This window comes from Vibrio sp. Vb1018 (assembly GCF_033338775.1).
Lineage (GTDB): Bacteria > Pseudomonadota > Gammaproteobacteria > Enterobacterales > Vibrionaceae > Vibrio > Vibrio alginolyticus.
In genome coordinates this window covers 1-57,671 of record NZ_JAWOTI010000016.1, presented here as the reverse complement: position 1 = coordinate 57,671, position 57,671 = coordinate 1, and the positions used below count along the sequence as shown (strand labels likewise).

Annotated in this window: 48 protein-coding genes and 5 tRNA genes (1 of these 53 running past the window's edge); 22 read left to right on the top strand and 31 right to left on the bottom strand. The window is 46.1% G+C overall.

Going from position 1 to position 57,671, the window contains the following annotated elements:
• From R7Z10_RS16560 to R7Z10_RS16540, 5 genes are all read right to left on the bottom strand, one after another.
• Positions 1–578 carry the 5' end (the start) of a diacylglycerol kinase family protein gene (locus R7Z10_RS16560; RefSeq protein ID WP_047103710.1) on the bottom strand. It extends 1,087 nt beyond the left edge of the window, so the window shows 578 of its 1,665 coding nt (coding positions 1–578); it begins with the start codon at positions 576–578; its stop codon lies beyond the left edge, outside the window.
• Positions 579–722: 144 nt separating this feature from the next.
• Entirely contained in the window at positions 723–1,154 is a 432-nt protein-coding gene (locus R7Z10_RS16555) for a hemerythrin domain-containing protein (RefSeq protein ID WP_005379185.1), read from the bottom strand.
• 104 nt (positions 1,155–1,258) lie between these two features.
• Positions 1,259–1,456 carry a hypothetical protein gene (locus tag R7Z10_RS16550; protein ID WP_005394413.1) on the bottom strand — a complete coding sequence of 66 codons (198 nt, stop codon included), beginning with the start codon at positions 1,454–1,456 and terminating at the stop codon, positions 1,259–1,261.
• An 8-nt stretch (positions 1,457–1,464) separates the two neighbouring features.
• The gene (locus R7Z10_RS16545; RefSeq protein WP_005379177.1) at positions 1,465–1,641 is read right to left on the bottom strand and encodes a DUF1328 family protein; all 177 of its coding nucleotides are present in this window, start codon (positions 1,639–1,641) and stop codon (positions 1,465–1,467) included.
• 45 nt (positions 1,642–1,686) lie between these two features.
• Positions 1,687–2,238, bottom strand: a complete 552-nt coding sequence (locus tag R7Z10_RS16540) for a BON domain-containing protein (RefSeq protein ID WP_005379174.1) — start codon at positions 2,236–2,238, stop codon at positions 1,687–1,689.
• A 436-nt stretch (positions 2,239–2,674) separates the two neighbouring features.
• On the opposite strand from R7Z10_RS16540, the gene R7Z10_RS16535 reads away from it, so the two are divergent.
• Entirely contained in the window at positions 2,675–4,018 is a 1,344-nt protein-coding gene (locus R7Z10_RS16535) for a sigma-54-dependent Fis family transcriptional regulator (protein ID WP_005382945.1), read from the top strand.
• A 93-nt stretch (positions 4,019–4,111) separates the two neighbouring features.
• Here R7Z10_RS16535 and R7Z10_RS16530 read toward each other — a convergent pair whose 3' ends face one another.
• From R7Z10_RS16530 to ftnA, 3 genes are all read right to left on the bottom strand, one after another.
• Complete coding sequence (locus tag R7Z10_RS16530) at positions 4,112–5,305, bottom strand: NAD(P)/FAD-dependent oxidoreductase (protein ID WP_005382944.1); 1,194 nt, start codon at positions 5,303–5,305, stop codon at positions 4,112–4,114.
• 180 nt (positions 5,306–5,485) lie between these two features.
• Positions 5,486–5,809 (bottom strand): universal stress protein UspB, encoded by a 324-nt coding sequence (uspB, locus tag R7Z10_RS16525; RefSeq protein WP_005379169.1) that lies wholly within the window; start codon positions 5,807–5,809, stop codon positions 5,486–5,488.
• Between the two features lie 91 nt (positions 5,810–5,900).
• A complete protein-coding gene (gene ftnA / locus R7Z10_RS16520; RefSeq protein WP_005379167.1) occupies positions 5,901–6,428 on the bottom strand; it encodes a non-heme ferritin in 528 nt (175 codons plus the stop codon).
• Between the two features lie 282 nt (positions 6,429–6,710).
• Between ftnA and uspA the strand changes: the two genes are divergently transcribed.
• Positions 6,711–7,136: a universal stress protein UspA gene (gene uspA, locus R7Z10_RS16515; protein WP_005379165.1), complete on the top strand. Its 426-nt coding sequence runs from the start codon at positions 6,711–6,713 to the stop codon at positions 7,134–7,136.
• Between the two features lie 64 nt (positions 7,137–7,200).
• Positions 7,201–8,079 carry a carboxylate/amino acid/amine transporter gene (locus R7Z10_RS16510; RefSeq protein ID WP_017635030.1) on the top strand — a complete coding sequence of 293 codons (879 nt, stop codon included), beginning with the start codon at positions 7,201–7,203 and terminating at the stop codon, positions 8,077–8,079.
• 69 nt (positions 8,080–8,148) lie between these two features.
• Here the strand turns inward: R7Z10_RS16510 and R7Z10_RS16505 are convergent, their stop codons facing one another.
• From R7Z10_RS16505 to R7Z10_RS16495, 3 genes are all read right to left on the bottom strand, one after another.
• Entirely contained in the window at positions 8,149–8,721 is a 573-nt protein-coding gene (locus R7Z10_RS16505) for a hypothetical protein (protein WP_017821113.1), read from the bottom strand.
• Between the two features lie 186 nt (positions 8,722–8,907).
• Entirely contained in the window at positions 8,908–9,687 is a 780-nt protein-coding gene (locus R7Z10_RS16500) for a class I SAM-dependent methyltransferase (RefSeq protein WP_005379162.1), read from the bottom strand.
• Positions 9,688–9,776: 89 nt separating this feature from the next.
• Complete coding sequence (locus R7Z10_RS16495) at positions 9,777–12,902, bottom strand: EAL domain-containing protein (protein ID WP_318105337.1); 3,126 nt, start codon at positions 12,900–12,902, stop codon at positions 9,777–9,779.
• Positions 12,903–13,015: 113 nt separating this feature from the next.
• On the opposite strand from R7Z10_RS16495, the gene asnC reads away from it, so the two are divergent.
• A complete protein-coding gene (gene asnC / locus R7Z10_RS16490) occupies positions 13,016–13,480 on the top strand; it encodes a transcriptional regulator AsnC (protein WP_005389595.1) in 465 nt (154 codons plus the stop codon).
• A 66-nt stretch (positions 13,481–13,546) separates the two neighbouring features.
• On the opposite strand, the gene prlC is transcribed toward asnC, so the two are convergent.
• Complete coding sequence (prlC, locus tag R7Z10_RS16485) at positions 13,547–15,589, bottom strand: oligopeptidase A (RefSeq protein ID WP_318105336.1); 2,043 nt, start codon at positions 15,587–15,589, stop codon at positions 13,547–13,549.
• A 399-nt stretch (positions 15,590–15,988) separates the two neighbouring features.
• Here prlC and R7Z10_RS16480 point away from each other — a divergent pair, with 399 nt between their 5' ends.
• Complete coding sequence (locus tag R7Z10_RS16480) at positions 15,989–16,828, top strand: 23S rRNA (adenine(2030)-N(6))-methyltransferase RlmJ (protein WP_005379158.1); 840 nt, start codon at positions 15,989–15,991, stop codon at positions 16,826–16,828.
• Between the two features lie 259 nt (positions 16,829–17,087).
• Positions 17,088–18,443: a glutathione-disulfide reductase gene (gene gorA / locus R7Z10_RS16475; RefSeq protein ID WP_005379157.1), complete on the top strand. Its 1,356-nt coding sequence runs from the start codon at positions 17,088–17,090 to the stop codon at positions 18,441–18,443.
• Positions 18,444–18,524: 81 nt separating this feature from the next.
• On the opposite strand, the gene R7Z10_RS16470 is transcribed toward gorA, so the two are convergent.
• Entirely contained in the window at positions 18,525–19,430 is a 906-nt protein-coding gene (locus R7Z10_RS16470; RefSeq protein ID WP_017635035.1) for a LysR family transcriptional regulator, read from the bottom strand.
• A gap of 121 nt (positions 19,431–19,551) precedes the next feature.
• On the opposite strand from R7Z10_RS16470, the gene xapA reads away from it, so the two are divergent.
• On the top strand, positions 19,552–20,376 hold the full coding sequence (gene xapA, locus R7Z10_RS16465) for a xanthosine phosphorylase (RefSeq protein WP_017635036.1): 825 nt from the start codon (positions 19,552–19,554) through the stop codon (positions 20,374–20,376).
• Between the two features lie 104 nt (positions 20,377–20,480).
• Here xapA and R7Z10_RS16460 read toward each other — a convergent pair whose 3' ends face one another.
• Positions 20,481–21,092, bottom strand: a complete 612-nt coding sequence (locus R7Z10_RS16460; RefSeq protein ID WP_005394384.1) for a bifunctional 4-hydroxy-2-oxoglutarate aldolase/2-dehydro-3-deoxy-phosphogluconate aldolase — start codon at positions 21,090–21,092, stop codon at positions 20,481–20,483.
• 9 nt (positions 21,093–21,101) lie between these two features.
• The gene (locus tag R7Z10_RS16455; protein WP_318105335.1) at positions 21,102–22,478 is read right to left on the bottom strand and encodes a GntP family permease; all 1,377 of its coding nucleotides are present in this window, start codon (positions 22,476–22,478) and stop codon (positions 21,102–21,104) included.
• Positions 22,479–22,631: 153 nt separating this feature from the next.
• Here R7Z10_RS16455 and R7Z10_RS16450 point away from each other — a divergent pair, with 153 nt between their 5' ends.
• Entirely contained in the window at positions 22,632–23,156 is a 525-nt protein-coding gene (locus tag R7Z10_RS16450; protein ID WP_047103696.1) for a gluconokinase, read from the top strand.
• The gene (gene edd, locus R7Z10_RS16445) at positions 23,156–24,952 is read left to right on the top strand and encodes a phosphogluconate dehydratase (protein ID WP_151514519.1); all 1,797 of its coding nucleotides are present in this window, start codon (positions 23,156–23,158) and stop codon (positions 24,950–24,952) included. Before R7Z10_RS16450 ends, edd begins: the two co-directional genes overlap by 1 nt.
• Positions 24,953–26,553: 1,601 nt before the next feature.
• On the opposite strand, the gene R7Z10_RS16440 is transcribed toward edd, so the two are convergent.
• The 4 genes from R7Z10_RS16440 to R7Z10_RS16425 all read right to left on the bottom strand — a co-directional run bounded on the left by R7Z10_RS16440 (position 26,554) and on the right by R7Z10_RS16425 (position 29,552).
• A complete protein-coding gene (locus tag R7Z10_RS16440) occupies positions 26,554–26,883 on the bottom strand; it encodes an SMR family transporter (RefSeq protein ID WP_005478614.1) in 330 nt (109 codons plus the stop codon).
• Positions 26,880–27,284: an SMR family transporter gene (locus R7Z10_RS16435; protein WP_213869990.1), complete on the bottom strand. Its 405-nt coding sequence runs from the start codon at positions 27,282–27,284 to the stop codon at positions 26,880–26,882. The genes R7Z10_RS16440 and R7Z10_RS16435 overlap by 4 nt, the downstream gene beginning before the upstream one ends.
• Positions 27,285–27,553: 269 nt before the next feature.
• Entirely contained in the window at positions 27,554–28,489 is a 936-nt protein-coding gene (locus R7Z10_RS16430) for a LysR family transcriptional regulator (protein WP_005379132.1), read from the bottom strand.
• A gap of 55 nt (positions 28,490–28,544) precedes the next feature.
• A complete protein-coding gene (locus R7Z10_RS16425; protein ID WP_318105333.1) occupies positions 28,545–29,552 on the bottom strand; it encodes a substrate-binding domain-containing protein in 1,008 nt (335 codons plus the stop codon).
• 219 nt (positions 29,553–29,771) lie between these two features.
• On the opposite strand from R7Z10_RS16425, the gene R7Z10_RS16420 reads away from it, so the two are divergent.
• The 6 genes from R7Z10_RS16420 (at position 29,772) to R7Z10_RS16395 (ending at position 37,464) form a co-directional block, all read left to right on the top strand.
• A complete protein-coding gene (locus R7Z10_RS16420; protein WP_213910739.1) occupies positions 29,772–31,124 on the top strand; it encodes a serine/threonine-protein kinase in 1,353 nt (450 codons plus the stop codon).
• 13 nt (positions 31,125–31,137) lie between these two features.
• On the top strand, positions 31,138–32,610 hold the full coding sequence (locus R7Z10_RS16415) for a chromosome partitioning protein ParA (protein WP_318076970.1): 1,473 nt from the start codon (positions 31,138–31,140) through the stop codon (positions 32,608–32,610).
• 2 nt (positions 32,611–32,612) lie between these two features.
• Positions 32,613–33,185: a sigma-70 family RNA polymerase sigma factor gene (locus R7Z10_RS16410; protein ID WP_104979902.1), complete on the top strand. Its 573-nt coding sequence runs from the start codon at positions 32,613–32,615 to the stop codon at positions 33,183–33,185.
• A gap of 2 nt (positions 33,186–33,187) precedes the next feature.
• Complete coding sequence (locus tag R7Z10_RS16405; protein WP_318076969.1) at positions 33,188–34,747, top strand: hypothetical protein; 1,560 nt, start codon at positions 33,188–33,190, stop codon at positions 34,745–34,747.
• A 262-nt stretch (positions 34,748–35,009) separates the two neighbouring features.
• Positions 35,010–37,331 (top strand): hypothetical protein, encoded by a 2,322-nt coding sequence (locus tag R7Z10_RS16400; RefSeq protein ID WP_053349775.1) that lies wholly within the window; start codon positions 35,010–35,012, stop codon positions 37,329–37,331.
• The gene (locus tag R7Z10_RS16395; RefSeq protein WP_012841245.1) at positions 37,321–37,464 is read left to right on the top strand and encodes a hypothetical protein; all 144 of its coding nucleotides are present in this window, start codon (positions 37,321–37,323) and stop codon (positions 37,462–37,464) included. The genes R7Z10_RS16400 and R7Z10_RS16395 overlap by 11 nt, the downstream gene beginning before the upstream one ends.
• Before the next feature lie 75 nt (positions 37,465–37,539).
• On the opposite strand, the gene R7Z10_RS16390 is transcribed toward R7Z10_RS16395, so the two are convergent.
• From R7Z10_RS16390 to R7Z10_RS16370, 5 genes are all read right to left on the bottom strand, one after another.
• Positions 37,540–38,559, bottom strand: coding sequence for an SPOR domain-containing protein (locus R7Z10_RS16390; RefSeq protein WP_213908236.1), 1,020 nt, complete (start codon positions 38,557–38,559; stop codon positions 37,540–37,542).
• Between the two features lie 157 nt (positions 38,560–38,716).
• Positions 38,717–39,667: an ABC transporter permease gene (locus tag R7Z10_RS16385; protein ID WP_318105331.1), complete on the bottom strand. Its 951-nt coding sequence runs from the start codon at positions 39,665–39,667 to the stop codon at positions 38,717–38,719.
• 2 nt (positions 39,668–39,669) lie between these two features.
• Complete coding sequence (locus R7Z10_RS16380) at positions 39,670–40,647, bottom strand: ABC transporter permease (RefSeq protein ID WP_005379110.1); 978 nt, start codon at positions 40,645–40,647, stop codon at positions 39,670–39,672.
• 147 nt (positions 40,648–40,794) lie between these two features.
• A complete protein-coding gene (locus R7Z10_RS16375; protein ID WP_005379109.1) occupies positions 40,795–42,348 on the bottom strand; it encodes an ABC transporter substrate-binding protein in 1,554 nt (517 codons plus the stop codon).
• A 92-nt stretch (positions 42,349–42,440) separates the two neighbouring features.
• Positions 42,441–44,156 (bottom strand): ABC transporter ATP-binding protein, encoded by a 1,716-nt coding sequence (locus R7Z10_RS16370; RefSeq protein ID WP_005379108.1) that lies wholly within the window; start codon positions 44,154–44,156, stop codon positions 42,441–42,443.
• Positions 44,157–44,817: 661 nt separating this feature from the next.
• On the opposite strand from R7Z10_RS16370, the gene R7Z10_RS16365 reads away from it, so the two are divergent.
• Positions 44,818–45,543 (top strand): HAD family hydrolase, encoded by a 726-nt coding sequence (locus tag R7Z10_RS16365; RefSeq protein WP_033907401.1) that lies wholly within the window; start codon positions 44,818–44,820, stop codon positions 45,541–45,543.
• Between the two features lie 338 nt (positions 45,544–45,881).
• Here R7Z10_RS16365 and R7Z10_RS16360 read toward each other — a convergent pair.
• From R7Z10_RS16360 to R7Z10_RS16340, 5 genes are all read right to left on the bottom strand, one after another.
• Positions 45,882–45,958, bottom strand: a tRNA-Pro gene (locus tag R7Z10_RS16360).
• Positions 45,959–46,022: 64 nt separating this feature from the next.
• Positions 46,023–46,098 (bottom strand) — tRNA-His (locus tag R7Z10_RS16355).
• Positions 46,099–46,145: 47 nt separating this feature from the next.
• Positions 46,146–46,222, bottom strand: a tRNA-Pro gene (locus tag R7Z10_RS16350).
• 69 nt (positions 46,223–46,291) lie between these two features.
• Positions 46,292–46,367: transfer RNA gene (locus R7Z10_RS16345), tRNA-His, on the bottom strand.
• A gap of 34 nt (positions 46,368–46,401) precedes the next feature.
• Positions 46,402–46,478: transfer RNA gene (locus tag R7Z10_RS16340), tRNA-Arg, on the bottom strand.
• 335 nt (positions 46,479–46,813) lie between these two features.
• Between R7Z10_RS16340 and R7Z10_RS16335 the strand changes: the two genes are divergently transcribed.
• Positions 46,814–47,227 (top strand): cytochrome c5 family protein, encoded by a 414-nt coding sequence (locus R7Z10_RS16335; RefSeq protein ID WP_005384252.1) that lies wholly within the window; start codon positions 46,814–46,816, stop codon positions 47,225–47,227.
• Positions 47,228–47,301: 74 nt separating this feature from the next.
• Here the strand turns inward: R7Z10_RS16335 and rep are convergent, their stop codons facing one another.
• On the bottom strand, positions 47,302–49,317 hold the full coding sequence (rep, locus tag R7Z10_RS16330) for a DNA helicase Rep (RefSeq protein ID WP_005379104.1): 2,016 nt from the start codon (positions 49,315–49,317) through the stop codon (positions 47,302–47,304).
• 170 nt (positions 49,318–49,487) lie between these two features.
• On the opposite strand from rep, the gene R7Z10_RS16325 reads away from it, so the two are divergent.
• The 4 genes from R7Z10_RS16325 to R7Z10_RS16310 all read left to right on the top strand — a co-directional run bounded on the left by R7Z10_RS16325 (position 49,488) and on the right by R7Z10_RS16310 (position 54,712).
• A complete protein-coding gene (locus R7Z10_RS16325; RefSeq protein ID WP_005384254.1) occupies positions 49,488–50,069 on the top strand; it encodes a TetR/AcrR family transcriptional regulator in 582 nt (193 codons plus the stop codon).
• Positions 50,070–50,087: 18 nt separating this feature from the next.
• A complete protein-coding gene (gene vmeC / locus R7Z10_RS16320) occupies positions 50,088–51,194 on the top strand; it encodes a multidrug efflux RND transporter periplasmic adaptor subunit VmeC (protein WP_005379101.1) in 1,107 nt (368 codons plus the stop codon).
• A 12-nt stretch (positions 51,195–51,206) separates the two neighbouring features.
• Positions 51,207–54,329, top strand: coding sequence for a multidrug efflux RND transporter permease subunit VmeD (gene vmeD / locus R7Z10_RS16315; RefSeq protein WP_005379100.1), 3,123 nt, complete (start codon positions 51,207–51,209; stop codon positions 54,327–54,329).
• Positions 54,330–54,460: 131 nt separating this feature from the next.
• Positions 54,461–54,712 carry an accessory factor UbiK family protein gene (locus tag R7Z10_RS16310; RefSeq protein WP_005379099.1) on the top strand — a complete coding sequence of 84 codons (252 nt, stop codon included), beginning with the start codon at positions 54,461–54,463 and terminating at the stop codon, positions 54,710–54,712.
• Between the two features lie 278 nt (positions 54,713–54,990).
• Here R7Z10_RS16310 and ilvC read toward each other — a convergent pair whose 3' ends face one another.
• Positions 54,991–56,475, bottom strand: a complete 1,485-nt coding sequence (gene ilvC, locus R7Z10_RS16305; RefSeq protein ID WP_005379098.1) for a ketol-acid reductoisomerase — start codon at positions 56,473–56,475, stop codon at positions 54,991–54,993.
• A gap of 143 nt (positions 56,476–56,618) precedes the next feature.
• Between ilvC and ilvY the strand changes: the two genes are divergently transcribed.
• Positions 56,619–57,509 carry an HTH-type transcriptional activator IlvY gene (gene ilvY, locus R7Z10_RS16300; protein ID WP_005379097.1) on the top strand — a complete coding sequence of 297 codons (891 nt, stop codon included), beginning with the start codon at positions 56,619–56,621 and terminating at the stop codon, positions 57,507–57,509.
• Positions 57,510–57,671 lie beyond the last annotated feature (162 nt).

Sequence of the window (57,671 nt, the reverse complement as noted above, 5' to 3'; positions counted from 1 at the left end):
AAATACGCCGCCACAACAAACACTGAACGACCACGCCCTAACGCACAATGCACAACCACTGCCCGCGAGCACGAGATTTGAGTATCAATCCAGTTAATCGCATGGCGAAGGCGCTCTAGCGTCGGGGCTTTGTGGTCGAGTACCGGAATCGAAAGGTAATGAAACTGCTTGTCGGTCATCGCACTTTCAAGGCCTGCAAATTCTGCGGTGACATCGACAATACAAGAGATTTCATTGGATTCGAGAAAATCTAAGTCACTCTGAAACAAACGGCGAGATAGGTATAAATTGTCGCTGACTTTTTGGATTGGAGGCACTGTATCACGCCGTCTTTCCCAGGCGTTATACGCTCTAGCCCCCAATAGAAATGGGATGAATGCCCAGCGAATCCACCTGACAATCTTGCCATCTTGGTTTTTTCTAAAAATAGAGGGAATGTCGAATACGTAGGCTACGCTGACCAACGCTAAAGAAAGAGATATCCACAAGAACAGCAAACTAACGATAATTTGAGGCGTATAGATAGCGGCCAATAAACTGATCAGAGCGCCAAGAATATAATATTTGATGATAAACATTCGCTCTCCTTGCCTTCAGCGAGTGCACTTTTTAGTGGAAGTTAGAATACGCGGGGGATTGAGCTTGGATACATGAACTTGAGTAAACGCCTTGATTGAGTGCCTTCCCGTGCCGAAATGGCACGAAAAGGTCCAACACTCTACCTAGCTTGCCATCTCTTCAACATAACCATCCGCTAGTTTCATTTTCTGCTTATCGGTCATTACCTTGCCGGCTAACTGGAAGAAACGCTGTTCTTCTTCCTCAAGATGGTGCAACACTTTGTGACGCAAGGTTTTCATTAGGTTGAGCCACGCTGGCGAGCTCATATCGGTTGCATCAAGCTGTGCAATCACTTTATCAATTTCATGATGCTCTGCGATGCCATGGCGAGTGAGATCAATGGTCTTATCGCTATCTATTAAAGGCGCGTAGAAAAATCGCTCTTCTGCCGCTGCGTGCTGTTCGAGTTCCTCTTTAAGGTTGTGGTAAAACTCTTCACGAGCGGGGGAATCTCCAGACGTTTCCATCAGAGCATCGAGTAAAAGGCGCTGCTTTTCATGACTCTCTTTCAGTACATCAAATATGTTTTTCATCTTTGACTCCTTATCTGATTGTAAACAATTGGGACAAAAGGAAGGGCGGTGATTGACCGCCCCTCTCTTACATAGCTATGCGTAAAAAACCTAACCTGATTCGGCTAACAGTCTTGGTCTTCAGCGTTTAGATTTTCTTTAATGTTTTCACATTCATCTTCAATCGCATTTTGGGTTTCTTCGGCGGCTTCATCTATCTTTTTGCCGGCCTGTTCCATTGGCCCTTCTTCACTACAAGCTGCCAACGCAAACACCAAACCGAATACTGCGGCGATACGGTAAATAAATGACGTAAGTTGCATGGAATCTCCTATCTATTTACGTTTTTTCTTCCTAGCAGAACAATCACTATTGATACAATTAATGACAATAGGAATAGGTAAAATATCACTTGCGCGATAGAGGCAGCAGCTCCTGCAATACCGGTAAAGCCTAATAGTGCAGAAATTAGTGCCAGTGCCAGAAAAATAAACATCCAACGAACCATAGTGTTACCTCCTAATAAAAGTGGGTTAAATCACTCGGCTCGCTATTATTGAACCACTTCTAGCTTATCAATCACCTTATTTACGTCATTGGTGTTATTTGCAATTGAAATTGCAAGATCATGCTCCGCATCTGAATTAACTTTACCTGCCAACGTTACCGTTTTACGTTCTGTCGTTACATCAATATCCGTACCACTCACATTGGTATCCATTAGTAGGCGCGTTTTAACTATAGTCGTGATTTTAGAATCGGTCAGTGTAGCTAAAGCTTCTGAATCAGTTTCTTTCTTGCCTTCATTCACTACTGACAATTCGTTGTTTACTTTTTTCACACCATCAAGACCAGTAACAAGCTCTTCGGCAAGTGATTTTTCAAGATCATTGTTTACCGAACCAGAAAGGGTAACGACCTGATTCTCAACATCGGTATTGATATCAAAAGAGTTGAGATTGCTGTTTAGCAGTAGTGTGGTTTCAGCTTTACCATCTAGCCAAGCGTCCATGGATTCTTTTTCCCATTTATCACTCGCTAAGACTGCTGTAGATGAAGTAGCAAGAACTGACGTAAGTACAATTTTAGCTGCGATGTTATTCATGGTAATTCTCCTTTATTGACGTTGCACTTCCCTAGGAGCAAACCATGTGCCAACTTTATAACTCATTGTTTTTAAGTGACTAATAAAGGAAAGAGGTAAAAAAGAGATGAGCAATAAAGTATAAGCATGAATTATTTACACGTAAAGAATGTAATTTTTAATCGGTGATAAAGCCTCCGTCACTTGTGCCGAAATAACCTGATAAAACAGAAAGGCTATTTCTCCAGAATCAATTAATAGCAAAATTATTATTTTAAAAATAAAAATCTGAACAAAAGGAAATATCTACTGATGGCTCTCACCGATATATATCAAAAAGGGGCTAACAACATAAAAATACCGAACAAATCCTTAAATCTATGCTGACAATATTTTGTCTTGTGAAGTGAGAATAATCCACGTACATTGTTTCTGTCATAGTAAAGAGGACATTTCTATGTCGATGCCAAGCCTGTTTCTAAGAATACAAGATCCATCACTTAAAAATGCCATCGCTTCTTGCCAGGAACTGAACAAATTTCGTCTGCATGACATCGATGCCGCAGACCAATGGATTGAAGATTTCCTACAACTCAAACCGGAAGTTGCGATTGTTGAAGTCGCCCACTTTACTAGTGCAGATTATCAACGTCTTTCTAATATCGAAGACATCTACGATATGGACTTGATCATCATTAGCTCAGGCGCTCCAAACGAGAACTTGGATAAGCTGATGAACTTGGGTGCTATTTTTCACTACAGAAAGCCCGTTGATATTGCCATTCTGACGGACACCCTGAGCGAAGTCAGCCAATACTATCAACACAAACAAGATCAAGGGCGTAAAGTGTCCACCAGCGATCTTGACCAATTTGGTCTTTTGGTCGGCTCTTCCTCTCCGATGCATCAGCTCTATCGTATGATCAGGCGCGTTGCTAAAACAGAAGCCAACGTCCTTATTGTCGGTGAAAGTGGATCAGGCAAAGAACTGGTGGCGCAGACCATCCACTTAGCGAGTGAGCGTAAACAACAGCCCTTTATAGCGATTAACTGTGGTGCCATTAGCCCTGAATTGGTTGATAGTGAACTGTTTGGCCATGAGAAAGGCGCTTTTACCGGAGCAAATAAAACTCACCAAGGTGTATTTAAGCAGGCAGAGGGCGGCACACTATTTTTAGATGAAATCACCGAGATGCCTATCGAGCATCAAGTGAAGCTATTGCGGGTGCTAGAAACCGGAGAGTATCGCCCAGTTGGCAGTAATACAGTTCATATCGCTAATACTCGCATCATTGCTGCTACAAACCGTGATCCTAAAATCGCCATTGAGGAGCAGTTCCTGCGTGAAGATCTGTTTTTCCGGTTATCGCATTTCCCATTAACGATACCGCCACTGCGAGAACGAGGCGGTGATATCGTCGGTCTGGCCAAGCACTTTATCGCGCACCGCAACGCCAATGAGGCAAAAACCAAAACGATTCTTGACTCTGCGATCCAAAAAATCGCTGCACACGACTGGCCAGGTAATGTCCGTGAGCTCAAACACACGATCGAGCGTGCATTCATTTTGGCTGATGACACCATCCGAGATGAACACCTTATCTTCGACACACCACCATTGGAAACAGGCACCAGCATCGAAGACCTTGTTCCGGCGGGCGTTTCGCTAGAAGAGCTAGAAAAAGCCGCCATTCTCAATACCCTTGAAGAGAATCAAGGCAATAAAACGGAATCAGCGCAGGAGTTAGGCATTAGCGTGAAAACGCTCTATAACAAACTCGAAAAGTATCAAGACGAGTAACTCGCTATGGGAATACAAAAAGAGCACTGACTTTTATTCAGTGCTCTTTTTGTATCTTATCTTTTATGCAGTTAGGCTGCGTTTGGTGTTTGATTAAACCCACTGCCCCGCAACAAAGCCGCTCGACCAGCACCACTGAAAATTGTAGCCCCCTAGCCAACCAGTCACATCCATCACTTCACCAATAAAATAAAGCCCTTTAATGTCTTTGCATTCCATGGTTTTCGAGGATAAGTGATCAGTATCGACACCGCCGAGTGTCACTTCCGCAGTTCGGTAGCCTTCAGTGCCATTCGGGGCGATATCCCAATGCTCTAGACGCTCCACAATCGCCGCAAGCTCCTTTTGATTGAACTGTTTTAGCGGTTTATCGACTAGCTCTTTACGTTCAATTAAGACTTCAACCAGACGCTTAGGCAGCACTTTGGCAAGCGTATTCTTGAGTGACTGATTTGGATGCTTCTCACGACTACGTTCTAATAACTCAGCAACATCATCGTTTGGCACAAGATTGATCAACACCTTTTGTCCGGCCCGCCAGAATGAAGAAATCTGTAACACTGCTGGACCAGATAACCCACGATGTGTGAAGAGCAGGGCTTCTTTGAACATGGTGCCATCTTCAGCCGTAATTTCCGCAGGTACCGCGATACCAGATAACTCAGCAAAGTCTTCTTTGTCTTCTTTATGCAGAGTAAATGGTACAAGCCCTGCCGTGGTTGGGATAACTCGAAGACCAAATTGTTCCGCGACTTTATAACCAAATGGTGTCGCTCCCAGTTTTGGCATCGACAAGCCACCTGTTGCGATAACTAAAGACTCACATTCGACAATCTCAGTACCAGCATGCAAACGAAAGCCTTCATCAATTTTTTCAATCGAATGAACATCGCATTGGTAACGCTGCTCGATGTTCGGCATGTCACACTCAGCTAACAACATCTTCACGATATCTTTGGCCGTAAATGCATCGACACAAAACAACTGGCCGTGATCACGCTCTTCGAACTCAATGCCATGTTTACACACCATCGAGATGAAATCCCAGTTAGTGTATTGGGAGAGCGCCGACTTAACAAAGTGCGGGTTTTGACACAAATAGTGATTAGCTGAAACGTCGTAGTTAGTGAAGTTACAACGACCACCGCCCGAGATAAGGATTTTACGTCCTGGCTTTTTAGCATGATCGAGCACCAAAACACGGCGGCCTCGCTTGCCTGCTTCTGCAGCACACATTAAACCTGCTGCGCCTGCGCCAATTACAACAACATCAAATTTCTTACTCATCGGTAGCTCTTAGACTGATTGGTATCGAATCAAAATAAAAAAGGATGTGCACATTGCACATCCTTGCTTTCTAGGCGCGACATTCTACCGACAAATACCGAAAGGGAAAAGCGCTTAAACTCTAAGCGCTCTGTATGTCCGTAAAATCTCAGACAGAACAACTATCTAGATTATTGACTCTTAGAGAATGAAGGCTGCAAGTAGCGTCACGCCGAGCAACGCGGTCGATAGAACAAACAGTTCACGCACTCTTTCACACTTACCAGTAAAAATTTCATCGTGGTGATGATGATATTCTTTACTTTTAATGTAGTGATACAACCTCACCTGCTTGGTGACATTTCCATGAGTGGTAAAAAAACCATTACCATCAACTTGCTGATATAACAGCGGGTGCGCTTCACGCATGATATAAATTAGAGAACGAAGAGCGGTGAGATACCGGACCATATTAACTCCAGTTACCACCATTAGCGCAAATAAGATTGTGTCTCCACTGATCATCTTTTCCTCCCTACATCTTCAACAATGCTCAAGAGAAAAAGACGATCAACACTTCGTCTTTACCCGCTACTTACAACGTCCCAAAACGCGTTTACGCAGCTGGAGCATCCATGATTGAAGATGAACCTTCTTTCGCCATTTGTGCTAGATCTTTGTCAATGAAGAACAACGCTTTACCGTCTTCACCTACCAGTTCGATCTTATCTAAAATCCCTTTAAACAACTTCTCTTCTTCGTGCTGTTCTGACACGTACCACTGTAGGAAGTTAAACGTTGAGTAGTCTTGGCTAGTAAATGCAACGTGCGCCAGTTTGTTGATTTTTTCCGTGATCATTTGCTCATGTTCAAATGTCTCGCGGAAAACGTCACCTAGGCTCGCAAAGTCATGCTTTGGCGCATCAATAGCGCCTAAGATTGGCATTGAGCCAGTTTCACTCACGTAAGTGAATAGGCGTTGCATGTGCTCCATTTCTTCTACGGCGTGAGCGCGTAAAAATTCAGCCGCACCTTCAAAACCTTTGTCTTCACACCAAGCACTCATTTGTAAGTATAGATTGGATGAGAAAAATTCTAGGTTAATTTGCTCATTCAATTGTTCGACCATAGTTTGAGACAGCATGTTAACTCCTATTATTGTGCATGCAATATACCCAAGTAACCTCGAAATAAGTGACGCTGCGAGAATAGCTTGGTCTGGCAGACACGGCGAAGTTTCACTTCAACTCTAGTCAGTAACACTACGCTTATTTCAGCATATCAAAGTCACTTGGGTATAACGCCACTATAACATGATTACTGAGACAAGACTTTGTACCTACGGCACCGATATGAGATCACTTCAGCAAATTTTTTTTGGGGTTGGTGCTAATCTAAAACTATGACCTTACAAGGAGATAGCAATATGAGTTACAAACACATACTTGTGGCAGTCGACCTTTCAGACGACAGTAAAGTGTTGATTAAGAAAGCCGTATCACTGGCTAAACCTCTGGATGCGAAAGTCTCTTTTATTCACATCGACGTGAACTACGCAGAACTCTACACCGGGCTTATCGATATCAATATGGCAGAAGCGCAACATCAAGCAATGGAAGCATCGCGCACACAATTGGCAAACTTCGCAGAATATGCGCAATACCCAATTGCCCATACTTTAGTCGGTAGTGGCGATTTGAGTAATGAGCTGTGCGATACCATTCAAGATTACAGTATTGATTTGGTGGTTTGTGGTCATCACCAAGATTTCTGGAGCAAGATTCTATCTTCGACTCGACAGCTGATTAACTGCTCACCAGTCGATATGCTGGTCGTACCGCTAAAAGACTGATTGGCGCAGCGATAAAACTTGGTTAGACTGCGGGCACATTTGTTGTTGATAAAGATTCTCATCCATGGCTTATCTATCCGCAGTTACCCTACTTTGGGCATTCTCATTTAGCCTGATCGGCGTTTACCTCGCCGGTCAGGTTGATTCTTGGTTCTCGGTGTTCATGCGCGTGGCACTGGCGAGCCTGGTTTTCATTCCCTTTTTGAAATTCCGTGGCGTTAGCAAACCCCTGATCGCGAAACTGATGACCGTCGGTGGCTTCCAGCTCGGCTTGATGTATTGCTTCTACTACCAATCTTTTTTGCTCCTTTCCGTGCCAGAAGTATTGCTGTTCACCGTATTCACACCCATTTACGTCACGCTAATCTATGACTTCTTGAAAGGTCGCTTTTCACCTTGGTACTTAGTTACCGCTGCAATAGCCGTATTTGGTGCCGCCTGGATTAAATTTGCAGGCATTAATGAAGATTTCCTACTGGGCTTTTTGGTCGTACAAGGAGCAAACCTCTGCTTTGCCATCGGTCAGGTGGGCTACAAATATATCATGGAGAGTGAACCCGTCGATTTGCCACAACACACCGTGTTTGGCTACTTCTACTTAGGTGCACTTTGTGTAGCAACCGTGGCTTTCGCGCTCATGGGTAACCTCGACAAACTACCTACCACTGCAACACAATGGGGCATTCTGACATACCTTGGGTTGATTGCTTCTGGTTTTGGTTACTTTGCTTGGAACAAAGGCGCGACTATGGTGAACGCAGGTGCACTGGCAGTAATGAACAATGCATTGGTTCCGGCGGGCTTGATTGTAAACATTGTGATTTGGAACCGCGATGTTGATGTCATGCGACTCGCCATTGGCGGTGCGATCATCATGCTATCCCTATGGATTAACGAAACCTGGGTGAAAAAGCGCGTAGAGATGAGCTACGCCAATAAGTAACGCAGCTAATCCTATAAACATTTCGACAATAAAAAACGCTCTCCGACTGGAGAGCGTTTTTTTATTTGATTAATGCACTTTGGCTTGTGAGATTGCGTTCATCAAAGCATTAGGTGGCGTTGGCAGCAACACTTCTAGTTTCGCATTACGCGCTTCCAGTTTACGCTGACGCTTAAGTAACTTTTGTTGTTTTTTCGCCACTTTTAGCAACTTCTTTTGCTGCTTATAGTGCTTTTTCAGTGCTTTTTTCGCTTTCTTGAGCGATTTTTTATCCGCTAAATCAAACCATACTGATGCGTCGGCTCTTACTGGCTCCGGAGATTTCTCGGCTTGTTTTTTCTCTTTCACGCGCTCAACAACACGCTTCACAATCGCGGCTTTTTCGTTGCTTTGTTTAGTGGTCACTGGAATCGCTTGTGATGGCAGAGCTTCAACCAATAAGCCACATGCTTGTTGCTCACTCAATGGCTTGTCTTGGCATTTTTGTGGAGGAATTGCGGCTGGCTTACAAAGGGTATCTTTGGCCGATGAAGAGCGTGCGCAAGAACGACAAACGAATTTTGGTGCGACAACTAAACGATGGATATCACCAAGTTCTGCCGCGATCTGTTTGCGACTCATTTTACATAAACGTTTAGCCATTCTACTACTCCAGCTTCCCAGTTATCGACCGCATCACAACAAGTGAAATAATAATAATTCTTAGTTAGATATACAGTCAGGAAAGGGAATTAGCAAGAGAAAACTATCAATAGAGACGAGGAAAGAGAAGCTGAGTCACAGCACGATACACCGTACTGTGACAAGAAAAGTTGAGCCGTCAGGAAGTTATGCCATCGATGCTTTAACATAGACATCGAAGCGATTTTTTTTCGTTTCAATCGCCATGGTCGGTTTTTTCTCGTTCAGCCAGTTAGCATAGTCTGGGCGTTTAACTACTACACGCTTTGTGGCTAACGCCATGGCTGGTTCTAGTAGGCCATCGGCGTCCAAATCGGCGCCAACCAACGATTGGAAAACGCGCATTTCTTTTTTCACGAGCGCCGACTTCTTTTTATTTTCTGGGTGCGGATACATCGGGTCAAGATACACCACATCTGGCTGGACAAAGTCTTTATCTTGCGCCAATTGTTCCAACGCATCATGGCTAGAAGCATGGATTAGCGACATGCGCTCAGATACCCAGGTGCCGATTTCTGGGTCTTGTTTCGCTCGATCCAAGCCATCATCTAACAAAGCCGCGACGACTGGATGACGCTCGACCATCTGCACTTTACAACCTAGTGAGGCGAGCACAAACGCATCACGACCAAGACCTGCCGTGCCGTCTAACACGGTTGGCGTTGCCCCTTTGTTCAACCCCGCAGCTTTCGCAATTGCCTGACCTTTACCACCACCGAACTTGCGACGATGACCGACCGCACCACCAATCAAATCCACAAAGATTGCACCCAGCTTTGGCTCATCCACTTTACGTAGCTCCAAACGCTCGGTGGTTAGCACCAAAGCAAAATCGCTATCGTCAGTGTGTGAAAGCTGCCAACGCGCAGCGAGTTCATCAAGATGAGATTGTTGAGACGGGTTTTCACAGATCAATTGCAGTTGCAAAAGGAGGCTCCAATAAAAATCGAGGTAACTGGCGCTGAGTGTATACCTAAGTTACCTATTAATGCTAGGTTGAGCTTGCTACGCAGAGGTTATACAACCGTCAGCTGCTCCACTAGCTCAGAAAGCGGCTTAGGATGACCAATACCGTAGCCTTGGCCGTAGTCCACACCTAGGTCTATCAAATGCTGCATGACCTGGTCATTTTCGACAAACTCCGCCACCGTCACTTTGCCGAGCTGTTTCGCCAAGTCATTGATTGAACGAACCATCACACGGTCCATTTCATTTACGTTGATATCTTGCACGAAAAGACCATCAATTTTCACGATATCGACAGGAAGTTTCTTTAAGTAACCAAATGAAGACAATCCAGATCCGAAATCATCCAATGCAATCATGCAACCCAAAGACTTTAGCTTGGTAAACAGCTCAATGGCTTGATCCAGATTGCTCATCGCCGCTGTCTCGGTGATTTCTAAGCAGATTTTTTCACACGGCAGAGTCGAACTTTCCAATCGCTCCAATAAGAAGTCAATAAACTCTTGATTCCCCATAGATTGACCTGAAAGGTTTATCGAACAGCGACCAAGCTGTTCAACCACCTCAGGACGCTGTTCAAACCACTCTAGTGTTTGAGTAATAACCTGCTTATCAATCCAATGGGCAATGTTGTAGCGCTCGGAAGCAGGGATAAACAGCGCAGGAGAAACATAATCACCGTACCCATTGCGAATACGCACCAAAATCTCAAAATACATTTGAGTCTCGTGCTTTTGTAAGCTTTTTATCGGTTGAGCAAACAGTTCTAAACGTTGATTCGACAATGCCTCATGCACCAAATTGACGCTCTGCATTTCCATCTGACGACGCTGCAACTCTTCGTTATCTAAGCTGAATAGATTATAGCGGTTACGGCCTTGCTCTTTAGCGGCGTGACAAGCAGAGTCTGCTTGAGCATGCACCATTTGTGGCGTATCAGCGGTATGATCGATGATACGGATACCAATTGAGCAACTGATGAACAGGCGTGTGTCTTCCCAAATAAAGAGGTGCTCGCTTAGTGTCGAGATGATCAGTTTGGCAATATTGATGGCGCCATATTCGTCACAATCTTTGAGTAAAACCGCAAACTCATCGCCTCCCATTCGAGCCAAGATGGAATTGTACGGCAGAACGCCTTCCAGCATACTGGCGCAGAATTGAATCGCCGCATCACCTGCATCATGCCCAACCGTATCATTGAGGACTTTTAGTTGATCTAAGTCGAGGTACAACATGGCGTGGACTCGACGATGGCTGTCCACTTCGCACAGTGCGGTCTTAAGCTCTAGTTCAAAATGGTTTCTGTTGTAAGTCCCCGTCAGTAAGTCATAGCGAGCTTGGTATTCCAATTTCTCGGAGAGCAGTTTGGTTTCGGTAATATCTTCGCCCACAATCAGCAGTTGCTCAGATTCACTCAGCGGACGAATATTCTCGCGCACCCAAACACGATGACCATTTGCATGACGATACTCGACTTCACGTCGCCAAACACCATGCACTTGCTGGTTGGGTTGCAATAACACTTGGCGAGGGAACAGCACTTTGTCATCAAAATAGAACTCCCTCAGGCGATGTCCGAGCATGTCCATCGGTTTGTAGCCAAGAAGTAGTTGAGCAAATCGATTCACTTCTTGAATTCGGTTATTACTATCAAGCGTCACCATCATCACGGGCTGCTGCTCATAATAGTTGCGTAGGGTTGACTCACGTTGGTAGAGCTTGTCCTCCATCAATTTACGACTGGTAATATCGCGCGCTTCAAACAAGTATTGCTTATGATTCCCTACTTGCTGAGAAAAAGGCTTGAGCGAAACTTCTAACACCAATGCGCCGTGTTCTTTACTCCAAATTTCAGCTTCAAACGTCGACACTTGATGGTGAGGCGCGTGGAAATACTCCTCAAGCAACGCTTGTGCTTTTTCACTCCAGTTGGGGTGAAACCAAAGTGGTCGGTCTAAACGCAGTCCTTGGTGATAAAGTAAGGATTGAAGGTGATCGTTGCCCGATTTAAGCACACCGTTGGCATCCAAAATGCCCATATACTGCATGCTCTGATCGAAAATCGATTCTAGAATAGCCTGGCTTTCTCGCGCAGCGCTCTCACTTCGACGCATCCGCTGTAAATAATAACCCATCAGCAAAATGACCACCGACATCACCACAAACAGGCTACCAAACAGGCGAATTTCCTTGGCAAAACGTTCAGAAAGCTTCATTGGCTTATTAAAAAATACCGCAGAAACCTCTTGTTCAGCCCCCAATCCCCAACACGCTACCGCTTGGTAATCGAGCTTTATTTCAGAATCACTTTTTTTCACCGCAGGCAGAGGCTGATCAGGGTTATCCAAAACGAATTCAAGCATCTCTGCGCTCTCAATACCATGCCGATAACCACTTTGAATAACCCCTCCAACTGCGCCATGACCCAAACCAATGTCATGCACCATAAACAGCGGCGCGTTTGAGACTTTGTTGACACCAACCCAGTCACGCTCGCTGCCAACCATACCTTGTTTATCTCGGTAATAGGTCCAGAACAAGACGACTTTATCGGAACTCAGTTTTGCGACTTGTTGTTTTAGATCGATGATGCTGTCTGGGACAAGTTGTACGATTTTGTCTCTATATTGCGGGAACTTGAGGACAAAATTGTCGATTTGATAACGCAACACCTCACCGGTCACCGAGTGGTCACTGACGATGAGAACTTGTGTGTAGTTCGGATGTAAGCGCTCAATAAGAGCGAGATTCGCTTCCAAATCGACATCTTCCATGACTCCGGTTGCATTCAGAGAACGATGTAAAGAAGGATGGTAGTTATTAATGCCGTTAAATATAACTGGGGTGTCTTTGATGATTGGGGCTAAACGCTGCATGAGTTCAAGTGCATTGTTATCGCTCACTAAAATGGCATCGAATCGCTCTTTGCGTAATTTCGTAAGATACAAGGATTTTAGTTGCGCAAAAAACTGCTCACTCTGGTTACGTTTCGAGTCTAGATAGAGCACACGCATGTCCAGCGCTCGATCGCCCAGCTGTTGCTCGATGCCTCGCTGTATGGAGTCCGTCCAGAAAAAACCCTGATGATAGGAGTGCACGACCAACACCTTCGGATCTGAGGCCGTAGCAAACGCGCTCCAACATAGCGCGGCAATAACCAGAAAACGCTGCACATTATCTCCATAGCTCGGAGTTAACCCGCAGTTACTCCTGCCAAACCTTGTGAATCCTATCCGCTATGAGTATAAAAGGGAGGTAAAACTCTATCCCTAACGGAAATCATAGTATGAATGCGAGCCTGCCGAAACTCGACGACCTTGACCGCGCAATATTAAAAACACTGATGGCTGACGCCAGAACGCCCTACGCAGAAATGGCAAAGCAGTTCGATGTCAGCCCTGCCACTATCCATGTGCGTATCGAGAAGATGAAGTCGGCTGACATCATCGAAGGAACGGAGGTGATCATCAATACCAAAAAGCTTGGCTACGATGTGTGCTGCTTTATTGGTATTAACCTCAATGCAGCTCGTGATTACCACTCCGCGTTAGAAAAACTCAACGCGCTCGACGAAGTCGTTGAAGCTTACTACACCACGGGCGCGTATAACATATTCGTCAAATTGATGTGCAAATCGATTGAAGAGCTGCAATTTGTACTGATCGACAAGCTGCAAGCCATTGATGAGGTTCAGTCCACAGAGACATTGATATCGTTGCAGAACCCGATCAACCGCAACGTAAATCCGTAAAATTTTTTATAAAAAATGTACAAAAAAGGCCAACTGAACGGTTGGCCTTGATGTTTTTTGCTCAATTTACGCCGCAATACCCGAATGGCGCAACAGTGCATCGATTTGTGGCTCGCGGCCACGGAAGCGCTTGAACAGCTCCATTGGCTCTTCACTGCCCCCCATTTCTAGAATGTTGTTCAGGAAGCTTAGGCCCGTCTCTTTGTTGAAGATGCCTTCTTCTTCAAAGCGAGAATACGCGTCTGACGACAGCACTTCAGCCCATAGGTAGCTGTAGTAACCCGCACTGTAGCCACCAGCAAAAATATGGCCGAAGCTGTGTGAGAAACGCGCCCATTCAACCGCAGGAACTACCGCGACTTTCTCTTTCACTTTCGCCAGAGTTTCCAGTACACGCGCACCCACTTCTGGGTCATATTCAGTGTGAAGCGTGAAGTCGAACAAGCCGAATTCTAGCTGACGCAAAATACCCATCGCAGATTGGAAGTTTTTCGCTGCGAGCATTTTGTCTAGCATCGCTTTCGGTAGCGGCTCACCTGTCTCATAGTGACCAGAAATGAACGCCAGCGCGTCCTCTTCCCAACACCAGTTTTCTAGGAACTGACTTGGTAGCTCAACCGCATCCCAAGGCACGCCATTAATACCTGAAACAGCACCTGTATCAACTTGCGTCAACATGTGGTGGATTCCATGACCAAACTCATGGAATAGCGTCACGACTTCATCGTGCGTGAACAGTGCTGGTTTGTCGCCCACTGGACGGTTGAAGTTACACGTTAGATACGCAACCGGCGTTTGCAGCTCGCCAGATAGCGTAACGCGACGACCACGACAATCATCCATCCACGCGCCGCCACGTTTGTGTTCACGAGCGTAGAGATCTAGGTAGAAACTGCCACGGAGTGTGCCTTCAGCATCAAAGATATCGAAAAAGCGCACGGACTCATGCCAAGTGTCTACGCCTTCGCGCTCAGTAACGGTCATGCCAAACACGCGGTTTAGCACTTCAAACAGACCGCTCACGACTTTTGACTCTGGGAAGTACGGGCGCAGTTCTTCATCCGAAATTTGGAACAGGTGCTGCTTTTGTTTCTCGCTGTAGTAAGCGATATCCCAAACGTTCAGCTCTTCAACACCAAACTCACTTTTCGCAAACTGACGTAACTCTTCGACTTCACGTTCACCTTGCGGTTTCGCTCGTGTCGCTAGGTCATTCAGGAAGCCCAGCACTTGATCCGGCGTTTCAGCCATCTTTGTTGCTAACGACTTTTCACTGTAAGTATTGAAACCTAGCATACGTGAAATTTCATGGCGCAGTTTTAGCTGCTCAGTAATGATTTCTGAGTTATCCCATTTGCCTGCGTTTGGACCTCGATCAGAAGCGCGCGTCACGTACGCTTCGTACACTTCTTTACGCAACTCTTGGTTATCGCAGTACGTCATGACAGGTAGGTAAGATGGGATATCTAGCGTAATTAGGTAACCATCTAACTCTTTTGCTTCTGCGGCAGCTTTCGCTGCTGCCAGCGCCGATTCTGGCATACCTGCTAGGTCTTTCTCGTCTGTGATGTGCTTGGTCCAACCCATGGTGGCATCCAGCACATTGTTAGAGAATTTAGAGCTCAGCTCAGACATACGTTTGCTGATCTCGCCGTAACGGTGCTGCTCATCGGATGGCAAACCAATGCCTGATAACTCGAAATCACGCAGTGCATCAGTGATGGTTTTCTGCTGGGCACGAGTTAACGTTGCAAATTCTTCGCTCGCTTTGATGGTTTTGTACGCTTCGTACAACCCTTTGTGCTGACCAACCCAAGTGCCGTACTCTGACAAAATTGGTAGGCAACTTTCGTAAGCTTCACGTAGCTCTTCGCTGTTCACTACCGAGTTAATGTGACCCACTGGCGACCAGATGCGGCTTAAGCGATCATCCGCTTCTTCAATTGGCGCAATCACACTGTCCCAAGTTGGGTGAGCGTTGTCTTGTAGAACTTCATCGATTTTTGCTCGGCAGTCAGCAATCGCTTGCTCAACGGCAGGCTTGATGTGTTCTGGTTTAATTTGAGAAAACGGAGGTAGGTCCGTAAACGTCAGAAGAGGATTAGACATGAATAATTCCTTTTGTGTTTTGACTCTGTGATTGCCTGTCTATTTTGTGTAGATAGGCCAACTCAATGTACAGACGAGCCAGCAACATGGATTGGGGGAGCTCCGTTCCCTTTCTCTATGCCGCGATGACCATCTTATAGTCAACCAGCGCTACTCTGTCCTTGAGTCTTGTTATACCTAAATGAGATTTCACACCCTTTTGAGTGCGAGAAACTTACCTAGTTCAATTCGATTACCAATAGTAAGTGTGGGTGACTTAAAGAAATTTCAATAGCGTCCCCTTATCAGAGGAACAGATTTGATTGGAAGTTCTACATCTTTAAGTTACTTGAGTATAATACCGCCATAGAGTGAAAATCACAGACCACACTCAGCCAAAGAGTGTTTCGAGAGTTTAATTTGTTAAGTTACCGCCACAGCTTCCACGCTGGCAACCATGCCGACGTGGTCAAACACATCGTTCAAAGCCTCATTCTTGATGCGCTGAAACAAAAAGATAAGCCATTCGTTTATCACGATACCCACTCGGGTGTAGGCCGTTACGATCTGACTCACGAATGGTCTGAAAAAACGGGCGAATACAAACAAGGCATCGCACGTATTTGGGATAACCCAAGCATTCCTGAAGACATCAAAAGCTACATCGATGCCATTAAAGTGCTCAACAACGGCGAGAAGCTGCGTTACTACCCAGGCTCACCACGTGTGGCGCGCGCGCAAATCCGCCCACAAGATCGCATGGTGCTGACCGAGTTGCACCCGGCCGATCACCCATTGTTAGAGCAAGAATTCCATCGTGATCGCCAAGTGAGCATCTTCAAAGAAGACGGATTCCAACGCCTCAAAGCAAGCCTACCGCCACAAGAGCGTCGTGGTTTGGTGCTGATTGACCCACCATACGAACTCGCGAAAGAGTACCGCGATGTGGTACGAGCGATTCATCAGAGCCATAAACGTTGGGCAACCGGTATCTACGCGATTTGGTACCCAGTGGTAAACCGTCACGACATCGAAGATATGATCGAAGGCTTGGAAGCACTGGGCATTCGTAAAATTCTGCAAATCGAGTTAGGTGTTGCACCAGATACCAACGAGCGCGGCATGACGGCATCCGGCATGATTGTGATTAACCCGCCCTGGAAACTGGAAAGCCAGATGAAAGAGATTCTGCCATTCCTGCAAGACGCGATCGCACCAGCAACTGGCCACTGGAAAGTGGACTGGATTGTGCCAGAGTAAGCACTTCAGTACCGATATCTTCAAGCGCAACGATATTCTCGTTGCGCTTTTTTATGCTCTCACCTTCTCCCTCCAGTCGTGCTTATTCTTCTTTTTGTGCCTCTCATCGCTATTTGTCATAAGTATTGTCGCTTTTTCCCATTTAGGAATTAGTCGAATTCGATTTATGATAGTGGGATAACGGTGGCATTGAGTTCGGACAAGGTCATCCCAATCTATCTATGTACCAGATAAAATTTATAAGCTCTTGGAGAAAGTAATGGCGACTCATTTTGACTATATCTGTATCGGTGGCGGCAGTGGCGGCATCGCATCTGCAAACCGTGCGGCGATGTACGGCGCGAAAGTTGCGCTAATCGAAGCTCAAGACCTTGGCGGTACCTGTGTCAACGTAGGTTGTGTACCGAAAAAAGTGATGTGGCATGGCGCGCAAATCGCAGAAGCAATGAACCTGTACGCAGAAGATTACGGTTTTGATGTCGACGTGAAAGGTTTCGACTGGAGCAAACTGGTTGAGAGCCGTCAGGCATACATCGGTCGTATTCACCAATCTTACGATCGCGTTCTTGGCAACAACAAAGTAAACGTGATTAAAGGCTTTGCTAAGTTTGTTGACGAAAAAACTGTCGAAGTAAACGGTGAACACTACACAGCAGATCACATCCTGATCGCGGTTGGTGGTCGTCCTACTATTCCAAACATTCCAGGCGCTGAATACGGCATCGATTCAAACGGCTTCTTCGACCTAGCAGAGCAACCAAAACGCGTTGCGGTTGTGGGCGCTGGCTACATCGCAGTTGAAATTGCTGGCGTACTGCACGCGCTAGGTACAGAAACGCACCTGTTCGTACGTAAAGAGTCACCACTGCGTAGCTTCGATCCAATGATCATCGATACGTTGGTTGAAGTGATGGACGCAGAAGGTCCAAAACTGCACACCCACTCTGTACCAAAAGAAGTGGTAAAAGAAGCCGATGGCAGCCTAACTCTGCACCTAGAAAACGGTGAAAGCCAAAACGTTGACCAACTGATTTGGGCAATCGGTCGTCACCCTGCGACAGACGCAATCAACCTAGCGTCAACCGGTGTGGCAACGAACGAAAAAGGCTACATCAAGGTAGACGAATACCAAGAAACCAACGTGAAAGGCATCTACTGTGTGGGTGACATCATGGAAGGCGGTATCGAGCTAACGCCAGTAGCAGTGAAAGCGGGTCGTCAACTTTCTGAGCGTTTGTTCAACAACAAACCAAACGCGAAGATGGACTACGATTTGGTACCAACTGTGGTATTTAGCCACCCACCAATCGGCACTATCGGTCTAACGACGCAAGAAGCGGAAGAGAAGTACGGCAAAGACAATATCAAAGTCTACACGTCTGGCTTTACGGCGATGTACACCGCCGTTACTAAGCACCGTCAACCATGTAAGATGAAGCTTGTATGTGCGGGCGAAGAAGAAACGGTTGTTGGTCTGCACGGCATCGGTTTCACGGTAGATGAAATGATCCAAGGCTTCGGCGTAGCAATGAAGATGGGCGCAACCAAAGCAGACTTCGACTCTGTTGTGGCTATCCACCCAACGGGCTCTGAAGAGTTCGTAACGATGCGTTAATTACGCGCTAATCGCATTGCTGATTTCAGCGAATCATTTGAAAAGGTCATCTTAGGATGACCTTTTTTTGTTATCCCATGCTTAACTCGCATTCTCTAATAATGTGCGAATAAACTCGGCTTTAATAGCACTCTCCTGCTTACCATCATGAATCAGACACAAGTCTGCACACAGTGACTCTTTCAGCTTGATAAAACGAATCCCATGCCAATGATGCTGAGAAAACGTCGACGGAACCAACGTCACGGTATTGCTGTTTGCTACATATGCCATCAAGGTGCTTGGCTCCACCACTTGTTTGCCAATATGGGGTGAAAAGCCTTCTTGCAGACAGGCATTGATGATGAAGTTTGCCGAGGCAGAATTCGCCAAACTCATAAACGCAAACTCACACGCCTTTAAATCTTGGAGCCGCAGCAAAGATTTGCTGGCTAACTCATGTTGCTCCGACACCGCCACCACAAACACATCTTTGCCCAAAGATACCGACTGATACGGATAAATGTTGAGTGCATCAGCAAAACGCACAATGCCCACATCGATTTTCTTCTCGCTCAGATGCTTCTTTTGCGTCTCTGGGTTAAGGTCAAAAATGTCGGCGTGATAAGTGTCATGCTCAGCATGGAAGCGCTGTAACAGACGATCAAATCCGCCCCAAAATGCGCTACTTACCACACCAACTCGCAAGATGTTTCTCTGGTTCAAACCCACTTGCTGCACTTGATTGAGTGAGACATCCAAGGTCTGAAAAATCAGTTGGCATTTGGACTCCAACAATCGCCCGGCCTCCGTCAGCATGACGTTTCTTGAATCACGCTCAAACAGTTTGACGTTAAGCACCTCTTCCAACTCTTTGATGCGATTGCTCAACGGCGAATTGGTGATATTGAGGTTCTCGGCCGCCTTAGTGAAATGCTTGGTTTGTGCGACCTCGTAAAAGTAACGCAGCATCTTCAGCGTCACGCGCTCAAATGGTTCTGACTTCATGCATTGAGTCCTAGCGAATTTCATCATCCTCTTTTTGAGGATGATAGTAGCGAATAAAGCAAAGATAACCAGCGCAGAAAGTCACACAATGGAATCAACACACAACCAGAAGGTGACTAACATGAATCACGATCCAGTAATCGGCGCGCTACAAACCATTCGCGAACGCAAACCAAACTTCCAACCTAAAGCGGCGTTTATTTTAGGCTCTGGCTTAGGCGTATTGGCAGACGAGCTACAAGACAAAGTGGTCATTCCATACGAAGAGCTCGAAGGCTTTCCGATTAGCACCGTGCAAGGCCACTCTGGTGAGTTGGTGCTTGGTACCATGGGCGGCGTAGACGTAGTGTGCATGAAAGGTCGCGGTCACTACTACGAACACGGTTCAATGAAGGTCATGACAACGCCCGTGCGCACCTTTAAAAAGCTGGGCTGTGAGTTTCTGCTCGTCACCAACGCGGCAGGCTCACTTCGCCCTGAACGCATCGACGTCGGTTCTCTGGTGGTATTTCATGACCACATCAATACCATGCCTGAATCGCCAATGATCGGTCCGAATGATGAAGAGTACGGCCCGAGGTTCTTCAGCCTCGCCAATGCGTACGACAAAGACCTGCGCGCAGAAGCGTTTGAAGTCGGCAAAGCCAATGGCATTCACCTGAATGAAGGTGTGTTTGTCTCTTACACAGGCCCCAACTTTGAGACCGCAGCCGAAATCCGCATGATGCAAATCATCGGTGGTGATGTGGTGGGCATGTCGGTCGTGCCAGAAGTGATTTCTGCGGCGCATTGCGGCTTACCCGTATTGGCAGTGTGTGCGATCACCAACATGGCAGAAGGCTTGGGAGATGTAGAATTGTCTCACGCCCAAACATTGAAGTGCGCGAAGCTAGCCGAAGCAGATTTCATTCGCTTTATTAAGCGCTTTATGAAGCATCACTTCTAAAGCCGTTTCATTCCAAAAGCAAAAGGGTCATCAAGTAACTTGATGACCCTTTTTCGTATCACTTTTTCTAACGTTCGGGGGTATTTCGGAGCCGTTTGTGCGTTTTACTTAACTGCGCGAACCAATTCAGCAATACCTTCCCAATCGCCGTTGTCCATCATTGCGGTTGGCACCATCCACGTACCGCCACAAGCTACAACCGATTTCAGCGCTAGGTAATCTTCCACGTTGGATGGGCTTACACCACCTGTTGGCATGAATTCCACTGGGTAAACTGCCGTTAGTGCTTTCAACATGTTTACGCCGCCTGATGGCTCAGCAGGGAAGAACTTCAACGTACGCAGACCCATTTCCATCGCTTGCTCAACCAAGCTTGGGTTGTTTACACCCGGTACGATAGTCACGCCACGTTGCTGACAGTATTTCACTGTGGTTGGGTTGAAGCCTGGGCTAACGATAAAGTCCACGCCCGCTTCGATGGCGATATCCACTTGTTCTGTGGTCAGAACGGTGCCCGCGCCAATCAACAGTTCTGGGTACGCTTCACGCATGATGCGAATCGACTCCGCCGCCGCTTCGGTGCGGAATGTCACTTCCGCACATGGTAAACCGTTTTCTACCAACACTTTTGCCAGTGGCAGAGCATGTGCTACGTCGTTGATTGCGATAACTGGGACGATTTTGATTTCTCTTAATCGTTGTTCAAGTGTTGTCATGGGGAACCTCTAAAGAATAAAGCTTAATGTTGCGACGATAATAAACGCGATACCGCCAAGTAACGTTTCCATTACCGTCCAAGTTTTTAATGTGGTTTTCTCATCCATCTCAAGCAGACGAGAGACCAACCAGAAACCAGAGTCATTGAAGTGAGACAGTACCGTTGCACCACCCGCAATCGCGATTACGATAAAGCAAAGGTCGAGTTCACTCAAACCTGTTGATGCTGCCACAACCGGCGCGATAAGAGCCGCCGTGGTGGTTAGCGCTACGGTTGCCGAGCCTTGAGCAACACGCAGACAGGTTGAAATCACAAACGCCGCCACAATCACAGGCATACCTGTGTCTGTAAGAACGTCAGCCAGTGCATCACCAATACCGCTTGAGCGCAGTACGCCGCCAAACATGCCACCTGCACCCGTTACTAGGATAACACCACAGATAGGAGCCAATGACTCACCACATAATTTTTCTAGTTTTGCCATGCCGTAGTCTTTGGCAAACACAGCCAGACAGACAATCAAAGTGATCAGCAACGCAACTGGGGTTTTACCTAGCATGCGTAGGAACTCAACCAGTGCCGTTTTGCCATCAATCACACCCGCAACCGCCAGTGTGTTCAATACCGTATCCAAACAGATTAGCAGGACTGGCAGCACAAGGATGGTCATAACCGTGCCAAATTTTGGTGCGTTGCGCTCATCCACCATCGCTTCGCCATTAAAGAAGGCTTTAGATAGTGGGATATCGAATTTTTTGCCCGCGTACAAACCAAATAGGTAAGCGCCAAGGTACCAAGTTGGAATAGCAACCAGAATACCCACCACCAATAGCAGACCGATGTTTGCGCCAAGGAATTCTGCCGCTGCAACCGGACCTGGGTGTGGTGGAACAAACGCGTGCATAACCGCAAAAGCACCGGCTGCTGGCAACGCGTATTTAATTGGTGAGCCACCAAAACGAGCCGCCACACTTAGGATGATTGGCATCATCACTACAAGGCCTGCATCGAAGAAGATTGGGAAGCCAAACAGTAATGAAGCGACGCCCAAAGCAAATGGTGCGCGCTCTTTACCAAAGCGACCAATCAAAGTGTCTGCCAGCACTTTCGCACCGCCAGTCACTTCAAGAATTTTACCGATCATCGCACCAAGACCAACCAGCAATGCCACGGAAGCCAGAGTACCGCCGAAGCCACCCATCATGGTCGATACGACTTTCTCTGAAGGAACGCCAGTGGCGATTGCCGTACCTAAACTCACCATAGTAAGGGAAGCAAAAGCATGGACTTTCAGTTTAATGATCAGAACGAGTAACGCTGCAATGGCAAGGCCTGCAATCGTCAGTAGGAACGTAGGATCTGGGGTTAGGGTTAATTGCTCCATAGGTTCACCTTTAAGAATTATTGTTTGTGTTATGGTTCACATTTATTTCAGTTACCGGTAACATGTTACCGATAACATGAATAAGATAAACCCATATTTTAAAGTGAATTCAAAAATTGAGATCACGCGCAAATTTGGTTATGAGGATAAGTTATGGCTGGTAGTAGTGTCATCGTTATGGGCGTTTGTGCTAGTGGTAAAAGCACAATTGGTGAGCATCTAGCGAAAAAGCTAGGGCGTAAATTCATTGATGGTGATGATCTTCATCCACGAGCGAACATTCAGAAAATGGCATCGGGCCAGCCTCTGAACGATGATGATCGCAAGCCATGGCTAGAACGCATTCGTGATGCGGCGTACAGCCTAGAAAGCAAAAACGAACACGGCATTATTGTCTGTTCAGCACTGAAAAAGATTTACCGCGATCAGATCCGCGAAGGTAACAACAACGTGACCTTCTTGTTCCTTGATGGCGATATGGAGTTGATCCTTAATCGCATGCGTATGCGCAAAGGCCACTTCATGAAAGAAAACATGGTGAAGAGCCAATTCGAGACACTAGAGCGCCCAGACAACGAGCCTCAAACTCTGATCGTCAGTATCGACGGAGACATCAGCGACGTGGTGGAACGCTCTGCTACTGAGCTAATCAAAATGCAAGCGATCGAGGTGGCGTAATGACTCACTCTGTTGTTATTGAGGTCACACAACGCTTGACCGAGCGCAGCCGCGAAGCGCGCGCTGCCTTTCTTGCTCGCACCGAAGTGCAAGCCGAAGCGGGCAAAGGCCGCGTTGGTTTATCTTGTGGTAACTTAGCCCATGCAGTCGCCGCTTCTTGCTCTTCTGAAAAGAAAAATATTCTCGATTTTACTCATGCCAATGTCGCGCTGATCAGCGCCTACAACGACATGTTGAGCGCCCACCAGCCGTACCAAGATTACCCAGTGCAAATCAAACAAGTGCTGGCGGACTACGGCCATACAGCGCAAGTCGCAGGTTGTGTGCCAGCGATGTGCGATGGGGTAACTCAAGGTCAAGCAGGCATGGATATGTCGCTGTTTTCGCGTGACTTAATTGCGCAATCAACGGCGTTGTCTTTGAGCCACAATGTCTTTGATGCCACATTACTGCTTGGTATCTGTGACAAAATCGCCCCGGGGCAACTGATGGGCGCGCTGTCTTACGCGCATCTACCGACTGCGTTTGTACCAGCGGGGCTGATGGCAACAGGCATCAGCAATGAAGAGAAAGTCGACGTGCGCCAAAAATACGCAGCGGGTGAAGTCGGCAAAGACGCTCTGCTGGATATGGAGTGTCGCGCTTACCACTCTGCGGGGACGTGTACGTTTTACGGCACAGCCAACACCAACCAGTTGGTGTTCGAAGCCATGGGCTTGATGCTGCCAGGTTCGGCATTCATCCATCCCCATACCCAACTGCGTAAAGCGTTAACCGATCACGCCGCTCTGAAAATCGCCTCAATGACGGCGGGTTCTGCACACTTCCGTCCGTTGGCAGAAGTGGTCACAGAAAAGAGCTTGGTCAACGGCATCATCGCTCTACTTGCATCTGGCGGCAGCACCAATCACACCATTCATATGATCGCCGTGGCACGTGCTGCTGGCATCTTGCTCACGTGGCAAGACATCAGCGATCTTTCGGATGTGGTTCCTTTGTTAGCTCGCGTTTACCCGAACGGCCCAGCCGATATGAACGCGTTCCAAGACGCGGGTGGCGTGCCTGCGTTATTGCACCGCTTGAACCAATCCGGGCTTTTGCATCGCGATGTGAAACCCGTGTTTGGTGAATTTGAAGACCAAATGACGCTACCGAGTCTTGTCGATGGACAACTGACTTGGACACCGTGCCAAGGCAGCCAAGACGGTGACGTGATCGCCAAACCGGACGCCACTTTCCAAAACACTGGCGGCACTCGCGTACTGACTGGCAACTTGGGCAAAGCCGTGGTGAAAGTGTCTGCGGTGAAAGAAGAGCAACGCGTGATTGTGGCACCAGCGATCGTATTCCAATGCCAACACGAAGTGGAAGCCGCGTACAAACGTGGCGAGCTGAACAAAGACTGCATCGTTGTGGTCACACACAACGGCCCAGCGGCAAACGGCATGCCTGAACTGCACAAGCTGATGCCAATTTTAGGTAACGTGCAAAAAGCGGGCTTTAAAGTGGCGCTAGTGACTGACGGTCGTTTATCTGGCGCGTCAGGTAAAATTCCGTCTGCGATTCATGTTTCTCCAGAAGCCATTCGTGGTGGCGCGATTGGTTTAGTGCGCAACGGTGATTTGATTCGCCTTGATTGTCAAACGGGCGAACTGAACAACTTAAGCGACACCACTGGTCGCGAGTTGATTCATTTCGATACCGAATCGACCCAACAAACTTGGGGACGAGGCTTGTTTAGCGTGATCCGCCAAAACGTATCGAGTGCAGAAGAAGGCGCAAGCTTTATTGTTTAAGGCGAGAAGAAAGACCTCGTCGTTCCGACGAGCCTAGGCGAGATCAGGAATTTAATATCAACGTGCTGTGAAGACAGAGAAAACACCTCTGCCACAGCACTTTTTTGTTGGTAGATTCTGAATCACGCTCGTCCCTCGCTGTTCAGAATGACGAGCTTTGGGATTGGCCTCAGTTCTTTCTAAAAAACGAATGAATCCGTCATTCCGGCGAGCCTAGGCGAGATCAGGAATCTAATATCAACGAGCTGTGAAGCCAGAGAAAATCCCCTCTGCCACTGCACTTTTTGTTGGTAGATTCTGAATCACACTCGTTCCTCGCTATTCAGAATGGCAAGCTTTGGAGTTGGCCTCGGTTCTTTCTAGAAACGAATGAATCCGTCATTCCGACGAGCCTAAGCAAAATCAGGAATTTAATATCAGCGTGCTGTGAAGCCAGAGAAAACCCCTCTCCCACAGCACTTTTTGTTGGTAGATTCTGAATCACACTCGTCCCTCGCTGTTTAGAATGACGAGCTTTGGGATTGGTCACTGCTCTTTCTAAAAAACGAATGAATCCGTCATTCCGACGAGCCTAAGCAATATCAGGAATCTACTATCAAGGTGCTGTGAAGCCAGAAAAAACACTTCTGCCACTGCACTTTTTGTTGGTAGATTCTGAATCACGCTCGTCCCTCGCTGTTCAGAATGACGAGCTTTGGGATTGGCCTCGGTTCTTTCTAAAAAACGAATGAATCCGTCATTCCGACGAGCCTAGGCGAGATCAGGAATCTAATAGCAAAATGCTGTGAAGTCAGAGAAACCCCCTCTACCACAGCACTTTTTGTTGGTAGATTCTGAATCACGCTCGTCCCTCGCTGTCCAGAATGACGAGCTTTGGGATTGGCCACTGCTCTTTCTAAAAAATGAATCCGTCAGTTCGACGAGCCTAGACGAGATCAGGAATCTACTATCAACGTGCTGTGAAGCCAGAGAAAACTCCTCTACCACTGCACTTTTTGTTGGTAGATTCTGAATCACACTCGTCCCTCGCTGTTCAGAATGACGAGCTTTGGGATTGGCCACTGCTCTTTCTAAAAAAATGAATCCGTCATTCCGACGAGCCTAAGCAAGATTAGGAATCTACTATCAACGTGTTGTGAAGCTAGAGAAAACTCCTCTGCCACTGCACTTTTTGTTGGTAGATTCTGAATCACGCTCGTCCCTCGCTGTTCAGAATGACGAGCTTTGGGATTAGCCTCAGTTCTTTCTAAAAAACGAATGAATCCGTCATTCCGACGAGCCTAGGCGAGATCAGGAATCTAATATCAAAATGCTGTGAAGCCAGAGAAAACCCCTCTTCCACAGCACTTTTTGTTGATAGATTCTGAATCACGCTCGTCTCTTGCTGTTCAAAATGACGAACTTTAGGATTGGCCTCTGTTCTTTTTAAAAATGAATGAGTCCGTCATTCCGACGAGCCTAGGCGAGATCAGGAATCTAATATCAAGGTGCTGTGAAGCCAGAGAACCCCCCTCTTCCACAGCACTTTTTGTTGGTAGATTCTGAATCACGCTCGTCTCTTGCTGCTCAGAATGACGATATCTAGCATTCAGTAAATTACATCAAGCGGTCTTCATCACTACGACCGCAGCAATCACCACAAAGATACCAAACCAGCCGATTGGTTTGAGTTTCTGCTTAAACAGCAAGGCTCCACCCACTGCGGTACCCAAGATACCGATCGCACCCCAAGAGGCATAAGCAATGGCTAAGTCGATCTCTTTCACCGCTTGTGCCAACAGCGTGAATGCTGTCAGTACCAACACAATCGCCGCAATGCCCCAGCCTTTATATTTAAAACCTTTTGAGCGTGTCAGAGCCATATTGGCCATGATATCGACCAAGGCAGCCATCACGACAAATCCAAATGACATCGTAAAAAATTGACTCATGATTCGCACCTTGTACTAGTAGAAAATGAACGTTCTTTTGCCGATTTATCGGCATTTTTCTTGGCGTGAGGTTGACCATGTGATTCCCCTAAGGTCACACACACAATGCCAACAACGGCTAACATCAAACCAAACAACTCTTGATGGTTTAAGTTGGCATCAAAGGCGATGATCGACACCACGGTGATCAACGAGATACCTAACCCTTCCCAGACAGCGTATGCCACACCGATAGATATTTTCTTCGCGGCAAATGCGAGGAAGTAGTAAGAGATTGCGATCAGCACATACATTACGATGTAGCCCCACCACCCGTGCCCTTGTCCGATAAGAGACATAGTGCTGGTGCCAGCCACTTCGGCAACGATGGCGAGCAATAAAAATAGACGTGCAACTAGCATGATTAATCCTCCATCAGAAATTAAAAAAATGCATAACGGAGAATGGTGAATGCCGCGTACCTGTATCGACATTCAAAAAGTTAAAAAGATAAAAATGAGCCACTTCTCCTGACTATTTGAGATAAGGTTAGCGCTGGGTAGGAAAAAGAGACAGGTAATTGAGATATTCATTTTTGAATATCTTAAGAAATAAGTTGTCTATGTAATCACACAACATTGATAAGGTTAAAGCATCTGCTCTCTCATTCAGCGGATGCCATCAGGTGACGTCACTGCGTAAAAATCAGCGGCGTATTGAGGGTTTGTCGCACCACTTTATGTAGGTGTCTGTGCAAAGGATGGTTGCGGTTGGTTTGAAGGAAACCGCCAGAGACAACAAACTGGCTAAACTCACGATTAACGGGTGGCATTGCGTAAGAGGCGAGTTCTGGCATCAACAATGCCGAGCTTTGACTGGCATACATAATCGCGTCGGTTTCTTGCAACATTTGGCAAGCCAAACGCAAATTATAGGACTTCAGTAACACTACTGGCTCATACCCCATGCGTCGATACTCGGACTCCACGGTACAAAGCGGTTTATATGACGCGGGCGCAGGCAAAGAGACAAGTGGTAGTTTGGACACCGTGTCCCAATCATTGCTGACTTTCGACAACGTTGGGTGGTTTTTGCGCGCCAAAATCACTCGTTTTTCAACGAATAACGGGCGCATGTAAATGTCTTTCGACAGCTCGGTCTCTTGGTCAAGAATGCAGTAATCGTGCTCGCCTTCTAACATTTCATCGTGCGAGTAAGTATTCCAGCTGGAAAAGGCAAAGTGCGCTTTGGGAAAGGCTCGATGACAACCAGTGAGCAGTCGCTGCCCTTGTTCATCCATCAAATAAGGGTCAGTTACAATCGCGATCTGCCCTTGGTATTGCAGCGGGTCGAACACTTCAAATTCTTGCACCACTTTTTCCAGTGGTGCAACCATATTGTCGAACTCGGCGGCGAGACGAATCGCCATGGGTGATGGCTCTACCCCATGTGCTTTACGCACAAAAAGCGGGTCATCAAACACTTGCTTCAACTTCATCACGCCGCGGCTGGCGCTCGGTTGAGAAATGCCAAGCTGCATTGCGGCCAGCTTGATGCTGCGGTTTTCCACCACGGCTTTTAATAAACGCATTAAGTTGAGATCCAATGCATCCAGCTGATGTGCCATACCCTAACCTACCAATACCATTGATGAGCGAATACAAAGAGCAGTTAACAATTAGTTAAACACTCTCTCCCGACGTGATCTGATACCCCATATCGAAGACTTTTTCTTCTTGCGTTTCGCCTTTCAGGCGCGCAATTAATAGCTCTGCGCTCTTTACACCAATTTGGAAACGCGGCGTATCAACGCTGGTCAGTTTCGGGCTGATGGTTTGACCGATATCCAGCGCGTTATAGCCCGCCACTGCCAATTGCTGTGGAACTTGAATGCCACGTTGCTGCGCACTCAGCATGGAGCCAATTGCGATGTCATCGTTGGTACAGAACACCCCATCGAGCGTTGGGTGCATTTCCAGTGCGCGTTCGAGCAAATCATGCGCTAAAGAAAAACTAGAATGATCACCAGTTAATACATGTTTGGGTTCTAGCCCTGCTTCTGTCATCGCGCGATCGTAACCTTGCATCCGCAATTTGGTTCGCGTATCCAGACGCGCGCCAAAATAGACGATTGTACGCTTCCCCGTATCTAGCATCTGCTTAACCACGGTGTACGACGCATCTTCATGATCGAGTCCAACCGCCATATCAATCGGCTCCGATGGCAGTTCCATGGTTTCGACCACCGGAATGCCAGCATTTTTGATCATCTGTAATGTACGCGGCGTGTGATGGCTTTCAGTTAGAATAAGCCCATCGACTTGATAAGAGAGTAATGACGCGATCTTGCGCTCTTCTTCAAGCTCATCGTAGCTAAAATGCGCTAAAAGCGTCTCATAGCCATTGGCTTTGGTCACCATCTCTATGCCCTGAACAAAGGAAGCAAAAATTTGGTTGGACAAAGACGGCAGTAAAATACCAATGGCTTTACTGGAGGACTTTGACAACATCGCCGGTGCACGGTTTTCGATGTAACCCATCTCTTCAATCGCAGTCGCAATCTTGGCCCGAGTCTTTTCTGCCACCGATTCAGGGTTACGCATATAGCGTGAAACGGTCATCTTCGTGACGCCAACCTGGTCTGCGACATCCTGCAATGTCGTACGAGTTTTCTTATTCTGTTGAGCCATAAATATGTGATTTATCAGTAATGTTACAAGTAACATTATGACGAATAGACTCTCTGCCGACAAGCTCAGTGAAAATAATTCGCAAAATCATGACGTTATTACTCCATTAGCCATCAAATTGCGTTTCATGGATTGTGAATCAAAACCGAATAAATAAATGACATTTATATCAAAGTTCTTATAAAATGCCGTACCTAAAAGAATAAGACATTAGTCACAGTGCAGTTAGGCTCTAGCGAAACCCAGATTTACTACCACCTGCTTGATCTGGACGACTCCCAAAAGCAGCAATACCTCCAAGCATTGCAACGAAGTCAACCTGAGCTGTATCGACAACTCGTTCCTCTTTTAGCCAACGAGACACCGGAAGAACAACTAACGCAGTTACTTTATTTTGGTGCTCATCAGGCTACGAACCAAGACGTCGATCTAAGCGGAGAAATCATCAGTAAGTACCGCCTAACTCATGAGTTGGGGCGTGGTGGCATGGGTGTCGTATACGCAGCTCTACGTGCAGATGAAACGTTCGAGCAAGATCTGGCTATCAAGTTTATTCAAAGCAATTTGAGCAATGTGTTAGGGCAACGCGCACTCTTCGATGAAGCTCAACTTCTCGCGCGTCTAAACCATCCTTACATCGCGAAAGTGTTTGACGGCGGTCTCCATCAAGATTCGGTTTACATCGTGATGGAGCGGGTGTTTGGTCAAACTTTGGATGAGTATCTATCTGAAAATAAGCTAGAAAAAACGGAGAAGCTGCTGTTGTTTAAGCAGATCTGCCAGGCGATGGAGCACGCCCACCAGCACCAGGTTTTGCATGCCGATCTAAAACCAGAAAATATACTGATTGATCGTAGCAAGCGTCCCAAGCTGCTTGACTTCAACTTGACTCAAAAAGCGCACTCCAACCGAGAACATTCACCCTCAGCGCTGATTGCGTTTAGCCAAAATTTTGCCAGCCCAGAGCAGCAAGCAGGACAGGTTCTAACAGAGCAAAGCGACGTGTACTCCTTAGGCAAAATTCTCGCTTTGATGTTTCCATCACCAACAATTTGGTCTGATGTTTACTGGGTGATAAGGCGCGCAACGCGTCCTGCCACTCAAATGCGATATATCAATGTTCGAGCATTGCGCATTGATATCGAACGAATTATCGAACGCCGTCCAATCGAGCAGAAAAAAAACTGGCCATTGTATAGCGCCTTTCGCTTGGTACAACGACGTCCCCTTGCTTCGGTATTGTCAGGCATCATTGTGCTCTCTGGTGTGTTATTTGGCAGCGCCATGATGCAAAAGAATATCCAGCTGCAACAAGAGAAGAAGATTGCAGAAGATATGATGTACGAAATGACTCGCCTCATCTTCCACGCGAAGGGGCAAAATGTCGAACATCTCTCAGTTAACTCCATGATGGAGTTAACACGAAGGCGGATACTCTCTAACCCAGATATCCCCAAACATATAAAACAAAAAATGTTGTTGGCGATGATGACACCGGTGCCAGAGAAGCACCTAACTACACCAATGAGTTGTCAGCCAAATTGTGCGTCTAAGGACAGCACCAACCAATAAGGCTTAAAACAAGATGTATACACGTTCAGTGGTATTTTGGCTGTCTGCATTGACGGCTACGTCCACGTTGGCAGCAGACGTTTCAGCTGCCACTTCACACCCACCAGCTTCAACCTTGAAGCAAGGCTACTTTATCGACGCCCCAGTGACTGGCCTGTATTACAAAACCAGTTCCAATATCACTGGCGTCACTCAGCAAGGAGCATTTCATTACCAACCCGGTGATGTAATTAGCTTCTTCCTTGGTAACGATGATAAAGGTTATCTGCTGACGACCTTATCAAGCCAAGAAGTGCTGACGCCGACGATGGCGACAACCAAACCTAGCCGCAGCATCAATATGACGCGTCTGCTGCTTTCTCTCGACAGCACGCCTGAGAATCGTGAGGAAATTGTCCTAGCAAACCGTGTGCTGTCTGATCCTCACTTTCAAAGCCAGCTCAAAGGCCTTGATCTCAATTACCTAGATGACGCTAAACGCTACCTCAATCTCGATTGGGTATCTGTCAATGAGGCGATTGAGCACCTAAACGAAAGCCAGCAGTACATTGAAAAAAATTTTTCCTCTGATGAGATCATTTTTGAACCTCGCGACATGACGTTCAAAAACATCGTCATCAAAAAGAAGGATTGGCAAGGCCGCGCTTGTGCTTACGATCTACGCTATCAGCATCATCCCAAATATCGTCCTCCTATTGGTGAAACTCGATTCACCATCACCAAAGACTCATTGATTGAATACCCAAGCATTGGCGATCATTTTCAAGGCTGCTTCCTCTCGATGAAACGCCCTATCACGGAAGATGTCGTCGAACCGATAAGCAAGTTTGCGGATTGGTTTAATATCGTTGGTTGTTCAATCACAGGGTGCACCCGCAACGACTTGAATGGCTTTTCTCTCGAAGACTTCGATGATGAAGGCGACTGGAAGTACCGCTCCGTTGCCCTCAATTTTGATCCGAGCACCGAGTTATTGATGGAAAAAGTACAAGGTCTCGGGCGTAAAAAAAACATCCAACACAATAACCGCACAGAAATGCTCTGGTTTACGTATCCCAATACTAGCGAACACGATATTGACTACCTCGGTGTGTGGCAGCAAACCGAATACCACCAACAGTCCATGACACAATCGTGCCTATTGATGCGCCATCAACAAGTCATGCGACTGCCGCAAAATACGGACACCTGCCCAACCGATATAAGCCTGTACACCCAAGATGTTACCCGCGAATTTTCCGACATGTGGTGGGTCAACAATAGCGCCCCCAAAGCCGAACTCGCGCAAATGAACGTCATGGTACGTTGGTCAACAACCCCATCCGAAATCAATTACACCACCTGGGAATACTTGCCAGCTGGTGCAACTTGGGAGCAAGGCATTTTATATCGCTATCAACAAAATGTTCTGCGCAACCAAGACGGCTCTGATCGCATTGAAACCCACACCATTTCTGAATTTGTCAAAGTGAGCGAGGATGTATAACCATGGCAACAGCAGTAGCACTGACACAAATCATTCAACAATGGCAATCTGGTGATAAACAAGCTGAGAGCGAGCTCTATCAGTTTGCTTATTTACAGTTGCGTAAGATCGCCCAACACGAGCGTGAACGAAATGCAGAAAAGTACGGCACCGACAACAAAGTACTGGCAGACAGCGTCAACAGCACCACGGCATTAATTCATGATGCTTACCTGAAAATGTCCAACTGCGACATGAGTGAAATTGAAACAAAGCGCGATTTCTTTTTGATGGCCGCCAAAGTGATGCGTCAAATCTTGATCGACAACGCACGCTCGCACCAAGCACAAAAGCGTCAACACATTACATTGATGAGAGATGAAGAAGATCGTTTCGAGCAATTGATTATCATGGATAAAGCTCTGGATAGTTTCAGTAGCCGCTATCCACGCCAATCGAGCGCACTCAAACTCAAGTATTTAATGGGCATGAAAAACCAAGAAATCAGTGAGCTACTCGAATGCAGCGCAAGCCTGATAGAGAAAGACCTCAAATTCTCTCGCAGTTGGCTACAATCACGAATGGCGCACACGTAATCATGAACAAAAAGCTTTGGATAATCGGCGCAGTATGCGTCGGTTTGTTCGGTATTTACTTCATTTCAAACAAACACAATTTGGCATCTGTGGAAGACTCGTCAGACAACGCCGACAAGTCAACCCAGCAAGCACATCGTCAATATGAGCGCACATCTTTAGTTGAAGTAAAGCAAGCGTTGACAGATTCTGCGTTGGATCGCACTCATAAAAAAGCGGGAGATGACGCATTTAACTCCGCCCTTTTAGGACAACCAGGCCCTGTTACGAATCCATTTCATACCACAGAAGACAACACGTTTTACGAGTCAGCATTGGGTGATAAGAACAGCCGACCACAAGAGGACCCATCAGAGAATAATAAACCCATCATCAACCTCACTGTGGAACAGCAGCTACAAACCATTATTTATGCTTGGGAGCTGAAACAAAACTCTCCGGTGAGTTATTCGCTCAACCTTAACCAGCTTTTTGAAGACCCAGATGGCGATCTCCTCACCACTCAGATTTGGCTTGAAAACGCCAATGGGTTAAGAGTCCTCAACCAAGGACAAATGATGGTGCAAGGAGCGCCTGAGGAAATAAAAACCACCACATATTTGGCGGTAGCAGCGCGCGATGATTATCACGGTAATAGCGATCATGCATGGGTCACAACGCGCTTTGAGTTACCCGTTATCACACCCGATCAAAATGACACAGAACACTCGTTAGTTGGCGATGTAGTTTATCGCCTAGAGACGACACAAAATCTTGCAGGTATCGCGTACGCGTATGAAGTGGTGTATTGCGAGGCCTTTCAGTTTGAGGGGGGCGAAGTAAGTTATGCCGCCTCACACAACAAACGCCAGTGTCCTGAAAAGGGAGACTTGAAAAAAGTGGGCAAGTACAAAATCAGTGATGACTCGTTGATCGTTTATGTCCAAGGTGTACGCCAAATTTGGACCATCAAAAAAGAATACCCATCTCAGGTTCATGAAGATACTCGGAACTACTTCACCACCGTGTTTGATGGTAAACAATTCGAAAGCTATACCATGCAAAAGAACAAGCAGTCCATGGAAAAGCGCATCAATGTCCACACTGGCGAGTACGAATATCAAGGAACGTTGTTTGACTACCTCTTTCCCATTTCAGGAGGGGGTTACATAAACGGGACTGCTAGCAACTACATATTTGATAGAAGTGTTCAGGGTAACGAACCAGTGCACAAGCTGGACTCTGATCTCAATATGAAATCAAATCAACATGACCTATTTTGTCATGATTATTTATTTTACTGGTACAGCTCTATCGTAGCGGGGCGAGGCGAGTTTGCCGATATTATCTCTAGCTCAATGGATTTTGACGGCGTAAATCCAATACATTGTGCTGAATGGCCAGATAATTACTGGCAACGAACATTTATGTTTTACAACCTTGAATACACAGATTACGACATATTCATTCCAGGCGAAGTCTACAGTTATGTGCTTAAACCTCACCCTCAATTTGCTGATCGCGTTGAGGAATTTAAGATCAACATGATTTATCACGCCCCTGTCCTTAGCGGCACCCAATAAACCTTTTTTACCGGTGGTTATATTAACAAAACAATCATTCCCAAAATAAAACTGGAACCGTGATCAAATTATAAATTTTCCATCATAGACAAAAAATAGAAATAAATTTTACGGGTTTTGTGCGGATTTTCGTGTCTTGAACCTAAGCTCAATAGTCATTAAAAAGACACCACTCTCTTATATCTCACTAGTGAGATATAAAGAAAAAAATAATAAAAAAAGCGACTTTCTCATTCGGAAACGAAACAAGGACAAATAAATAATGAATAAGGTGAGTTTACTAGCAGCGTCAGTGGCTATCGCTCTTACAGGCTGTGGCGGTTCAGATGGTGGTTCAAACAGTGCTAACGACGGCGTTGTGATCACAGGTTTTGACGGCTACTTCAAGCATGCCGTTGTTTTTGAAGATACGAACAACAACGGCCAATGGGACACTCAAGAAACATTCCTTGGTCTGACCGATGAGAAAGGTCAACTGAAATTGGATGCAAAACCAGAAAGCACTCTAGCGCTACAGACCATCACACCAAACGGTTCAAAGCAGAAACAGCTCATCGCTTTGGATGCGAAAGAGTACGCTGGCAAATACACGGTTGATATGGATCATCCAGGCCAAGCTATGGCGCACGAAATCGTATTCCGTGCACCAACATCATCAAACGTGATTTCACCTATCACGGATCTTGTGGCGATTGAAATGGCAAAAGATCCAGCCATTAGTGAAGAAGATGCGAAAGCGAAAGTAAACCAAGCGTTAGGAGGCTCAGAAGAAGCACCAATTGATCTGTACAGTGATTTTGTTGAAGGTGCGACAAAAAACGCCGAACTACATAAAACCGCTCAGATTCTGACCGACTCGAAAGCACAAAACCCAACGAACTACGAGAAAAAAGCCACGGAGTTTGCTCAAGCGGCAAACCAAGAAGTGGAACGTCTTGTTGCATCTGGCGAAAACATCAATGACCCAAATCTACGTCCAATCATCACTGACGCGACCCCAGACAGCGACACCTTAGCACCTGAAACGGCAGTTAATAACAAGCTAACCGTAAACAAAATCGTCGAAAAGGCAGCTAAAGATAAGCTAGAAAAACTACCAAAAATCGTACAAGGCGTGGATTTTGATGGCTTAGAGCTAGACATTGAAGGTCTATTTGCAGACAAAGACCAAAACCTTGTGACAACCAAACTGACGCACAACTTTGCAGGCACAGGCATTGAAGTTGTGCAAACTGGCAACCTGATTGTTCTACATCCAACTGCAATCGTAGAGAAAGCTGGTGATTTTGAGATTGTTCTAACGGCGCAAGACATTGATTCGTCAGGTAAGGTTTTGGGTACGGTAAGCACCGTATTTCAGTTCGAAATCGAATCGGCAAACTTACCACCAATGGTTGTAGAAACAGAACAAGCGCGTCTGCAGTCCATCGTTGATGGTTGGTACCTACAACAAGGTGAAGTGTTTGAACAAACACTCGATATTTCTGGTTTGTTCCAAGATAAAGACGGTCAAATTACCGACTACTCAGCGGACTATGTAGACATTGAAGGTCTAACAGTATCTGAGGATGGTAATGCAATTATCACCATTAAAGGCACACCAACAAAAGCAGGTGAAGCTGGAGCAGTACTTGCGATTAGCGCAACAGATGGCCATACCGCGGTACAAATTGCGCTCAGCATGCCAACGGTTATCGAAGGCGTCACGCCACCACCAGTAGTACCGACTTTGGGCTTCACTCACGAGCACTTCAACGGTCAAGAATGGAAAATGGGTAGCTTTGCACAGAAAGATGGTGAAATTGGCTACGCCATGTTGATGCAAGATTCTGAAGGCCTACTATTCTGCTGGGGTTCAAACCACGATGAGATGAATCAAGAGTACAAAGCGAACATCAGTGACTTCCTAAAAGACACATGGGAACACGATGCTTACGCCATTCTTGCCGATCTGGACCAACAAACTGGTTACACTGAATACAACAATAAAGACTGTAACGACGTTGAGCTGAAAGACGGCAAGCTATACAACAGCTACGGCGACGAGTATGAAATGTTGTACCAGCACAAAACCGAGCATAACGGCACTCAAATGATCGTTAAAATATCAGATGATGAGCTGTTCTGGATGGACTCAAGCAATACCCCATTTGCAGAATCACTTTCGGTTGCAGAACACATCAAACACGGCACGGTAGAGCATGACTTGATGGTAGAAAGTAATGGCACAGGCGACGACACAGTCCTGAAATACTCGTCAGGTGCGTACGAATACGACACTGATACTTACAACTACACTTCGTTCATGCCAACAGGATTCCAAACTCCAGGTAATTGGGAAATCCAGAATGATGAAGACCGTGAACTGCTGATTCTAGAAGAAACAGGCTCAGAGTCAGATTACAAAACTCGTCATCGTTACATCAACCGCGATTTTGGTGACTTTTATATTGGTATTCGTTGGAGTAAAGAACAAAACGGTCATGAATCCGCACCGGAATATGGTCTGTACTCTAACAGCAAAGAAGCCATGACAAGCATCGCGAGTTCACTACCGATTTTGGAGCCTGGTGATGATGACTAAAGCAACCATCGTTAACCCTTGCTGTGATAGCGTGCATTTGCGTAGAAGACGCAGAACACTTTGGGAACGATTGGTCGGCATCAAAGAAGTGTATATCTGCTCTAACTGTCACAAAGAAACGCCACTCAAATAGCGATAATATTTGAGACCGCAAAAAAGCCCCGAACTCGGGGCTTTCTTCTATATTTTGACCGCAATATCTGAGTCGTTATTTCACGCACACCACGTTCAATAATGAGGTCCCGGTGAGCTGATTGGGCTCACGATCGGCGAACAAACCTTTCTTATCTTTGCCCCAATACGGCAGTTGCAGTGGCCATTGATTTTTTTCCATCACCCCAGACGCCCTCAGCGCTTTAAACTCTGCAGGGTTAGCTAAGTTCATACCCAGTTGCTGACATACTTTGTGCGAGTTTTCGTAGTTGAGGCGGTTCCACGGCTTACCATGTTCCATGTAAAACTGATTATGGTGATCGAGTAAATATGGGACCACGTACGTTTTGCCCTGTACTGAAGTTCTCAACCGAACTTCAATGTCATCATTTCCAGTGACAATTGGCTTCGCTTTGGTCTTAGCAACAGGCGTAGACGAAGAGCTATCACGTGAACTTTTTGCCTTGGTATCTGGCTTCTCTGCCCGCGCTTTAAAGGCGTCGGTATCAGCTCGCACAGCAGGAACTGGCGCGGGTTTCGGGGTCACCGTCGGTGTTGGCTTAACCGAAGATGCGGCTGATTTCGACGATACAGTAGATTTAGGTGTAGGTGGTGTTACTGGTTGTTTCGTCCCTTTTCCAACCACTCGGATGAACGCCTCTTTGTAATTCGACAAGGTTTTGACTCCTCGTAAGTCATCCCTCGCATCAGACAATGCCTTGTAAGGTCCAATCAAACAGCGATAGCCTTTGGACTCCGGCTTCATCCACACGTCGGTCGTAATCTTGCTGTAAAGAGGCTTAGCTTTCGCGAGGGACATAGGCTTGGGTAGCAATCCGCATTGAATCCAGTAAAGGTAGTTGCCCCCCTGCGGCACTTTCTTTCCCCATACTCCGTTACCAATTGGGCACGTTTTCTCAAGCATCGGTAATTCTTTCTCGCTGGCTTGAGTGGCTTGGCAAAGGAACTCCTCCGCCGATACTGGGCTAGAAAACTGGGCGCATACCAGCAACAAGCCGAAAGCTAGGCTTGCTTGGAAGATACGAGATGGGTGTTGTGCCTTCTTCATTTCCATACACTTCACTCTAAATTAGTGGGTAAGGTCATTATGGCGGCAAAGCGCCAAAAAAATGTGAACAAAGAATAACTAGCAAAAAAAGAGCCGGAATTTGCATCCGGCTCTCAGTTTAGGAAGGAATTAAGTGAATTTACAACGCTTGGTGGGAAAATTCTTATCCTTTGTACAGTTTCGGGTTGAATACATCACGTAGCCAGTCGCCCAACAGGTTGATAACCAAAACCAATGTTACTAGCACGATGCCAGGGAAAGCAGTAATCCACCATGCACCAGAGAAGATGTAGTTAAAGCCGATGCTGATTAGCGCACCCAGTGACGGCTGATCAACAGGAAGACCCAAACCTAGGAATGACAGCGCCGCTTCCGACATGATCGCGTTCGCTACCTGTACCGTCGAGATAACCAAGATTGGCGATAGACAGTTTGGCAGAATGTGACGGAACATGATTCGCGGAGCTTTAAAGCCCATCACACGCGCCGCTTCGACGTATTCTTTCTTCTTCTCTGCCAATACCGAGGCACGAATAGTCCGTGCGTATTGCGGCCATTCTGCCACACCGATGATCACCACCAGCATGACCACCGCATATTGGCTGTAAAAATCACTGCCAAAGCTGGCTTTAAAGATTGCAGAGACGATGATCGCCACCATCATGGTTGAGAACGATAGTTGAACATCCGCAAAGCGCATCAAGAAGCTATCGATACGACCACCGAAGTAACCCGCCGACAAACCAATGATGATACCCAGAATCAACTGAAGACTGACGGCTAAAAAGCCGATCGTCAAAGACAAACGAGAACCGTAAAGAATGGTCGATAAAATATCACGGCCTTGCTCATCAGTACCAAGAACAAAACGCTCATCGCCATCTTCCATCCACGAAGGTGGCAACTCAGAATCCATGATGTCGATAGACGTCAGATCGTACGGGTCTGTTGGCGCAAGAATCGGTGCAGCCAATGCCAATACTAAGAACATCATAAAGACGGTAAAACTCGCCATCGCCACTTTGTCGCGTTTGAAGTAATACAGAAAATCTGACTCTTTGAAACGCTGCCACGCTGATGGAGCAGGAGCTGGTGTTAAATTTGATTGGCTCATGATTAAGCTCCTTTTCCAGTTAGGTTCACAGTTGGGTTGATGATGCCGTACAGCAAGTCAACGATGGTATTGGTTACCACGAAGATCAGACCAACAAAGATAACGTAGGCAGTGATCAGCGGTGTATCTACACGGTTGATTGCCTCTAGGAAAAGGAAGCCAGTGCCCGGCCATTGGAACACGGTTTCAGTAAGAATGGTGTAGGCCACCATGGTACCAATCTGCACGCCACCTACCGTCAATACTGGTAGCATGGTGTTCTTAAGTGCATGTTGGTAATAAATCTTTTGTAAGTTCAAACCTTTTGCTTTGGCGAACTTAATGTATTCCGAACTCAGTACTTCCAGCATTTCTGAACGTACCAAACGGATGAACAACGGCAGCATGATAGACGCTAGCGCAATACAAGGTAGGATGAGGTGCTTGATACCATCAATGGTAAAGAAGCCAGATTCCCAACCGAGTACGTTAGCGGTTTCACCTCGCCCATAGGAAGGCAACCAACCGAGTTCTATTGAAAAAACATACATCAGCATGATTGCGGTTAAGAACACCGGAATCGAGATACCGACACTGCTCATCGCCATCACAAATTTGGTAAAAACACTCTTAGGATGAATCGCAGAGTACACCCCAAGCGGAATAGAGAAAACAATGATGATAAGCGTCGCGCCAAACACGAGCTCTAATGTAGCCACCAGCTTGTCGAGAATCACCTCAACCGCAGGTCGCTTGAAAAAATATGAGGTACCCAAATCACCTTGCAGTGCATTACCCACAAAGCGCGTGTACTTTGTGATAAAGGGATCGTTCAGGCCCAAGTCGTCGCGTAGCGCTTGACGCTCCGATTCCGAAACCGACTGACCTACAAGCTCACGCAGCGGATCACCCAGGTTGTCCTGAATGGCAAACGCCACCAAACTGATCACAAACATCACTATCAGTGCCTGAAACAGGCGCTTGACCAGAAACGAAAACATTCCTTGCCCCTTAACTATCCATAGATCTCTAAATTAGAGAGAAAATTCAGTCTAAATAACCAACTCAATCCGACTGAAACAAAATTGAGTCGAGTGCTTTAAGTTGAGGAGGGAAATCCATCCCTCCTCAAAGTAGACTAACCGTGATTATTCAACCACTAGGTCACCGAAGTAAGGCATTACCATTGGGTTAACGATATCTGCCGCTTTCACGTTAGACTTCGCGCCCCATGCTTCACTTTGCCAGTGTAGCGGTACGAATGCTGCGTCGTTGTATAGTGTCGCTTCTACGCCCTTCAGCATTTCTGCACGTTTCGCAGGGTCCGTCTCTACGTTCGCAGCTTCAACCACTTTGTCCATTTCTGGGTTTGAGTAGTAACCACAGTTGTACTGACCACGACCGGTTTCTTCGTTACGAGTCATAGTTAGGAACTCGTTGAAGTTCGCTGAGTCTTCTGTATCTGAGTGCCAACCGATCATCAGCATGTCTGCCGCACACTTGTCGAACTCAGGCCAGTACTGCGCTTTTGGCATGGTCTTCAGATCAACCTTGATACCGATCTTAGACAACATAGCCGCCGCCGCTTGTGCTACTTTTGCATCGTTCACGTAACGGTTGTTTGGTGCGATCATCGTTAGCGTCAGGCCGTTTTCGTAACCCGCTTCTTTCATCAGTTCTTTCGCTTTCTTCAAATCGTAGCGAGGAACCAGTTTGTCATCGTGACCCACGTAACCTGCCGGGCTTTGCTGACCAGCAGCCGTTGCGAAGCCTTTCATGATTTTCTTCACGATACCTTCGTTATTGATTGCGTGAACAATCGCTTGGCGAACGCGAACGTCTTTCAATGCTTCGTTGCTGTTTTGGTTTAGTTGGAACGTGATGATACGAGTACCAGGTAGCGTAACTAGGTCGATGCCGTCAGCATCTTCAACGCGTTTGTGGTCGTTTGGCGCTACAGGGTGAATCATGTCAACACCGCCAGAAAGCAGCGCTGCTACACGAGTCGCGTCTTCTTTGATTGGAACAAGTGTTAGCTTATCAACGTTACCTTTCGACTCTTTGTCCCAGTAATCTTTAAAGCGTTCAAATTCCACTTTTACGCCCTGCTCACGTGATGTCACGATGAACGGACCCGTGCCAGAAACGTTAGTCGATGCGAATGAGTTACCGTGCTTCACTAGTTCAGACTTGTCTTTGCCGTCTGCGGTTTTACCCGTGTAGAACTTGCTGTCCATAGGGAAAATGTACGTTGCGGTTTGCAACACTAGTGGGTAAGGACCTTTAGTTACAAGATCGAACGTGTTGTCGTCAACTTTGACGATTTTTTCGTACGGGTCGAAGATGTTTTTAAAGTCAGGAGAGCTTTGTAAACGCTGGAACGTCCACACGACGTCGTCAGCCGTTAGAGTATTGCCAGAATGGAATTTCACACCTTCACGCAGTTTGAAACGAACAGTCGTATCGTTAATACGTTCCCAGCTTTCTGCTAGACGAGGCTCGAAATCCATTTTTTGAGTAAAGCGAACCAACGGATCAAATACCATGTGTGACATTTGCAGTGTGCCACCTGATAGCTGCTCATGTGGGTCAAGCGATACTGGGTCAGCTGCATAGCCAACTTTGATATCTGCTGCCATTGCGTTAAAGCTTAGGCCCGCAGCCATTAGCGCCACTGCTAATTTGCTTTTCATGGTTTTCATTTGCATAACTCCTTCATGCGGGGATACGGATCCCTTGTTGTTGTGTTTGCGTCTTTGTTATGACTAAAGGTTAACCAAGCGAATTGCTTGGTTTATGCCGTTTCGATCTCTTCTCGCAAGCCAGTAAACTCCGGCATCAGAGAAATCAATTTTTTGCTGTATTCGTGTTGAGGTGCCGTGAATAACTGTTCTGTTGGTGCCACTTCTAAAAGTGTACCCATTTGCATCACACCTACTCGGTCACACATCTGACGAATAACAGGTAAATCGTGGCTGATAAACAACATAGTCAAGTTCAGCTCACTTTGCAGATCTTTCAGCAAGTTTAGAATTTGTGCCTGTACCGATACGTCCAGTGCTGAGGTCGGTTCATCACAAATCAAAAGTCGAGGACGAGTCGCCAACGCACGCGCAATAGAAATACGCTGACGCTGACCACCGGAGAATTCATGAGGGTACTTAAGCCCAGCCATTCGACCCAAACCAACATGATCCAATAGGTCATTTACGATTTGGCGAGTTTCCGACTCGTTTTTCGTCAATTTATGGAAACGGATTGGCTCAGCAATAATATCGAATACCTTCATACGAGGGTTCATTGAAGTATATGGGTTTTGGAACACCATCTGCATTTGACGACGCATCGGGCGGCGCTCTTTCTCAGAGGTTAAAGCGGTCAGGTCAATGCCCTCGAATTTCACCTGACCAGAGTTAGGTTGGTATAAACCAGCAATCACACGTGCAATGGTCGATTTACCTGAACCAGACTCGCCCACCAAACCAAAGGTTTCGCCTTCGTGCACTTCAAAGCTCACATTATTAGATGCTTGCACGTATTCTCGGCGGCTCTCGAACAAAGAGTCTTTGGTCACAAAGCGAAGATTGACGTTCTTCACGTCCAAAAGCGGGCCAGTGTACTCACGCTCATCTTGGCTTTGTCCTAACCAGTGGTTCTTAATATCGAGTGGCTCCATTTCCGCCGCTTCTTCGATATAGCTTACTAACGGGAAACGATCTAGCTTTCTGTCTGAACGTGGTACCGCTGAAATTAGACTGCGAGTATAAGAGTGATCAGGATCGCCCAATACTTTGGCTGTTGGTCCAAACTCCACCAAGTCACCACGATACATTACCGCCACGCGATCGGTGACGTTGGAGACGACACCCATATCGTGAGTAACCAACATACAGCCGACATTGTTCTTGATACACAGCTCGCGGATCAAGTTGAGGATTTGGTCTTGGATAGAAACGTCTAACGCCGTAGTTGGTTCGTCCGCAATGATGAGATCAGGCTCACCAGCCAAAGCAATGGCAATGACAACACGCTGACGCATACCACCAGAGAATTGGTGCGGGTACTGCTTTAAGCGGTTTTCTGGTTGAGGAATACCAACCTGCTGCATAAGAGAAAGCGCGCGCTGATACGCCTCTTCATCAGAGACCTTCATGTTGGCGTGGATCGTCTCTTTCAGCTGTTGCTCAACAGTAAAAAGTGGATTGAGCGAGGTCATCGGATCTTGGAAAATAAAACCTATTTTCGAGCCGCGAACCTTACGCATCGCTTCTGGTGATAGGCCAGAAATTTTTTCTCCATCTAAGAAAACATCGCCGCTAGCAACGCGACCTGGAGGGCTAAGCAAATCAATAACGGCGTTACCAACGGTGGATTTACCCGCACCTGATTCGCCAACAACACCCACGATTTCACCACGTTCAATATGAAAAGAAAGTGACTTCACGGCAGCGTGAACGCCGTGTCGGGATGGGTATTCAATACGAAGGTTTTTCACTTCTAATAGTGACATTTCAGACCTCTACTGCCTTGTCTGTGGTATCGAATCATGCCAAAGGCACCATTCATCACCTGAATGAATCCGTTCAAATTCAGAATAATACTCTGAAATCTTAATGCGGAAATAATTTGGCAAAAATCACACAAAAAAGCAACAATTAAAGTATATTCCGCCGAAAAAACATTAAATAAACGCACAATTAGCGAATAAAAATGCATTAACAAGTATTTAACCATTTTCATATCACACTATTTTTGTGCGTCATGCACCAATAAAACTAGAAAAATGCTCTAAAAGTAAACATGAGCTAAACAAGATCATTAACCATATTATTCATGTGCATTTATTAACATTTAACAAACAATATCATATGCAAAAAGTGTTTTTTCAACATAAAAAACTATTAATAAAATAGTCGGCAAATACAAAAAGCCAAACTTAGGAAGAGAAAGGATAGGTCAAAACGTGAACAAAACAGCAAAACCACACAAATCCTGCTCCAACGCAGAATATGCGCCACTTAAGCGGTTTATTGACTAAGCAAAGGAAAGTACCGCTATCCTCATTCGTACGTCATAAGAAAACTCGCCGGTTTTAACCCTTTACGACACAATTGAGAGTGGGATAATAGATGAACAGTGTCAAAGCCAAGCCGTAAATAAAAGGAGCCCCTGTGCTTAAAGCGATTTTTTTTGATATGGACGAGACTTTATGTGCAACGTCACAAGCCGATAAAGTTGCAGGACAAGCGTTTACAACTTGGATTCATAAGACCTATCCACAAGTTACCGAGCCAAAAGCGTTTTTGCAGCGCTACTTGCAGGGTGTATACAAAAAGCTGAATGCTGAGTTCCCTCACCTTGTGGCTCTGCTACCCGATGAAAATGCCTTCCGTTGTGGCCTGATCCAAAACATCTTGGCGGAGCAAGGCGTCAGCATCACTGCAAAAGAGGCTCAACAAGCTCAAGACTACTTTGACTCTGCACGTATGGGCGCGTTCACTTTCTTCCCTGGTGTAAAAGAAATGCTCAGCGACCTTCGTCAACATTACAAACTCGTCGTGATCACTAACGGCCCGATTTTTTCTCAACACCCTAAATTAAACGCGACACAAATGAGCAACTGGGTGGACCATATTATTGTGGGAGGAGAAGAGCCAGAAGAGAAACCTGCTACAAGTATTTTCCAAAAAGCGCTCGACTTGGTCGAAGTAAAACCAGAAGAGGCTCTACACGTGGGCGACTCTTTACCTGCTGACATTGCTGGCGCTAACAATATGGGCATTTTGAGTGTGTGGGTGAATGCGACAGGCGCAAGTAACTCAACGGATATAACGCCAAGTTTTGAAATCCAAAAAACGGTAGAAGTAAAAGAAATCCTTAAAACACTCGCCCAATAAAAGCAGCGGATTAGAAAACTACAAACCCCCAGACACTGCTCTGGGGTTTATTTTGTCAGCTCGAAAAGCATTTGGATCATAGGTGGTCAAAAGCCCCTAGAGCTGTACACTTTTGGGGAAAATTGAAATGGAATGCCGATTCTTTTCAGGATAGATGCAAAAAAGCCCCAGTCTTTCGACTGAGGCTTTAAATAGCGGTCGGTGAAGAGCCGAATTCTAACTTCAGGCGAACCCCACTTGGGTTCAAATCCATTGATACATTACCGACTAATACAGTCCAAGCGAGATCATAAACTCTAAAACGACGAAAGCCTGCTAAAAAGCAGGCTTTCTAATAGTGGTCGGTGAAGAGGGATTCGAACCCCCGACCCTCTGGTCCCAAACCAGATGCGCTACCAAGCTGCGCTATTCACCGAACTGTATTTACTGATTTTCTCAAATCAGACAGGATACTTCAACTAAGAAGTCACCTTAATTAATGGGGTGGCTAACGAGATTCGAACTCGCGACCACCGGAATCACAATCCAGGGCTCTACCAACTGAGCTATAGCCACCATCAATTTTTGCTGTTTACCGCTCTATATAGCCATAAACTAAATAGTGGTCGGTGAAGAGGGATTCGAACCCCCGACCCTCTGGTCCCAAACCAGATGCGCTACCAAGCTGCGCTATTCACCGACGATGTTTTATCTTGATTGAATCAAGATTGGGAGCAATGCTACCGCATTCAATCTAAAAAAGAAAGAATGGGGTGGCTAACGAGACTTGAACTCGCGACAACCGGAATCACAATCCGGGGCTCTACCAACTGAGCTATAGCCACCACTGATTTTTACCGATGTTATCCTCCGAGGCAATGGTACGCCCGAAAGGATTCGAACCTTCGACCTTTGGCTCCGGAGGCCAACGCTCTATCCAACTGAGCTACGGGCGCATGCCCTATCGGCGGAGTGGAATAATACGGATATCACACTATGCCGTCTAGTACTTTTTTTACTTTTTTTATCGTTTGGTCTCTTTTTCGACAGTTATCTTCCGTTAAAGTGGATTTTTGATGTGATTCACGCCCTGTCATGGATAACTTGTTGTTTATTGCAACAAGTTATCGGGATATAATCACCCATTATTTACATTGATTTAACAGCTGCAACCAAGTTGTCTAATCATTCTATGCCATTCAGTGGAATTTAATGATTTCTCTGCTCGGCATTAATACTCTAACTATATAAATAGGTAAGTCACTTACCTCGGGAATGTGAAGTGGGTTTAATGGATATGTCTCGACAAATGATTAGCGTTTTGTTCGCTGCCTTAACGTTTTCTACGGCAGCTTTAGCTTCTGACATCAGCCAAACTGAATACGATGCGATCGCAGAACGCATCCAACCTGTCGGTGATGTTTATCTAGCGGGTTCTGAGCCAGTGAAAGAAGAACCAACCGGTCCACGTGATGGCGCCACAGTTTATGGTACTTTTTGTATTGCTTGTCACGCATCTGGTGTAAACGGCGCACCTAAAACAGGTAATGCCGATGATTGGGCACCACGTATTGCACAAGGCAAAGATACGTTAGTGAAGCACGCATTAGAAGGCTTCAATGCGATGCCAGCCAAAGGAACCTGTATGGACTGTTCTGACGATGAAATCATCGCAGCAATTGACCACATGATTGAAGGTCTATAAGTAAAGGCATCAACGAAAAAGGCTTGCCAGTTGGCAAGCCTTTTTGTTTTTTAGTCAGTGAGAACAAGGTTACTTTACTTCTTAAACATTGCTCGAATATTAGCAATGTGTGCTTGACCTTTCGCCATACGCTCTTCTGCTGATACTGGCTTTTTGTTTACTTCCCATTCAACGTCATCAAATGGCAACTCATCCAAAAAGCGGCTTTGAGTCGGTTTGATCAACTCGCCGAACTGCCGACGCTCTTTACACATAGTGAAAGTCAGTTCACGTTGCGCTCGAGTAATACCAACGTACATCAGGCGACGCTCTTCTTCCACGTTATCTTCATCAATACTGGTTTGGTGCGGTAAAATACCTTCTTCGGACCCAATTAAGTATACATATGGGAACTCAAGACCTTTTGATGCGTGCAAGGTCATCAGTTGTACTGCATCACTGTCTTCATCTTCTTCACCGCGCTCCATCATGTCACGCAAGGTCAAACGTTGAACGACTTCTTTTAACGTTTTCTCTTCTTGATCGTAGTTGTCACCCTCTAGGTCCGCCACTATCCAGGAATAAAGGTCAGAAACGTTCTTCATTCTCATTTCAGCGGCTTTCGGACTTGCTGAAGTTTCGTATAGCCAATCTTCATAATGGATATCACGAACTAGCGAACGAACCGCTTCGACGGTATCACCACGCTCAGCTTGATCAGCAATCGCCACTAGCCATTGGGTGAAACGACGCAGGTTTTCTAGGCCACGTCCCGTTAGGTGCTGTTCGAGCCCCATTTCAAAGCTCGACTCAAACAGGCTCTTGCCTCGCATATTGGCATAACTGCCTAACTTCTCTAACGTCACTGGGCCAATTTCACGTCGTGGAGTATTCACAATGCGCAAAAATGCATTGTCGTCATCCGGATTAACCAAAACGCGCAAATACGCCATGATGTCTTTAATCTCTGCGCGCGCAAAAAACGAGGTGCCGCCAGAAATTTTATACGGTACACGGTTTTGCATCAGAGACTTTTCAATCAAACGTGATTGGTGGTTACCACGATATAGAATCGCATAATCTTTATATTCGGTACGGTTTAGGAACTTATGCGCAATTAGTTCACCCGTTACGCGCTCTGCTTCGTGCTCTTCATTTTTAGCCAACAACACTTTGAGTTTTTCACCGTCAGGAATTTCAGAGAACAAGGACTTCTCATAGACGTGAGGGTTATTAGCTATCAAAATGTTGGCCGCACGCAGGATTCGACTCGTTGAACGGTAGTTTTGCTCTAGCTTAATCAAACGCAAATTCGGATAATCTTCACCCAGCAACACGAGGTTCTGAGGTTTCGCACCACGCCATGAATAAATAGACTGATCGTCATCCCCTACAACCGTCAATCGTCCACGTTCTCCGACAATTAATTTGACCAGCTCATACTGACTCGTGTTGGTATCTTGATACTCGTCAACCAGTAGGTAACGGATACGATTCTGCCAACGCTGACGAACGTCTTCATGATTACGTAAGAGTAAAACGGGCATCAAAATTAGGTCATCAAAATCAAGCGCGTTATAGGCTTTCATTTGCTTTTGGTACATATCAAAACAGAACGCAAACAATTGTTGCTGTTCACCTTGCGCACGCGCTTTGGCTTGCTCTGGCGTCAACATGTCGTTTTTCCAGTTGGAAATACAACTCAGAAGCTGACGTAGCAGATCTTTATCACCATCAAGCTGCTTTTCAGTAAGCTCTTTGAGCAGAGCTAGCTGGTCTTGGTCATCAAACAGTGAGAAGCCCGCTTTCAACCCTAAATGCTTGTACTCACGCTTGATGATGTTCAATCCTAAAGTGTGGAATGTTGATACCATCAAACCTTTAGACTCACCTTTCCCTAGCGTTTGACCTACACGCTCCTTCATTTCACGTGCTGCTTTGTTGGTAAACGTCACCGCCGCAATGTTACGCGCTTTGTAACCACATTGCTGAACCAGATAAGCGATTTTATTGGTAATAACACGAGTTTTGCCCGAGCCAGCACCAGCTAGCACTAGGCATGGACCAGACACGTATTTCACGGCTTCATCTTGACTAGGGTTCAGCTTCATAGAAATTCTCTGCGGGTGATGAATGTGGCGCCTATGATAAAGGGGTGGCCTCGTGAAAGCTATGCTGATTTCTTGTAATTTTCACACCAATTAAGTGCAATATTCTGTTGCATAAATGGCGGGTATTTAAGCTATAATGAATGAACGTTCATTCACTAAAGGGTGACATTATGAAGGATAACCCTGCTGTAGATAAACGAGAACAAATCTTAGTCGCTGCTGAACAACTCATTGCTGAATCTGGCTTTCAAGGGCTTTCCATGCAAAAGCTCGCCAATGAGGCAGGTGTCGCAGCAGGGACGATTTACCGTTATTTCTCAGATAAAGAACATCTTTTAGAGGAACTACGCCTTAACGTTGCTAAGCGTGTTGCTACTGCGGTGCAACTAGGTGTTAGTGAAGAGATGCCTTTAAAACAGCGTTATCGAACCATGTGGCTCAATATTTGGAATCTAGCGAGCTCGAACTTAAGTGCGATCAGCAACCGAGTCCAATATGAATCTTTACCCTGTTCAAATAGTAGCAAAGCTCGGGAACTTGAGAGACAAATGTTTGCCCAAGTAGATCTTCTTTTTAATCAGGGTAAAGACGAGGGAGTATTCAAGCTTCTCGATAACGAAGTACTTTCTGGATTAAGTTTTGAGGCAAGTGTTGCACTTGCTCGGAAACACGCTTTGGGATTTTATCAACTGGATAAGACGGCATTAGAGGCCGCTATTGAAGCCAGTTGGGATGCAATTATTAAACACTAACTTGGAGTTCTTAATAGAATGAAAAAGTGGACTTTCTTTATGTTACTTATCGCCGTTCTCTTGTTCGGCAGCGTGATAGGTTTCAATTTATTTAAGCAACAAAAGATCGCTGAATACATGGCAAACCGTCCTGAACCTGAGTTCCCAGTAACCGTGACAGAAGTGCAAGCGGTGGATTGGGTACCAGTCATCGAAGCAATTGGTTTTATCGAGCCAAACCAAGGCGTGACGGTAGCAAATGAGACCAGCGGTGTTATCGATAAAATCGCATTTGATTCCGGTACTCAAGTTAAATCGGGTCAGCCATTAGTGCTGCTTGATTCTGAAGTCGAAAAAGCAAATTTGAAGAGCTCGCAAGCTAAGTTGCCAGCGGCAGAAGCGAAATACAAACGCTACCAAGGCCTATTCAAAAAAGGCTCTATTTCTAAAGAAGCGTATGACGAAGCAGAAGCAAACTACTTCTCCTTAAAAGCAGACATTGAAAGCCTGAAAGCGACCATCGACCGACGCGAAATCAAAGCGCCATTTGATGGTGTGGTAGGTATTCGTAACGTGTACCTCGGTCAGTACCTACAGGCGGGCACCGACATTGTTCGCCTTGAAGATACCAGCGTGATGCGCTTGCGCTTCACCGTGCCACAAACCGATATTTCACGTATCAATATCGATCAAGAAGTGGATATCTTTGTTGACGCTTATCCAGACCAACCTTTCAAAGGGTCTATTTCTGCGATTGAACCAGCTGTAAACGTACAAAGTGGTTTGATTCAAGTTCAAGCGGATATCCCTAACAGTGACGGCAAACTGCGTAGTGGTATGTTCGCGCGTGCAAACATCATTCTGCCTAAATTAGAAAATCAGGTCACTCTACCTCAAACCGCGATCACATTTACGCTGTATGGCGACAATGTTTACATCGTAACAGAAGAAGATGGCGAAAAACGCGTTAAGCAGCATGTGGTAAAAGTTGGCGAACGCTCTAAAGATATCGCACACATTCTAGAAGGCGTGAAGCCAGGTGATGTAGTGGTGACATCGGGTCAAGTCCGTTTGAGTAACCATGCGAAAGTAAGCATTGTCGAAAGCGATGCAACTACCCCACCTGCTGAAACACCAATGCTTTAAGTTGGAGGCATCATGCGCTTTACAGATGTTTTTATAAAACGTCCAGTTTTAGCGGTATCGATCAGCTTTTTGATTGCATTGCTTGGTTTGCAAGCGGTGTTCAAAATGCAGGTTCGTGAATACCCTGAAATGACGAATACGGTGGTCACCGTGACCACCAGTTACTACGGTGCAAGTGCCAACTTGATCCAAGGCTTTATTACTCAGCCATTGGAGCAAGCGGTAGCGCAAGCCGATAATATTGATTACATGACTTCGCAATCGGTACTGGGTAAATCGACCATTACTGTCAACATGAAGTTGAATACTGACCCAAATGCGGCGTTGTCTGACATTCTGGCGAAAACCAACTCGGTACGTTCACAGCTACCAAAAGAAGCCGAAGACCCAACCGTAACCATGTCGACAGGTTCGACAACGGCGGTACTGTACATCGGCTTTACGAGTGACGAGTTATCTTCAAGCCAGATCACTGACTACCTTGAGCGTGTAATCAACCCGCAGTTGTTCACCGTAAACGGTGTGTCCAAAGTTGACCTGTATGGTGGTATGAAGTACGCACTGCGCGTATGGCTAGATCCTGCCAAAATGGGCGCTTTGAAGTTGACCGCAACCGATGTGATGAGCGTTCTTAACGCCAACAACTACCAATCTGCAACCGGTCAAGCGACGGGTGAGTTCGTGCTTTATAACGGTAGCGCAGATACTCAGGTATCAAACGTTGCTGAACTTGAAGCATTGGTCGTGAAAACTGGTGAAGGGGATGTCATCCGCCTAGGTGATATCGCTAAAGTAACGCTAGAGAAGAGTCACGACGTTTATCGCGCAAGTGCAAACGGTCAAGAAGCTGTGGTTGCAGCGATCAACGCAGCGCCAAGTGCTAACCCAATCAACATTGCAGCAGACGTACTTGAACTGTTGCCTCAGCTTGAGCGCAACCTACCAAGTAACATCAAAATGAACGTAATGTACGACTCAACTATCGCCATCAACGAATCGATTCACGAAGTAGTGAAAACGATTCTTGAAGCAGCAGTAATCGTACTTGTGGTTATCACACTGTTCCTGGGCTCATTCCGCGCGGTAATCATTCCTATCGTGACCATTCCACTTTCATTGATTGGTGTGGCAATGGTGATGCAGGCAATGGGGTTCTCTTGGAACTTGATGACGCTACTGGCGATGGTGCTTGCCATCGGTCTGGTGGTGGATGACGCGATCGTTGTACTAGAAAACGTTGACCGTCACATCAAAGAAGGGGAATCGCCATTCCGAGCTGCAATTATTGGTACGCGTGAAATTGCGGTTCCAGTTATCGCGATGACATTGACGCTAGGTGCAGTGTACGCGCCGATCGCATTGATGGGTGGTATCACCGGTTCATTGTTCAAAGAGTTCGCTTTGACACTGGCAGGTTCAGTATTCGTATCCGGCATCATCGCTTTGACACTATCACCAATGATGTGTTCGAAGATGCTGAAGGCGAACGAGAAGCCAAGCAAGTTTGAGCAAAAAGTTCACCATATCCTTGATGGCATGACCACTCGTTACGAAGGCATGTTGAAAGCGGTAATGGCTCATCGTCCGGTTGTTATTGCGTTTGCAATCATTGTATTTGCAAGCTTACCGGTCTTGTTCAAGTTTATTCCTAGCGAACTAGCACCATCTGAAGATAAAGGTGTGGTCATGCTGATGGGTACTGCCCCATCAAACGCGAACTTGGACTATATCCAAAATACCATGGATGACGTAAACCAAATACTCTCAGATCAACCGGAGGTGGAATACGCACAGGTCTTTAATGGTGTACCAAACTCAAACCAAGCGTTTGGCCTAGCAACATTGAAGCCTTGGAGTGAACGAGAGGCAAGCCAATCTGAAATCACGAAACGTGTGGGTGGCCTAGTATCAAGTGTGCCTGGTATGTCTGTCACTGCATTCCAAATGCCAGAGCTTCCAGGTGCAGGCTCAGGTCTACCTGTTCAGTTTGTAATTACAACACCAAATAGCTTCGAGAGCTTGTTTACTATCGCTAGCGATATTCTAACCGATGTTGCAAGTAGCCCAATGTTTGTCTATTCCGACCTGGATTTGAACTACGATTCAGCAACGATGAAGATCAAGATCGATAAAGACAAAGCGGGTGCCTACGGTGTGACTATGCAAGACATTGGCATCACTCTCAGCACCATGATGGCAGATGGTTATGTAAACCGAATCGACCTGAATGGTCGCTCGTATGAGGTGATACCTCAAGTTGAGCGTAAATGGCGTCTAAACCCAGAATCGATGAAGAACTACTATGTACGCTCTGTGGATGGTAAAGCGGTTCCATTAGGCAGTCTGATTACTATCGATGTGGTGGCTGAGCCTCGCTCTTTGCCACACTTCAACCAGCTAAACTCAGCGACTGTGGGTGCAGTACCATCACCTAGTGTTGCTATGGGTGACGCAATCGACTGGTTTGAAAATATTGCACAAACCAAACTGCCTGCAGGATATAACCACGATTACATGGGCGAATCTCGTCAGTTTGTAACGGAAGGTAGTGCCTTGTATGCAACCTTCGGTCTTGCACTTGCGATCATCTTCCTCGTTCTGGCGATTCAATTTGAATCACTCCGCGATCCTATTGTCATCATGGTATCTGTACCTCTGGCAATATGTGGTGCCTTGATCGCATTGGCCTGGGGTACGGCCTCGATGAACATCTACTCGCAGGTTGGTTTGATAACGCTGGTCGGCCTAATAACCAAGCACGGTATCTTGATCTGTGAAGTCGCCAAAGAAGAGCAGTTACATAATAAACTGTCTCGTATTGATGCGGTGATGGAAGCTGCGAAAGTGCGTCTTCGCCCTATCCTAATGACCACTGCAGCGATGATCGCAGGTCTTATCCCACTGATGTACGCAACAGGTGCAGGTGCCGCGCAACGTTTCAGTATCGGTATCGTCATCGTTGCTGGCCTTGCAATCGGTACACTGTTCACACTATTCGTACTACCTGTGATTTACAGCTACCTAGCTGAAAAACACAAACCTCTGCCAGTATTTGTTGAAGACAAAGACTTGGAGAAGTTAGCGCGAGTTGACGAAGCGAAAGCAGCTCATCGTGAATTAGCGGATAACAGATAAGCTATTAAGGCATTCAAAAAGGTCACTTCGGTGGCCTTTTTTATTGCCGCTCTCTTTTTTGCCATCTAAATGGCGACTTTCACGTATCATTTACTTAAAATGAGGACAAATCAAAAGGAGTTTTAGCCACTATGTTTGACCCAAAGAAATTAGAGCAAATTGCTAAACAGATTCACGACTCAATGCCTCAACCTGTAAAAGAGTTGGGCTCTGATGTCGATCAGAAAGTTCGTCAAGTAATCCAAGGCCAGCTAAACAAGCTAGATGTTGTAAGTCGCGAAGAGTTTGATGTTCAAACTCAAGTTTTACTACGTACACGTCAAAAGCTAACAGAAATGGAACAGAAGTTGGCACAACTTGAAGAAAAGCTTGCTGAAAAATAAGTATCAAAGCGCTCCTCACAAAGGAGCGTTTTTCTTATCGGCGCGCAGATAAATCGGCTAAAAACAAAAAGGCTTGGTCAACGGCGACCAAGCCTTTTGATTAGATGTTGTGTTTTATTTTGTATTTATCACTCCAGTCTGCCTGGAGTTTATCTACTGCGTTACTTGAGACTAAGTAAATTACGCTGTATTAAGGTTTCATTTCTAGGAGAAGGCGCGGACTTTACGATAGTAAACGAGCACCTTCGACACCGAAATGGAGCCTTAAGGCCAGTCATTTAGCCGCCCACCGCGATACGCTTCATATCAGTCATGTAACCACGTAGCTCTTCACCGATGTACTCTACAGGGTGGTTACGGATTGTTTCATTCACAGCGATAAGAGTCGCGTTATCCACTTGGTTAGACGTTTCACCTAAACCTTTACCAATTACGTCAGTATTTACGGCTGGCATAAACTTCTCACGTAGAAGCGGCGTTGCTACGTTAGCGAACAGGTAGTTACCGTATTCCGCAGTGTCTGAGATAACCACGTTCATCTCGTATAAACGCTTACGTGCGATAGTGTTTGCGATAAGTGGCAGCTCGTGTAGAGACTCGTAGTAAGCAGACTCATCGATGATGCCAGATGCCGTCATCGCTTCGAATGCTAGCTCAACACCCGCACGAACCATAGCAACCATCAAGATACCGTTATCGAAGTACTCTTGCTCAGAGATTTCTACGTCAGTTTCTGGGTAGTTTTCGAAAGCAGTTTCACCTGTTTCTGCACGCCAGCCTAGTAGATTTGCATCGTCGTTTGCCCAGTCAGCCATCATAGTGCTAGAGAAGTGACCGGTGATGATGTCATCCATGTGCTTGTTGTATAGCGGACGCATAAGTTCTTTTAGCTCTTCAGAAAGCTCAAATGCTTTCACTTTTGCAGGGTTAGTTAGGCGATCCATCATGTGAGTGATACCACCAAACTTCAGTGCTTCAGTGATGGTTTCCCAACCGTATTGAAGAAGCTTACCAGCGTAGCCAGGATCGATACCATCAGCAATCATCTTCTCGTAACACACGATAGAGCCAGCCTGTAGCATGCCACAAAGGATAGTTTGCTCACCCATTAGGTCAGATTTCACCTCAGCAACAAAAGAAGACTCTAGACAGCCAGCACGGTGACCACCGGTTGCAGCAGCCCAAGCTTTCGCGATATCCCAACCTTCACCTTTTGGGTCGTTCTCTGGGTGAACAGCGATAAGAGTCGGTACACCGAAACCGCGCTTGTATTCTTCACGAACTTCCGTACCTGGACATTTAGGTGCAACCATTACTACCGTTAGGTCTTTACGGATTTGCATGCCTTCTTCAACAACGTTGAAACCGTGAGAGTAACCTAGTGCTGCGCCTTCTTTCATTAACGGCATTACCGTCTCAACAACGTTTGTGTGCTGCTTATCTGGAGTAAGGTTTACTACTAGATCAGCTTGTGGAATTAGCGTTTCGTAGCTACCTACCTCAAAACCGTTGTCTTTTGCGTTTTTGAATGACTGGCGTTGCTCATCAATCGCGGCTTGGCGAAGCGCATAAGCAACGTCTAGACCAGAGTCGCGCATGTTCAGACCTTGGTTAAGACCTTGAGCACCACAACCTACAATGACTACTTTCTTACCTTTCAGATAATCCGCTTCTGAAGCGAACTCACTGCGGTCCATAAAACGACAACGACCTAATTGGTCCAACTGCTCGCGCAAGTTTAGGGTATTGAAATAATTAGCCATCTGGGTGCTCCTTTGAGATTCTTCCATTGAGGTCAGTAATTGCCTTACCGAATAACTTCATACTAAAACAGACATGAGATTGCTTAAAGTGATATATTCACAATTAGTTATTGCAATTTATGCAACATGGAAATGAAAATTTAATGAATATCAAAAGCCTGCAACTTTTCATTCATCTCTGTGAGAGTAAAAGTTTCGCCAAGACCGCAGCGGCAATGCATATTAGCCCTTCAGCCTTAAGCCGACAGATACAAAAATTAGAGGAGGAAACCAGCCAACAATTGTTTTTACGCGACAACCGTAGCGTTGATTTAACTATCCAAGGTAAAAAGCTAGTCCCAGTCGCCTTAAAGATTCTTGGCGAATGGCAGCAGTATCAGAGTCACCTGAAGGGAACCGAGGATGAATTGAAAGGAGAAATCCGTCTCTTTTGTTCTGTTACTGCAAGCTACAGCCATCTGCCGGAGCTAATATCTGACTTTCGTATTCAGAACCCTTTCATTGAATTCAAACTATCAACCGGCGATCCAGCTCAAGCGATCGACAAAATACTAGCAGATGAAGCCGATATTGCCATATCAGCCAAGTCAGAACAGATGCCAAATAAAATCGCATTTGAAACGATCAGTGAAATCCCACTTTCTGTCATCGTACCTGTTGGGGTTAGTGCGTTTGCTGAAGAGCTACAAAAAGAAAAACCAGACTGGTCGGTCATTCCATTCATACTCCCAGAAGCAGGAACGGCAAGGGACAGGGCCAATACTTGGCTCAAACAAATGAAAATAAAGCCAAAGATCTACGCACAAACCTCCGGACATGAAGCCATCGTAAGTATGGTTGCATTGGGGTGTGGAGTAGGTATCGCACCTGATGTTGTAATCAACAACAGTCCGGTAAGAGAAAAGATAAATCGTTTAAAAGTCTTACCAATTAAACCTTTTAAACTTGGTGTTTGCTGCAACAAAACTCAGCTGGAGAATCCGCTTGTTAAAGCCTTTTGGAAGGTTGCAGAGAGCAAGTATATCGCACCTTAGATGAACACTTTTTAGGTATAAAGTGAGCTAATTTTAAAACTCTATAGATGCAAAAAAGCCCGCTCTTTCGAGCGGGCTTCTTAAATTTAAAGCCTGGCGATGTCCTACTCTCACATGGGGAAGCCCCACACTACCATCGGCGCTATTTCGTTTCACTTCTGA

Bases quoted from the DNA above. Each gene is read 5' to 3' on its own strand.
- R7Z10_RS16555 (WP_005379185.1), bottom strand. From the start codon at position 1,154: ATGAAAAACATATTTGATGTACTGAAAGAGAGTCATGAAAAGCAGCGC.
- R7Z10_RS16550 (WP_005394413.1), bottom strand. From the start codon at position 1,456: ATGCAACTTACGTCATTTATTTACCGTATCGCCGCAGTATTCGGTTTG.
- R7Z10_RS16545 (WP_005379177.1), bottom strand. From the start codon at position 1,641: ATGGTTCGTTGGATGTTTATTTTTCTGGCACTGGCACTAATTTCTGCA.
- R7Z10_RS16540 (WP_005379174.1), bottom strand. From the start codon at position 2,238: ATGAATAACATCGCAGCTAAAATTGTACTTACGTCAGTTCTTGCTACT.
- R7Z10_RS16535 (WP_005382945.1), top strand. From the start codon at position 2,675: ATGTCGATGCCAAGCCTGTTTCTAAGAATACAAGATCCATCACTTAAA.
- R7Z10_RS16530 (WP_005382944.1), bottom strand. From the start codon at position 5,305: ATGAGTAAGAAATTTGATGTTGTTGTAATTGGCGCAGGCGCAGCAGGT.
- uspB (WP_005379169.1), bottom strand. From the start codon at position 5,809: ATGATCAGTGGAGACACAATCTTATTTGCGCTAATGGTGGTAACTGGA.
- ftnA (WP_005379167.1), bottom strand. From the start codon at position 6,428: ATGCTGTCTCAAACTATGGTCGAACAATTGAATGAGCAAATTAACCTA.
- uspA (WP_005379165.1), top strand. From the start codon at position 6,711: ATGAGTTACAAACACATACTTGTGGCAGTCGACCTTTCAGACGACAGT.
- R7Z10_RS16510 (WP_017635030.1), top strand. From the start codon at position 7,201: ATGGCTTATCTATCCGCAGTTACCCTACTTTGGGCATTCTCATTTAGC.
- R7Z10_RS16505 (WP_017821113.1), bottom strand. From the start codon at position 8,721: ATGGCTAAACGTTTATGTAAAATGAGTCGCAAACAGATCGCGGCAGAA.
- asnC (WP_005389595.1), top strand. From the start codon at position 13,016: ATGAATGCGAGCCTGCCGAAACTCGACGACCTTGACCGCGCAATATTA.
- prlC (WP_318105336.1), bottom strand. From the start codon at position 15,589: ATGTCTAATCCTCTTCTGACGTTTACGGACCTACCTCCGTTTTCTCAA.
- gorA (WP_005379157.1), top strand. From the start codon at position 17,088: ATGGCGACTCATTTTGACTATATCTGTATCGGTGGCGGCAGTGGCGGC.
- R7Z10_RS16470 (WP_017635035.1), bottom strand. From the start codon at position 19,430: ATGAAGTCAGAACCATTTGAGCGCGTGACGCTGAAGATGCTGCGTTAC.
- xapA (WP_017635036.1), top strand. From the start codon at position 19,552: ATGAATCACGATCCAGTAATCGGCGCGCTACAAACCATTCGCGAACGC.
- R7Z10_RS16460 (WP_005394384.1), bottom strand. From the start codon at position 21,092: ATGACAACACTTGAACAACGATTAAGAGAAATCAAAATCGTCCCAGTT.
- R7Z10_RS16455 (WP_318105335.1), bottom strand. From the start codon at position 22,478: ATGGAGCAATTAACCCTAACCCCAGATCCTACGTTCCTACTGACGATT.
- R7Z10_RS16450 (WP_047103696.1), top strand. From the start codon at position 22,632: ATGGCTGGTAGTAGTGTCATCGTTATGGGCGTTTGTGCTAGTGGTAAA.
- edd (WP_151514519.1), top strand. From the start codon at position 23,156: ATGACTCACTCTGTTGTTATTGAGGTCACACAACGCTTGACCGAGCGC.
- R7Z10_RS16440 (WP_005478614.1), bottom strand. From the start codon at position 26,883: ATGAGTCAATTTTTTACGATGTCATTTGGATTTGTCGTGATGGCTGCC.
- R7Z10_RS16435 (WP_213869990.1), bottom strand. From the start codon at position 27,284: ATGCTAGTTGCACGTCTATTTTTATTGCTCGCCATCGTTGCCGAAGTG.
- R7Z10_RS16430 (WP_005379132.1), bottom strand. From the start codon at position 28,489: ATGGCACATCAGCTGGATGCATTGGATCTCAACTTAATGCGTTTATTA.
- R7Z10_RS16425 (WP_318105333.1), bottom strand. From the start codon at position 29,552: ATGGCTCAACAGAATAAGAAAACTCGTACGACATTGCAGGATGTCGCA.
- R7Z10_RS16415 (WP_318076970.1), top strand. From the start codon at position 31,138: ATGTATACACGTTCAGTGGTATTTTGGCTGTCTGCATTGACGGCTACG.
- R7Z10_RS16410 (WP_104979902.1), top strand. From the start codon at position 32,613: ATGGCAACAGCAGTAGCACTGACACAAATCATTCAACAATGGCAATCT.
- R7Z10_RS16405 (WP_318076969.1), top strand. From the start codon at position 33,188: ATGAACAAAAAGCTTTGGATAATCGGCGCAGTATGCGTCGGTTTGTTC.
- R7Z10_RS16400 (WP_053349775.1), top strand. From the start codon at position 35,010: ATGAATAAGGTGAGTTTACTAGCAGCGTCAGTGGCTATCGCTCTTACA.
- R7Z10_RS16395 (WP_012841245.1), top strand. From the start codon at position 37,321: ATGATGACTAAAGCAACCATCGTTAACCCTTGCTGTGATAGCGTGCAT.
- R7Z10_RS16390 (WP_213908236.1), bottom strand. From the start codon at position 38,559: ATGGAAATGAAGAAGGCACAACACCCATCTCGTATCTTCCAAGCAAGC.
- R7Z10_RS16385 (WP_318105331.1), bottom strand. From the start codon at position 39,667: ATGAGCCAATCAAATTTAACACCAGCTCCTGCTCCATCAGCGTGGCAG.
- R7Z10_RS16380 (WP_005379110.1), bottom strand. From the start codon at position 40,647: ATGTTTTCGTTTCTGGTCAAGCGCCTGTTTCAGGCACTGATAGTGATG.
- R7Z10_RS16375 (WP_005379109.1), bottom strand. From the start codon at position 42,348: ATGAAAACCATGAAAAGCAAATTAGCAGTGGCGCTAATGGCTGCGGGC.
- R7Z10_RS16370 (WP_005379108.1), bottom strand. From the start codon at position 44,156: ATGTCACTATTAGAAGTGAAAAACCTTCGTATTGAATACCCATCCCGA.
- R7Z10_RS16335 (WP_005384252.1), top strand. From the start codon at position 46,814: ATGGATATGTCTCGACAAATGATTAGCGTTTTGTTCGCTGCCTTAACG.
- rep (WP_005379104.1), bottom strand. From the start codon at position 49,317: ATGAAGCTGAACCCTAGTCAAGATGAAGCCGTGAAATACGTGTCTGGT.
- R7Z10_RS16325 (WP_005384254.1), top strand. From the start codon at position 49,488: ATGAAGGATAACCCTGCTGTAGATAAACGAGAACAAATCTTAGTCGCT.
- vmeC (WP_005379101.1), top strand. From the start codon at position 50,088: ATGAAAAAGTGGACTTTCTTTATGTTACTTATCGCCGTTCTCTTGTTC.
- vmeD (WP_005379100.1), top strand. From the start codon at position 51,207: ATGCGCTTTACAGATGTTTTTATAAAACGTCCAGTTTTAGCGGTATCG.
- R7Z10_RS16310 (WP_005379099.1), top strand. From the start codon at position 54,461: ATGTTTGACCCAAAGAAATTAGAGCAAATTGCTAAACAGATTCACGAC.
- ilvC (WP_005379098.1), bottom strand. From the start codon at position 56,475: ATGGCTAATTATTTCAATACCCTAAACTTGCGCGAGCAGTTGGACCAA.
- ilvY (WP_005379097.1), top strand. From the start codon at position 56,619: ATGAATATCAAAAGCCTGCAACTTTTCATTCATCTCTGTGAGAGTAAA.